This window comes from Rahnella sp. CFA14(1/10) (assembly GCF_004195095.1).
GTDB lineage: Bacteria > Pseudomonadota > Gammaproteobacteria > Enterobacterales > Enterobacteriaceae > Rahnella > Rahnella perminowiae.
In genome coordinates, this window is sequence record NZ_SEWS01000008.1 from 286,008 (window position 1) to 337,503 (window position 51,496).

Genomic DNA, 51,496 nt, shown 5'->3' on the forward strand with positions numbered 1-51,496 from the left:
ACCCAAAGCGGCTTCTTCTTTGCCACCGTCCATTTTCCATTTAATGCGCGCTTCTGGCAGATGGAAACATTCGGCTAAACCTGAAATGTGCTCTTCGCCGTTTGCAGCATCAATGATGGCAAACTTGAGGGAAGAACTACCACAGTTAAGAACCAGTACAAGCTTACTCGACATGGAAGTACCTATTTATTGTTGGTGCTGTTTAAAAAAACAATACACGTGGTTAATAAATCGTCAGTCTGACATCAAGCGTAGCGCATAATGGCGGCGACAATTATGATTAACATCATGCCAGAGAGCCAAAACGGACATGACGATGAAAAAGCTGAAGAATCGCCGGGCTTTGGTTTTTTTAAGCGTCCGGATAACAGAAATAAATCAGTAAACAGCACTGTATATTTCGGTTTACACGTCTTCAGGATGTTACTAATCAGTAAAAACACTAACAAAAAATACAATAACTAATTACAAATCCTCTCAGACCGAGGCACTATGCTTATTATGGGGATGAAAGATTGCAATTCACCGCTTTCACCCCAACTTTATATTGATCCCGTTACCTGAGAGGGTTGCGAGGCTGCGATAGAATACCGACAGGTGCCAGCAAAAACAAAATATATTTTATCGTGGTAAACTCCAGTTTGTGTTTTACAACTATTTTTTAAATTTTATACGCGAAGTTGAGGTGCAACGATGACGAGTAAGCCAACAGGCTCCATAGGCTGGTTCCAGGTATTCCAGCGCGGGCAGCACTATATGAAGACATGGCCGTCAGATAAGCGCCTGGCTCCGATGTTTCCCGAGAACCGGATTTCTACGGCTACGCGTTTCGCCGTGCGCATCATGCCGCCGGTAGCGGTCTTTACCCTGACGTGGCAAATCGCTTTAGGTGGACAACTCGGTCTGGCCGTCGCCACGGCGATTTTTGCCTGCAGCCTGCCGATGCAAGGATTATGGTGGCTGGGTCGCCGTTCTCTGACGCCGCTGCCGCCGGGATTACTCGGCTGGTTCCATGATGTACGCAACAAGCTCGCTGAATCCGGACTGGCACTGGCACCGATTGAAGGTACGCCGACGTACCAGTCACTGGCTGATGTCCTTAAGCGCGCGTTCAAACAGCTGGACAAAACCTTCTTAGACGATCTGTAAGCCTGTTTTCCCCGATTGCTGCGACTGTCATCAATGACAATCTTTCATAAGTCGTATCTCGCCGGGGAAATCTCCCCGGTGATTATTTCAGGTGAGATCCCGACTCAAATCAAAGAATGGTGTGCTTGCGATTTCGCAGAACTTTGCGCTATGCCATGCTTTGCGCATTATGCAGACATGAGGATTTTCACGATGGAAATGACGAACGCTCAACGCCTGATTTTGTCCAATCAATACAAAATGATGACCATGCTGGATCCCGATAATGCGGAACGCTATCGCCGGTTACAAACCGTTGTAGAACGGGGTTTTGGTTTGCAAATGCGCGAGCTGGACAGAGATTTCGGCGAATTGCCGGAGGAAACCTGTCGCACAGTGATTAATATTATGGAAATGCATCATGCGATGCAGGTGTCCTGGACCCATTTGAAAGATACGCAAGATTTGGATCGCCGCCGTATTGATTTTCTGGGTTTTGATGCCGCAACGGAATCCCGCTATTTAAGCTATGTTCGCTTTATGGTGAACACCGAAGGACGTTACACCGATTTTGATGCAGGCACTCACGGGTTTAACTCGCAGACCAAAATGTGGGATAAATACCAGCGTATGCTGGCGGTCTGGCAGTCGTGCCCGCGTCAGTATCATCTGAGTGCGGTAGAGATCGCGCAAATTATCAATGCCTGATGTCAATACTTAAAGGAGTCGCCTGTGCTTTGTAAGGGTTTTTTGTTCGACCTTGATGGAACGTTAGTTGATTCATTACCTGCAGTTGAGCGTGCCTGGGTGAACTGGGCGCTTAGCCGGGGTATCAGCCCCCAGGATGTACTGGCGTTTATTCATGGCAAGCAGGCGATCACTTCTTTGCGTCATTTTATGGCGGGTGAAAGTGAAGAAGCGATTCAAAAAGAGTTTCTGAAGCTGGAACAGATTGAAGCCACGGACACCGAGGGGGTAGCCGCGCTTCCCGGTGCCCATTTGCTGTTAAGTGAACTCAACCGGCAGAATATTCCCTGGGCAATTGTGACATCCGGTTCCTTGCCTGTCGCCAGCGCGCGCCATAAAGCGGCGCATTTGCCTGAGCCTGAAGTGTTTATCACCGCTGAACAGGTCAAACATGGCAAACCACAGCCTGACGCCTATTTGCTGGGAGCAGAACGTTTGGGTCTGGCACCGGAAGATTGCGTGGTGGTTGAAGATGCCGCCGCCGGTGTGATGGCCGGGCTGGCCGCGGGCTGCAAAGTCATTGCTGTAAACGCACCGGACGATACGCCCGGGATTGAAAATGTCGATTTCGACCTGACGACATTGGAAGTTCTGCTGATCAGCCGTACCGGCGAAGGTGTGAAAGTCAGTCTGCGTTAAGGTCAGAAAAAACACAATTTCCCTGTTTAAATTGATATAAACCCCGCCTGTGCGGGGTTTTTTTATGCCATTCTGGTACCCGTTCCTGCCTCTCAATCTCAACGCAAATGGAGTGTGTTTTGACCGGTGAATTGCTTTGGGTCGTCACGTTGCTGGCTATTGCGATGGTGCTGTTTGCACGCAATACGCTGCGAATGGATATTGTTGCTTTACTGGTCATTATTGCTTTTGTGCTCAGCGGCACGCTGACTATCAATGAAGCACTGGCCGGATTCAGTGATCCGAACGTTATTTTGATCGCGGCGCTGTTTGTGGTCGGCCACGGGCTGGTGAGAACCGGTGTGGCGTATCAGGTCGGTGACTGGCTGATGAAAGTGGCGGGCAACAGTGAAACGCGGATGCTGGTTTTGCTGATGCTTACTGTCGCAGGTCTGGGCGCTTTTATGAGTTCAACCGGCGTGGTCGCGATCTTCATTCCTGTGGTGATGAGCGTCTCGGCGCGCATGAAAACCTCTCCCGCACGACTGATGATGCCGCTGAGTTTCGCCGGGCTTATCAGCGGTATGATGACATTAGTCGCTACGCCGCCGAACATGGTAGTCAACAGCGAACTGTTGCGTGAGGGATTCGACGGTTTTGGTTTCTTCGGCGTCACCCCGGTGGGACTGGCGGTACTGATAATGGGTATCGGATATATGCTGATTGCCCGTCGCTGGCTGTCATCAGAAGATGCGGCACGAGGTCAGCAACACTGGAAGCGGCGAACTTTCCGGGATTTGATCCGTGATTATCATCTGACCGGCCGTGCGCGTCGCGTCACTATCCGCCCCGGTTCGCCTTTGGTCGGGCGTACACTTGATGATGTGCATCTGCGTTCCCGTTACGGCGCGAACGTCGTAGGCATTGAACGCTGGCGTAAATTTCGCCGTGTGATGGTCAGTGCGACGGGGAATACGGAATTGTTTGCCCGGGATGTGTTACTGCTCGATATGTCGGATCCTGACATCTCCATCAGACAATTTTGCACTGACGAAATGCTCGAGCCTATGGTGCTACGTGGTGAGTATTTTTCTGAGCAATCGCGGGATGTCGGGATGGCCGAAGTGTCATTAATTCCCGATTCCGAACTGCTCGGCAAAACGCTGCGTGATGTGGCATTCCGCTCCACCTATGGCTTAAATGTTGTGGGTATCCGCCGCCAGGGTGAAGCGCTGGAGGGAAAACTGGTGGATGAGGAATTGCAGCTGGGCGATATGCTGCTGGTGATTGGCGACTGGAAACTGATCCGCCAGCTTCAGCAACAAATGCATGATTTCATTGTACTTAATCTTCCCGCTGAAGTGGATGAAGTCGCGCCCGCTCTGAGCCAGGCACCCCATGCGCTGTTTTGTCTGGCGCTGATGGTGGCGCTGATGCTCACCGATGATGTGCCTAACGCTATCGCCGCCATTATTGCCTGTATTCTGATGGGTAAATTCCGTTGCATCACGATGGAAAGTGCTTATAAAGCCATTCACTGGCCAAGTTTGCTGCTGATCGTCGGGATGATGCCTTTTGCGCTGGCTCTGCAGAAAACCGGCGGTGTGGCACTGATTGTGAAGGGATTGATGGAGATAAGCGGCGGCTATGGCCCGTATGTAATGTTGCTGAGCTTATTCATTCTCTGTGCAAGCATCGGGCTGTTTATTTCTAATACTGCAACGGCCGTCCTGATGGCGCCGATTGCTATTGCGGCGGCACACCAGATGGGGGTATCACCGTACCCGTTCACCATGATTATTGCTATTGCGGCTTCTGCCGCTTTTATGACACCGGTATCGTCACCGGTAAATACGCTGGTTATGGTGCCGGGCAACTATCAGTTTGGCGACTTTCTCCGCATCGGTGTACCGTTCACTTTGCTGGTGATGGTCGTCAGCATATTTCTGGTACCTGTCTTATTCCCGTTCTGATCGCAGGTTCAGAGCGGCGAATCGAGACTGATTTCGTCCAGCGAGAGGCTGAAACTCGGAATGAAGACTTCCATAAAGTAATCCATTTCCGGGCTTTTTCTGTCTGCCAGCGTTTTCTCCAGACGGGCTTTCGCCAGAGTGAATTCGTTATTGCCTGCCGATAATTCCTCCAGACATTTCAGATAGGCGCACAGCGCATCAGCCTGTTTTACGGTCAGTTTTTCTTCTTCCGTATAATAATGTTCGTCAATCAGCGGGCGGAAATCCTCCTGTAATTCCTTCGGCAGCATTTCAATCAGTTTCTGCTGGGCAATTTTCTCAATCTTTTTGTACTCATGGGCAATCTGCGGATTGTAATACTTGATTGGCGTCGGCATATCGCCGGTAAGCACTTCGCTGGCATCGTGGTACATGGCGAGCAGAGCAACGCGTTCCGCACTCAGATTGCCATTGAATTTACGGTTCTTGATCACGGCTAAAGCATGGGCGACGAAAGCGACTTGCAGACTGTGCTCCGACACGTTTTCAGTACGGACATTGCGCATCAGCGGCCAGCGGCTGATCAGTTTAAGGCGGGAAAGGTGGGCGAAAAAATGGCTCTGATTCATAACACTCTCGATTACTGCGGTGAATGAATGACTATTGTGAGCAGTGCGAAACCGTTATGCAAATGCGGAAATTGAAAGGAAAGGCGAAAGGGCGCTGTCGTCAGCGCCCTGATTTCATCACTGGCGATAGGTTTCGAGGAAACGTCCCAGTTTATTGACAGCCATTTCCAACTCATCCACACGTGGCAGCGTCACGATACGTACATGATCCGGATACGGCCAGTTGAACGCAGAACCCTGAACCAGCAATACCTTTTGCTGTAACAGTAAGTCGAGCACCATTTTCTGATCGTCATGGATGTTGAAACGTTTGGCGTCAATGCGCGGGAACATATACAGGGCGCCCTTTGGTTTCACGCAGGAAACGCCTGGAATTTCATTGATCAGTTCCCATGCACGATCGCGTTGTTCGACCAGGCGTCCGCCCGGCTGAATAAACTCGCTGATGCTCTGATAGCCGCCCAGTGCAGTCTGAATGGCATGTTGCATCGGCACATTGGCGCAAAGGCGCATCGAGGCCAACATTTCCAGACCTTCAATATAACCTTTCGCATGTTTCTTCGGTCCGTTCAGAACCATCCAGCCCTGACGGAAACCGGCTACGCGGTAGGTTTTTGACAGACCGTTAAAGGTGACCGTCAGTAAATCCGGTGCCAGGGAGGCGATGGAGATGTGCCGGGCTTCGTCATACAGGATCTTGTCGTAAATTTCGTCGGCAAAAATAATCAGATTATGTTCCCGGGCGATGTCCACAATCTGCATCAGTAATTCTTTACTGTATACGGCGCCGGTCGGGTTATTCGGGTTGATAATCACAATGCCACGGGTACGCGGTGTGATTTTGTCACGAATATCGGCAATGTCAGGGAACCAGTCCGCCCCTTCATCACACAGATAATGCACAGCATTACCGCCTGATAACGAAACGGCTGCTGTCCACAACGGGTAGTCGGGCGCAGGGACTAACATTTCATCACCGGTATTAAGCAGTGCCTGCATGGACTGAACAATCAGCTCTGAAACACCGTTGCCGATATAGATATCTTCAACCGTGATGTCACGCATATCGCGCGCCTGATAATGCTGCATGATCGCTTTACGTGCAGAAAACAGGCCTTTCGAATCACAATAACCTTGCGCGGTTGGCAGATTGCGGATGACATCGACCAGGATTTCATCAGGCGCATCAAAACCGAATGGCGCGGGGTTGCCGATGTTCAGCTTGAGGACTTTATTACCTTCTTCTTCAAGACGTTTTGCTTCTTTGAGCACCGGGCCGCGAATGTCATAACAGACGTTGTCCAGTTTGCGGGATTTTTCAATCGGGGACATGTAAGTGAGAGCCTTTTGCAGTAAAGCCTGTTCTTCCCTGGTGCCGAGCGACCGTAGAACAGTGCGAAGGGGTCAATTTACTCTCCCGCAAAGGGCATGAGAAGGGCTGTGCACCGTTTTGGTGAAAAACAGTATTAAAGCGGTCTGTGGTGGGGTATTACCGTATAGCACCTGAGTCTTAATGGTTAATTGTGCTAATTTATAGAGATATAACGATTTTATATGTTGTGATTGTGGGTTTTTTGTACAATAAATTCACTGTTTTTGCTGCCCTGCGCGCGTCCCCTGACCGACCATTTCATTGCCTTTAGGCACAGAACATCACGAAATCTTACCAAAGCTCGACAAATTCTGAAAAAAATTCAGGAAGCTTTGTTTTTCCGCTAAAAAACCTTAGCAAGAATTAGTTTTATTTATCTAATCATTAATAGTGAATGCTGGATGAATGATCATGTTCTAAGTAAAGTCTCAAACGTATTTCCTTTGATTATGTAAATGCTTTTGCTGCATATATTTCAGCAGGTCAGTGTAAACTAAATTTGATGAAACAAGAAAAATCTTAATGTTACTTAAAGATAAGCCTTGGGGCTTAAAATGATTATTCATGTGACTTAATGAATTTATTGAATTATATTTCCAGTAGTCACTTTTATCGGTTAATTTGGCTTATGTTTGCGCATGATAATATTGCCGAATGTCGGCTTTATGTTAGCAGCAGGCGGTATTGCAAGGGATATGGAACGGTTGGCGGCAACAGGCTATATTAAATAAGTAAATCTAATCATTTAGCCTTTGTGGGGAATTATTATGCACAGGTTTAATGACCGAATGCCCACAATGTTGAAAACTTGCATGCACAAATATTTCTCAATTTAGGTTATCAAATGAGTGAGTATCCGACATATCTGGTATTCTGCTTTTTGCGGGTACTTTGACGCACCATCAGGGTAGCTTGTTATTAGATTCTATAAAGTGAAGAAAAACTATGACAATTGCAAATCGTCCAATCCTCAATCTCGATCTTGATCTGTTGAGGACATTTGTAGCTGTTGCTGATTTAAATACGTTCGCTGCGGCTGCTGCTGCGGTGTGTCGTACTCAGTCGGCGGTAAGCCAGCAAATGCAACGTCTAGAACAACTCGTTGGAAAAGAACTGTTTGCCAGACATGGACGCAATAAATTATTAACTGAACACGGTATTCAGTTGTTGGGTTACGCACGCAAAATCCTTCGTTTTAATGATGAAGCCTGCACATCTTTGATGTATAGCAATGTTCAGGGTGGGATAACGATTGGCGCGTCAGATGATACTGCTGACACCATTTTACCCTTCCTGCTCAGTCGTGTGACATCCGTATATCCGAAGTTGTCTATTGATGTCCGCGTTAAACGCAGCCCTTTCATGTTGTCGATGCTCGAAAGTGAAGAAGTGGATTTGGCCATCACGACGATGACGAATACCGATCACCCGCACATCGTTCTGCGTACATCGCCCACACTCTGGTACTGCTCAGCTGATTTTGCGTATCCTTCCGGCGATAGTGTTCCGCTGGTGGTGCTTGATGAGCCAAGTCCGTACCGGATGATGGCAATAGAGCATCTGAGTCAGGCAGGGATCCCGTGGCGTATTGCTTATGTCGCCTCGACATTATCGGCAATTCGTGCGGCCGTGCGTGCGGGACTGGGCGTGACAGCCCGTCCTATCGAAATGATGAGCCCGGAGTTGCGTGTTTTGGGTGAACAGGATGGTTTACCACGTTTGCCGGATACGCAGTATGTGTTGTACAAAAATGCCCGTTGTGAAAATGAACTGGCAATGGCGATTTTCAATGCCGTTGAGCAAGGGAATGATCCATATTCTCTCAGTGCCTATGGTCCCCGTCCGGTAGCGGATGACGATCATGAGTTCCTGGCAGACTCTCAAAGTTAAGATAATCCCCCGGCTTTACCTTCCGCCTCCGTCTGACGGGGCGGGGGTAAAGGTTTCTCCCTCTTTAGAAGTAGCAAAATGATTACTTTTAGTGATTTTGTTTACTATCCTTTCTAAAACCCCTGTTTTGATTTGTTTACCTTCCGTGTCCCCCGCAACGACTGTTATCATCATCAACTATCACCGCAGTAAACCACGCAAAATGCTGGCTTTTCCAGGTTAAAAAAAAGCATAAAATTTTTCCGTAAATCGCTTGTCGTTTTTTGAAAATCAATAAAACTTGTTAAATGTATGGCTTTTTTTCTCTCAAAATTGACAGAACTCTGACATGGATCAAAAAAATAACCCTATTAAGAGAGTGGAAGCGGTGTCTATTCCTGCGACAATAGTAAAGTACGTAAGATGTCATCACTCCCGACACAGGCCCATGCTTTATCTCAGTATTTAACTGACACGATTTAGCTTAAGTTCCGGCGCATGATATGTTAATTAAATGATAAGCATGTAAACTAATGTGGAGATACTTTTGTCAAAGTTGACAAAAGGTTATAGAAAGGGGTAAAAAGCCCACAACAAATCACTGGCTTAATCCCTTGTTGAGCCGTGAACTGTGTGGTTTTTAATCCTTCCCTTGAATCGATGTGGTGCGCAAGCTGCCGACCTTACAGAGCAGATGCCAAAGTGCCACTTTTGATGAGTAAGCAATGAGTATGTCAACAGCCACTGAAGTCATCGCTCAACACTGGGCGTTCGCCGTTTTTCTTATCGTCGCAATGGGCATGTGCTGCCTGATGTTACTGGGCGCCGCGTTTCTTGGCGGGAGAGCCAGAGCGCGCTATAAAAACACGCCTTTTGAGTCAGGTATCGCCTCTGTCGGTACTGCCCGGCTGCGCCTTTCCGCCAAGTTTTATCTGGTCGCCATGTTCTTCGTCATTTTCGATGTTGAAGCCTTGTATCTCTATGCATGGTCAACGTCTATTCGCGAAAGCGGCTGGACCGGATTCGTTGAAGCCACCATTTTCATTTTGGTACTGCTGGCTGGTTTGTTCTATCTGGTGCGAATTGGCGCACTCGACTGGACACCAACACGTTCGAAAGGACCTGTTAAACCAAGCCCGGCGATTAATACCAACAGTCACCCTCAGTAAGCAGTCATAGCGAGGCATTAAGATGGACTATACGCTCACCCGCATAGACCCGGACGGTGAGAACGACCGTTACCCCCTGCAGTCTCAGGAGGTCGTCGGCGATCCTCTTCAGGAGCAGGTTAAACGCAGCGTCTTCATGGGAAATCTCCAGGAGTCACTGCATGGCATGGTGAACTGGGGTCGCAAAAACTCCCTTTGGCCCTACAACTTCGGTCTTTCCTGCTGTTATGTCGAAATGGTGACGTCATTCACTGCGGTGCATGACGTTGCGCGTTTTGGCGCAGAAGTGCTGCGTGCGTCACCACGCCAGGCTGACTTTATGGTGATAGCAGGAACCTGCTTTACCAAAATGGCTCCGGTTATTCAGCGTTTATACGATCAGATGCTGGAACCCAAATGGGTTATTTCGATGGGCGCCTGTGCGAACTCCGGCGGCATGTACGATATTTACTCTGTGGTGCAGGGCGTGGATAAGTTCCTGCCGGTCGATGTGTACATCCCGGGATGTCCGCCACGTCCGGAAGCCTACATGCAGGCTCTGCTGCTGTTGCAGGAGTCCATTGGTAAAGAACGTCGCCCGTTGTCATGGGTTGTTGGCGATCAGGGTGTTTACCGCGCGAATATGCAGTCTGAAAAAGAGCGTAAACGTGCTGAGCGTATTGCTGTGACAAATCTGCGTTCGCCGGACGAGATTTAACACTGCGGTCTGAGAGTCAACCCTGAGGGGGTATAAATATCCCCCTTACGGCATAAATGACCATTTAGTGTGGTGAAAAAAATATGACAGATTTGACGACGCAAGATTCCGCCCTGCCAGCATGGCATACCCGTGATCATCTCGATGACCCGGTTATCGGCGAATTGCGTAACCGTTTTGGGCCAGAGGCCTTTACTGTTCAGGCGACCCGTACCGGCATTCCGGTAGTCTGGTTCAAGCGTGAACAGTTACTGGAAGCGATTACCTTTTTACGAAAACAGCCAAAACCTTATGTCATGCTTTTCGATTTGCATGGCTTTGATGAGCGTTTACGTACACACCGCGACGGTTTACCGGCCGCGGATTTTTCCGTTTTCTACCATCTGCTCTCGGTTGAGCGTAACCGCGACATCATGATCAAGGTGGCATTATCAGAAAACGATCTTCATGTTCCGACCATCACCAAAGTGTTCCCGAATGCTAACTGGTATGAGCGTGAAACATGGGAAATGTTCGGTATTACCTTCGATGGCCACCCGCATCTGACGCGCATTATGATGCCGCAGACCTGGGAAGGGCATCCGCTGCGTAAAGATTATCCGGCGCGTGCCACTGAGTTCGATCCCTACGAACTGACCAGGCAGAAAGAAGAACTTGAGATGGAATCGCTGACCTTCAAGCCTGAAGACTGGGGCATGAAGCGCGGTACCAACAACGAAGACTTTATGTTCCTCAACCTCGGCCCTAACCACCCGTCTGCGCACGGCGCATTTCGCATCATCCTGCAGCTTGATGGTGAAGAAATTGTCGATTGCGTGCCTGACGTCGGTTACCACCACCGTGGTGCTGAGAAAATGGGTGAACGGCAGTCCTGGCACAGCTACATTCCTTACACTGACCGTATCGAATATCTCGGCGGTTGCGTAAACGAAATGCCTTACGTGCTGGCTGTTGAAAAACTCGCCGGTATCGTGACGCCGGACCGCGTGAACACTATACGTGTCATGTTATCTGAGCTGTTTCGCATCAATAGCCATTTGTTGTACATCTCTACGTTTATCCAGGACGTGGGCGCGATGACCCCGGTGTTCTTCGCCTTTACCGATCGTCAGAAAATTTACGATCTGGTGGAAGCGATTACCGGTTTCCGTATGCACCCGGCCTGGTTCCGTATTGGTGGCGTTGCGCATGATCTGCCGAAAGGGTGGGATCGTCTGCTGCGTGAATTCCTTGACTGGATGCCAGCCCGTCTGGATTCCTATGTTAAAGCGGCGCTGAAAAACACCATTCTGATTGGCCGTTCCAAAGGCGTGGCTGCGTATAACGCAGATGATGCCCTGGCCTGGGGCACCACCGGCGCTGGCCTGCGCGCAACGGGTATTCCGTTTGACGTGCGTAAATGGCGTCCGTATTCCGGCTACGAAAACTTTGACTTTGAAGTGCCGACCGGTGATGGCGTCAGCGACTGCTATTCCCGTGTGATGCTGAAAGTAGAAGAACTTCGTCAGAGCCTGCGCATTCTGGAACAGTGTTACAAAAATATGCCGGAAGGTCCGTTCAAAGCAGATCACCCGCTGACCACGCCACCACCGAAAGAGCGCACCCTGCAACACATTGAGACCCTGATCACTCACTTCCTGCAAGTGTCGTGGGGGCCGGTTATGCCTGCGCAAGAATCTTTCCAGATGGTTGAAGCCACCAAAGGGATCAACAGCTATTACCTGACCAGTGACGGCAGCACCATGAGCTACCGCACCCGTGTCCGTACGCCAAGCTTCCCGCATTTGCAACAGATCCCGTCCGTAATCCGTGGCAGCCTGGTATCCGACCTGATCGTGTATCTGGGCAGTATCGATTTTGTAATGTCAGATGTGGACCGCTAACGATGACAGATATCAATAAAGACTCAGAAGTTCAGTACATCAATATCAGCGAGCCTGTTGCGCCGCCGGTATTTGTGCTGAGTGACGCTGAACGCGAAGCGATTGAGCACGAAAAACATCACTACGAAGATGCCCGCGCGGCCTCTATCGAAGCGTTGAAAATCGTGCAAAAAGCGCGTGGCTGGGTGCCTGATGGCGCTATCTACGCAATCTCCGATGTTCTGGGTATTCCTGCCAGTGATGTTGAAGGTGTGGCGACATTCTACAGCCAGATCTTCCGTCAGCCGGTCGGACGCCATGTGATCCGCTACTGTGACAGCGTGGTGTGCCACATCACCGGTTATCAGGGGATCCAGGCCGCACTGGAACAACAGTTGCATATTAAGCCGGGCGAAACGACCGAAGACGGACGCTTTACTCTGCTGCCGACCTGCTGTCTTGGTAACTGTGACAAAGGTCCGTCAATGATGATTGATGAGGACACGCACAGCCATCTGACGCCGGAAGCGATCGGCTCGCTACTGGAGCGTTACGCATGACATATATTCCCCGACACATTGAACGTACACCCGAGATGCATCCGCTGACCTGGCGTATGCGTGATGATAAGCAGCCCGTCTGGATCGACGAGTACCGCAGCAAAAACGGTTATGTGGGTGCGGAAAAAGCCCTCAAAGGCATGGCGCAGGAAGAAATCGTTAATCTGGTAAAAGACGCTGGCCTGAAAGGGCGTGGCGGCGCAGGTTTCTCCACCGGTCTGAAGTGGAGTCTGATGCCGAAAGACGAAAGCATGAACATCCGCTATCTGCTGTGTAACGCCGATGAGATGGAACCCGGTACTTATAAAGACCGCATGCTGATGGAACAAATGCCACACCTGCTGGTGGAAGGCATGCTGATTTCGGCCTTCGCGCTGAAATCTTATCGTGGCTACATCTTCCTGCGTGGCGAATACATTGAAGCCGCTGTGAACCTGCGCCGTGCAATCGAAGAAGCCAAAGCCGCTGGCCTGCTGGGTAAAAATATCCTGGGTACCGGTTTTGACTTTGAACTGATTGTGCATACCGGTGCCGGTCGTTATATCTGCGGTGAAGAAACGGCGCTCATCAACTCACTGGAAGGCCGCCGTGCCAACCCGCGTTCCAAGCCGCCATTCCCGGCCTCTGCCGGTGTATGGGGTAAACCGACTTGTGTCAACAACGTCGAAACGTTGTGCAACGTACCTGCAATCCTTGAGCACGGGGTGGACTGGTACAAAGGTATTTCGGCGGGCAAAAGTGAAGATGCCGGCACCAAGCTGATGGGCTTCTCCGGCCGGGTGAAAAATCCGGGCGTCTGGGAGCTACCGTTTGGGACCACCGCACGTGAAATCCTTGAAGAGTACGCCGGTGGCATGCGTGACGGCCTGAAATTTAAAGCCTGGCAGCCGGGCGGGGCAGGGACCGACTTCCTGACCGCTGATCATCTGGATCTGCCGATGGACTTTGCCAGCATTGGTAAAGCTGGCAGCCGTCTGGGGACTGCGCTGGCCATGGCCGTTGATAATGAAATCGGCATGGTCCCGCTGGTGCGTAACCTGGAAGAGTTTTTCGCCCGCGAATCTTGTGGCTGGTGTACGCCATGCCGTGATGGTCTGCCGTGGAGTGTGAAAATTCTTCGTGCGCTGGAGCGCGGTGAAGGCCAGCCGGGAGATATCGAAACTCTCCAACAGCTTTGCCGCCAGCTTGGCCCGGGCAAAACCTTCTGCGCACACGCGCCGGGTGCCGTGGAGCCATTGCAGAGTGCGATTAAATATTTCCGGGAAGAGTTTGAGGCGGGTATCGCCAAACAGCATTTCAACAACGCACGCGCGATTGGCGGAATTCAGCCAAACAATCTGCTGAAAGAACGCTGGTAGTGAAGGCAACAGGCAGCGGACGTGAGCCCGCTGTGCGCGAATTCCCGGAACAAGGGACGCGCTGTCGAATGATATACGCCAACCCGGCAAGAATTTTTGATTAACGCCCACTAAGTGGGCCACGTGGAAGCATGCTGACTATGGCTACGATTCATGTAGACGGCAAAGAATACGATGTAGACGGAGCGGACAACCTGTTACAGGCTTGCCTCTCTCTCGGCCTCGATATTCCTTATTTTTGCTGGCATCCGGCGCTGGGAAGCGTCGGCGCTTGTCGCCAATGTGCGGTTAAGCAATACCAAAATGCGGAAGACACGCGCGGTCGTCTGGTGATGTCATGTATGACACCCGCGTCTGATGGCACCTTCATTTCCATCGATGACGGCGAAGCGAAAGAATTTCGTGAAAGCGTTGTGGAATGGCTGATGACCAACCATCCGCACGACTGTCCGGTGTGTGAGGAAGGCGGTAACTGTCACCTGCAGGATATGACGGTGATGACCGGCCACAGTATGCGCCGTTACCGCTTTACCAAACGAACCCATAACAACCAGGATCTCGGCCCGTTCATTTCTCATGAAATGAACCGCTGTATCGCCTGTTACCGTTGTGTCCGTTACTACAAGGATTACGCGGACGGCACCGATCTGGGCGTTTATGGCGCACACGACAACGTCTATTTCGGCCGCCCGGAAGATGGACCGCTGGAAAGTGAGTTCTCCGGTAACCTGGTTGAAGTCTGTCCGACCGGTGTTTTCACCGATAAAACGCATTCCGAACGCTACAACCGTAAATGGGACATGCAGTTTGCGCCAAGCATCTGTCAGCAATGTTCTGTTGGCTGTAACACCAGCCCGGGTGAACGTTACGGCGAACTGCGTCGTATCGAAAACCGTTATAACGGTACCGTAAACCATTACTTCCTGTGCGATCGTGGTCGTTTCGGGTATGGCTACGTGAACCTCAAAGATCGACCGAAGAAGCCATTGCAACTGCGGGGCAACGACTGGATCGAACTTAACGCTGAACAGGCGATGCAGGGCGCGGCAGACATTATCCGTCAGGCGAAGAAAACGATCGGTATCGGCTCGCCACGTGCCAGCCTTGAAAGCAACTTTGCCCTGCGTGAGCTGGTCGGCGCTGAAAATTTCTATACGGGTATCAACGCGGCAGAGCAGGGGCGTTTGCAACTGATGCTGAACATTCTGCGCAACAGCGGTGTGCGTACACCGGCGCTGCGTGAAATTGAAGATTACGATGCCGTTCTGGTGCTGGGCGAAGATTTAACCCAGACCGGTGCGCGTATCGCACTGTCTGTTCGTCAGGCTGTAAAAGGTAAAGCCCGCGCGATGGCAGCGGCTCAGCGTGTTGCCGACTGGCAAATCGCGGCTGTACAGAATATCGGTCAGCATGCCAAACATCCGTTGTTTATCACCAATGTGGATAACACGAAGCTCGACGATATCGCCGCTTACAATTACCGCGCCCCGGTTGATGAGCAGGCGCGTTTCGGCTTTGCTATCGCCCATGCGCTGGATAATTCTGCGCCAGCAGTCAGCGACCTTGCTGATGGTCTGAACAAGAAAATCGACGTGATTGTGCAGGCGCTGACCGGTGCACGCAAGCCGCTGATCATCACCGGTACAAGCGCCGGTTCAGATGCCATCATTGAAGCGGCTGCTAACATCGCGAAAGCGCTGAAAGGTGCAGGCAGCGATGTCGGTATTACCTTTGTGGCTTCCGCAGCTAACAGCATCGGTCTTTCGATGATTGGTGGCGGCTCGCTGGACGAAGCACTCGCGTTGCTGACCCGGGGTGAAGCTGACAGCGCCATCGTGATGGAAAATGACCTTTACCGTCAGGCGCCTGAAGCGGAAGTGAATGCGGCATTAGCTAACGTGCAGAACCTGCTGGTCGTTGACCATCAGCGCACGCGCATCATGGATCAAGCCAGCCTGATCCTGCCTGCGGCAAGCTTTGCGGAAAGCGACGGTACTTTGGTGAATCAGGAAGGCCGTGCTCAGCGCTTCTTCCAGGTTTACGATCCTGCCTACTACGACACTACCATCACCATGCTGGAAAGCTGGCGCTGGATGCATTCGCTGCATTCCACCATCAACAGCCGCCATGTTGACTGGACGCAACTGGATCACGTCATTCAGGCGTGTGTTGCTGCGTTGCCACAACTGACAGGCATTGTTGAAGCTGCGCCTGATGCCACTTTCCGTATTCGTGGTCAGAAACTGGCACGTTCTCCTATCCGTTCGAGTGGTCGTACTGCGGCACGTGCAAATATCAGCGTGCACGAGCCGCGTCAGCCGCAAGATAAAGACACTATGTTTGCCTTCTCTATGGAAGGGAACAACAGTCCGACAGCCCACCGCAATCAGATACCCTTTGCCTGGGCACCGGGCTGGAACTCCCCGCAAGCCTGGAACAAATTCCAGAGTGAAGTCGGTGGCAGCCTGCGCTTCGGCGATCCGGGTGTACGTCTGATTGAAGCTGGCGAAGCCCGTCTTGAATACTTCACCGCCATTCCGGCTGCGTTTACCGCACAGAGCGATAGCTGGCGCGTTGCGCCTTATTATCACCTGTTCGGCAGTGAGGAAATGACACAGCGTTCAACGGTGATCCAGCAGCGTATGCCACAGGCGTATGTGATGGTTAACCCGGCAGATGCTGCACAGTTAGGCGTGAACGCAGGTTCACAGGTGGAGTTCACCTGTGCCGGTCAGACACTGAAATTGCCGGTTCGTCTGAGTGAAACATTGAACCAGGGCCAGGTCGGCCTGCCGCTGGGCTTACCGGGTATTTCGCCGGTGCTGGTTGGCGCAACGGTTGAAAATCTGCGGGAGGCAGCACAATGAGCTGGTTTACACCTGTCGTGATTGATTCGTTGATCGCCATTCTGAAAGCTGTCGTGATCCTGCTGGTCGTGGTGATTTGCGGGGCCTTCATGAGCTTCGGCGAACGCCGTTTGCTGGGGCTGTTCCAGAACCGTTACGGACCAAACCGTGTCGGCTGGGGCGGTTCCCTGCAGCTTGTGGCTGACATGATCAAGATGTTCTTCAAGGAAGACTGGGTTCCTAACTTCACCGACAAAGCCATCTTTACGCTGGCACCGATGATTGCGTTTACGTCCCTGTTGATCTCCTTTGCGATCGTTCCGGTCAGTCCGACCTGGTTCGCCGCCGATCTGAACATCGGTATTTTGTTCTTCCTGATGATGGCCGGTCTGACCGTCTATGCGGTGTTGTTCGCTGGCTGGTCCAGTAACAACAAATACTCGCTGCTGGGTGCGATGCGTGCTTCTGCCCAGACGCTGAGCTATGAAGTCTTCCTCGGTTTATCACTGATGGGCGTCGTGGCACAGGCGGGTTCTTTCAATCTGCAAGACATCGTCAATTCGCAGGCGCATGTGTGGAACATCATTCCGCAGTTCTTTGGCTTCGTGACTTTTGCGATTGCGGGCGTTGCTGTTTGCCACCGTCACCCGTTTGACCAGCCGGAAGCCGAGCAGGAACTGGCCGATGGTTACCACATTGAATATTCCGGTATGAAATTCGGCCTGTTCTTCGTGGGGGAATACATCGGTATCGTGACGGTCTCCGCGTTGATCGTCACTTTGTTCTTCGGTGGCTGGCAGGGCCCGTTCCTGCCGCCGTTTATCTGGTTTGCGCTGAAAACTGCTTTCTTCATGGTGATGTTCATTTTGATCCGTGCTGCTTTGCCGCGTCCCCGCTACGACCAGGTGATGTCATTTGGCTGGAAAGTTTGCCTGCCACTGACGTTGCTTAATCTGCTGGCGACCGCTGCGGTCATCTTGTACAACGCGCAATAAGGGGTGATGAAACCATGACATTGAAAGACATAGTGGTCGGGTTCGGTACCCAGGTTCGCAGCTTGTGGATGATAGGCATGCATGCCTTCGCCAAGCGCGAAACCCAGATGTATCCCGAAGTTCCGGTTAACCCGCCTCCACGTTATCGTGGCCGTATCGTGCTGACGCGCGATCCGGACGGTGAAGAGCGCTGCGTTGCCTGTAACCTGTGTGCCGTAGCGTGTCCGGTAGGTTGTATTTCTCTGCAAAAAGCAGAAATGAAAGATGGCCGCTGGTATCCGGAATTCTTCCGCATCAACTTCTCACGTTGCATTTTCTGCGGACTGTGTGAAGAAGCTTGCCCGACAACAGCCATTCAGCTGACGCCGGACTTCGAGCTGGGTGAATTCAAACGCCAGGACCTGGTATACGAAAAAGAAGATCTGTTGATTTCGGGGCCGGGTAAATATCCGGAATATAATTTCTACCGGATGGCCGGTATGGCGATTGACGGCAAGTCGAAAGGCGAAGCTGAAAACGAAGCCAAACCGATCAACGTCAAAGGTCTGATGCCTTAAGGAGCCGCAAGCATGGAATTTGCATTTTATATTGCAGCCCTGGTGGCCGTGTTGGCGACATTGCGTGTGATCACGCATACCAACCCGGTTCATGCACTGCTGTACCTGATCGTCTCTCTGCTGGCGATTGCTGCGGTTTTCTTCTCGCTCGGTGCGTATTTCGCCGGTGCCCTGGAGATCATCGTGTACGCCGGTGCCATTATGGTGCTGTTCGTCTTTGTGGTGATGATGCTCAACCTGGGTAACGTGCAGGAGCAGGAACGTGCATGGCTTAAACCTGCCACCTGGATCGGACCTTCAATCTTGTCGGTCATCCTGCTGGTGGTGATGATCATGTCAATCCTCGGGTTGCATGCTCACGGTATCAAAGGCGACATGATTGATGCGAAAGCCGTCGGTATCGCGCTGTTTGGACCTTACGTTCTGGCGGTTGAACTGGCATCAATGTTGCTGCTGGCCGGTCTGGTCGTGGCATTCCATATCGGACGTGAACACAAACCAGGTGAAGTCTTTGGTGACGCACCGGTAACGACCGAAATGGCAACAAAAAGAAAAACGGAGGAGAGAGCATGATCCCTCTACAACATGGTCTTATTTTGGCCGCCATCCTCTTTGTGTTGGGGCTGACCGGGCTGCTGGTTCGTCGTAACCTGCTGTTTATGTTGATCAGCCTTGAAGTGATGATCAACGCAGCGGCGCTGGCGTTCATCGTGGCAGGAAGCTACTGGGGTCAGGCGGACGGGCAGGTGATGTACATTCTGGCTATCAGCCTGGCTGCGGCGGAGGCCAGTATTGGTCTGGCGTTGCTGCTGCAACTGTATCGCCGTCGCCACACTCTCAATATTGATACTGTCAGTGAGATGCGCGGATGAACTTACTCTATTTAACAATTCTGTTCCCGCTGATTGGCTTCCTGTTACTGGCCTTTTCACGCGGTCGCTGGTCTGAAAATACCTCCGCTACCGTAGGTGTCGGGTCGATTGGTCTGGCAGCGCTGACCACCCTTTATGTGGGTATCAATTTCCTCAGCCAGAAAGCGGCGGGCGTTGAAGTCTTTAACCAGAATCTGTGGAACTGGATGCAGGTCGGGGATTTCAATATTCCTGTCACGCTGACGCTCGATGGTTTGTCGATGACCATGCTGTCCGTGGTCACCGGCGTCGGTTTCTTCATCCACATGTTTGCTTCCTGGTACATGCGCGGTGAAGAAGGCTATTCACGCTTCTTTGCTTACACCAACCTGTTTATCGCCAGCATGGTCGTTCTGGTACTGGCCGATAACCTGTTGCTGATGTACCTCGGCTGGGAAGGCGTGGGCCTGTGCAGTTACCTGTTGATCGGCTTCTATTACACCCATCCGGCAAACGGTGCGGCCGCAATGAAAGCATTCATTGTGACCCGTGTCGGTGACGTGTTCCTGGCTTTCGCATTGTTTATTCTGTACCGCGAACTGGGTACCCTGAACTTCCGTGAACTGATGATCCTGGCACCACAGAAACTGGCCGTTGGCGATACGGCTATCACCTGGGCGACCCTGATGTTACTGGGTGGCGCAGTGGGTAAATCCGCACAGCTTCCGCTCCAGACCTGGCTGGCAGATGCTATGGCTGGCCCGACGCCGGTTTCTGCGCTGATCCACGCCGCAACCATGGTGACCGCCGGTGTTTACCTGATTGCACGTACGCACGGCCTGTTCCTGATGGCACCGGAAATTCTGCATCTGGTGGGCATTATCGGCGCGGTAACACTGGTACTGGCAGGCTTTGCTGCGCTGGTGCAGACCGACATCAAACGTGTTCTCGCGTACTCTACCATGAGCCAGATTGGTTACATGTTCCTGGCGCTGGGCGTTCAGGCGTGGGATGCCGCCATCTTCCACCTGATGACGCACGCGTTCTTCAAAGCACTGCTGTTCCTTTCTTCCGGTTCGGTCATTCTGGCCTGCCACCACGAACAGAACATCTTCAAAATGGGTGGATTACGTAAGTCCATTCCGCTGGTGTATATCTGCTTCCTGGTCGGCGGTGCTGCACTGTCCGCCTTGCCAATCATCACTGCGGGCTTCTTCAGTAAAGATGAAATCCTCGCGGGTGCGCTGGCTAACGGCCACCTGAATCTGATGGTTGCGGGTCTGGTCGGGGCGTTTATGACCTCGCTGTACACCTTCCGCATGATCTTCATCGTCTTCCATGGCGAAGAAAAAATCAAAGCACATGCGGGTAAAGGCATCACTCACCACCTGCCGCTGCTGGTGTTACTGGTTCTGTCCACCTTCATTGGCGCGATGATTGTTCCGCCACTGAAAGGCGTACTGCCGGATACCACTGAACTGGCGCACGGCAGTGTGCTGACGCTGGAAATCACATCAGGCGTGATTGCAATTGTTGGGATTCTGCTGGCGGCGGCCCTGTATCTGGGTAAACGCTCGCTGGTCAACAGCATTGCGAAAAGCGCACCGGGCCGTTTCTTCACGACCTGGTGGTTCCATGCCTGGGGCTTCGACTGGCTGTACGACATGATTTTCGTGAAACCTTATCTGCTGGTCGCGAAACTCCTGCAACGTGATCCGCTGAACTCAATGATGAATCTGCCTGCGCTGTTTGCCCGTCTGGGTAACCGTGGTCTGACTCTCAGCGAAAACGGCCAGGTGCGTTGGTACGTTGCGTCAATGGGGCTCGGTGCAGTGGTCGTTCTGGCGCTGCTGCTGGTGATTTAAGCCTGCATTCCAGGTGTAGTTATCAATGCCGGTCTGTTCCCGTAACGGGCCGGCAAGTGAAATAGCCTTCGGGCATAAAAGAAGGGAACGACACGCCATGCTATTACCTTGGCTAATATTTATCCCCTTTATCGGCGGGCTGCTGTGCTGGCAGACTGAGCGCTTTGGGAGCAAAGTACCGCGCTGGATCGCGTTGATTGCGATGGGGCTGACGCTGGCTCTTTCCGTGCAATTGTGGTTGCAGGGAGGATATTCATTAACGACGCCTGCGGGGATTCCGCAGTGGCAATCCGAGTTTTCGTTGCCATGGATCCCACGTTTTGGCATCAGTTTCCATCTGGCACTGGACGGTTTGTCCCTGCTGATGGTGGTACTGACCGGTTTGCTGGGTGTGCTGGCGATCCTCTGTTCGTGGCGTGAAATCCAGAAATATCAGGGTTTCTTCCACCTGAATTTATTGTGGATCCTCGGCGGCGTTATCGGCGTGTTCCTCGCCATCGACATGTTCCTGTTCTTCTTCTTCTGGGAAATGATGCTGGTGCCGATGTACTTCCTGATTGCTTTGTGGGGCCACAAAGCGTCAGACGGTAAAACACGTATCAGCGCAGCAACCAAATTCTTCATCTATACACAGTCCAGCGGACTGGTGATGTTGATTGCGATCCTCGGCCTGGTGTTCGTGCATTACAACGCCACTGGTGTATGGACATTCAACTACGCTGACCTGCTGAAAACGCCGATGTCGCACGGTGTTGAATATCTGCTGATGCTCGGTTTCTTTATCGCGTTTGCGGTGAAAATGCCGGTTGTGCCATTGCACGGCTGGTTGCCGGATGCACACAGTCAGGCACCGACAGCCGGTTCCGTTGACTTAGCCGGTATCTTGCTGAAAACCGCGGCCTACGGGATGTTACGTTTCTGTCTGCCGCTGTTCCCGGAAGCCTCGCACCAGTTCGCACCGATTGCTATGTGGTTGGGTGTGATTGGTATCTTCTACGGTGCGTGGATGGCGTTCTGCCAGACCGATATTAAACGTCTGATCGCATACACCTCCGTTTCGCACATGGGCTTCGTACTGATTGCTATCTACACCGGCAGCCACCTGGCATACCAGGGCGCAGTCATTCAGATGATTGCACACGGTCTGTCCGCCGCCGGGATGTTCATCATTTGTGGTCAGCTCTACGAACGTCTGCATACCCGTGATATGCGCCAGATGGGAGGATTGTGGGGGCGTATTAAATACCTGCCAGCGTTGTCTCTGTTCTTCGCTGTCGCCACGTTAGGGATGCCGGGTACAGGTAACTTCGTTGGTGAATTCCAGATCCTGTTTGGCAGCTTCCCGGTTGTGCCGGTGATCACTGTCATCTCAACCTTTGGTCTGGTATTCGCTTCGGTTTACTCACTGGTGATGATGCAGCGCGCTTACTATGGCAAAGCAAAATCTGACGAACCGCTGCAGGGTATGACCTCACGCGAACTGTCGATCATCCTGTTGCTGGTGGTATTGCTGGTGGTGCTGGGCATCTTCCCGCAGCCAATTCTGGATACTTCGAGTGCTGCGATGAGTAACATCCAGCACGGGTTCGGGTCTTCAGTTTCCACTATTTCAACGACAAGGCCGTAACTCGCCATGACATTTACACTTCAAAATCTGATCGCACTATTACCGCTGATGATCGTCGGATTGACGGTGGTGGTGGTGATGCTGTCCATTGCGTGGCGACGCGACCATTTTCTCAATGCCACACTGACAGTCATCGGGCTGAACGTTGCCTTACTTTCCCTTTACTACGTCGGGCAGGTCGGTCCGCAGGATGTCACACCGCTGCTGCGCGTTGACGGCTACTCGATGTTCTACATCGGTCTGGTCTTGCTGGCGAGTCTGGCCACCAGTACGTTTGCTTACCCCTGGCTGGCCGGTTATCCGGACAACCGCGAAGAGTTCTATCTGCTGGTGCTCATTGCGGCCATGGGCGGCATTCTGCTGGCATGTTCTAACCATCTGGCGTCAATGTTCCTCGGGATCGAACTGATTTCCCTGCCATTGTTCGGCCTGATTGGTTACGCCTACCGCCAGAAACGCTCGCTGGAAGCGGCTATCAAATACATGCTGCTGTCGGCTGCTGCGTCTTCTTTCCTGCTGTTTGGTATGGCGCTGCTGTACGCACAGTCCGGTGATTTGTCCTTCGCGTCTTTGGGCAAAAATCTGGGCGATGGCGTAATGCTGCATCAGCCTTTGCTGATGGCCGGTCTCGGAATGATGATTGTGGGTCTGGGCTTCAAACTGTCGCTGGTTCCGTTCCACCTGTGGACGCCAGACGTGTATCAGGGCGCACCTGCACCGGTCTCGACTTTCCTGGCAACCGCCAGCAAGATCGCTATCTTTGCGGTGGTCATGCGTTTGTTCCTGTATGCGCCTGTGGCTGACAGTGAATCAATCCGCATCGTGCTGAGCATCATTGCCTTCTGTTCGATTCTGGTCGGTAACCTGATGGCTATCAGCCAGAGCAACATTAAACGTCTGCTCGGTTATTCCTCCATCGCTCACCTTGGTTATCTGCTGGTGGCACTGATTGCGGTACAAACGCACCAGTTGTCGATGGAAACCGTTGGTGTGTATCTGGCCGGTTATCTGTTCAGCAGCCTCGGCGCTTTCGGTGTGGTCAGTCTGATGTCCAGCCCGTACAAAGGCCCGGACGCAGAATCACTGTTCTCTTACCGTGGCCTGTTCTGGCATAAGCCAATCCTGTCTGCGGTGATGACCGTGATGATGTTGTCACTGGCCGGTATTCCGATGACGCTGGGCTTTATCGGTAAGTTCTACGTGATTGCGACCGGTGTGACCGCCCATCTGTGGTGGCTGACCGGTGCTGTAGTGGTGGGTTCTGCGATTGGTCTTTATTACTATCTGCGCGTCACCGTGAGCCTGTACCTGAGTGCACCGGAAACGCTGGTACGTGATACCCCGAACAACTGGGCACTGACCGCAGGCGGTGTCGTGGTGCTGATTTCTGCGATTTTAGTGCTGTTGCTGGGTATCTTCCCGCAACCGCTGATTTCGCTGGTACAGATGGCCCAACCGCTGCTCTGAGAGCATCTGCAAAACCTGACAAAGCCGCTCACATGAGCGGCTTTTTTAATCGTATTGATTGATTTGTGTGATGTAAGTCACATTTATATGTACGTTCAGCTAATTATTACATTGGTTTTGTGATCTCTCCCATTTCATTATTCCTGCCAATGCGTACACTGCGCGCTTGTTCAGATTCGTACAGGTTCACACCATGAATGTTTTAGTGATGATCGCCATCACCACCGGCATCCTCTCTGGTATCTGGGGTTGGGTGGCGATAAGCCTTGGCCTGATAAGCTGGGCGGGTTTCCTGGGATGCACAGCGTATTTCGCATGCCCGCAGGGCGGATTACGCGGGTTGCTGATCAGCACCCTGACCTGTCTCAGCGGTGTATTTTGGGCGGTCGTGATTATTGCAGGCAGCGCCATGCGTCCCGAATGGAACATTCTGGGTTACCTGCTGACTGGCGTAGTGGCATTCCTGATGTGTATTCAGGCTCGGCAGCAATGGCTGGCCTTTGTGCCGGGCACCTTTATCGGTGCCTGCGCAACCTTCGCCGCGCAAGGTGACTGGCGTCAGGTGGTGGTGTCTTTGCTGGTGGGGTTAGCGTTCGGTTACGCGATGAAAAACAGTGGATTGTGGCTGGCCAAACAGCGTGAAAAGCAGCAAAACGAGGCCGTGAAAAGAACCGTTTTTACTGAAACTAAAGGGTCGGAAGGTTCTTAAAACCTCGATTTTTCGGCAGTTTAGGGTGGATCCTTCAGGCAATTACTCCCGATATGCGCTAGGGTTAAAGGCAGTCTATGCTTTTACACGAACCCATCATAAGGAGATAACCATGGCTGAACAATTTGAGACACAGCAGAATTCGTTGGATGACGATTTACGCATGTTGACTGAAACGCTGGAGGAAGTACTCAAATCCTCGGGTGACAAAGCGGATGAGAAATACATTCAGGTCAAAGCACGTGCAGAAAATGCGCTGAAAGATATTAAATCACGTATTGACCCGGCGGCACGTTCTTACTGCAAGAAAGCCCGTCAGGTTGCAGAAAGAACTGATGATTATGTGCATGAAAATCCATGGCATGGCGTCGGCGTCGGTGCTGCCGTAGGTCTGGTTGTCGGCCTGCTTCTGCGTCGTTAATCTCACTGAACAGGGGCAGCGTCTGCTGCTCCTGTTTCTGCCCGGTGACTTACTCCTTTCTCCCTTCTTCTACTCCTTCTTAGCTAACGGCACTCACTTCAGCTTGATCTGTCGCATATTTTCATTTTTCGTATCGCCGCATAATTCTTCCGTTATTGATCCAACCCGTTTTTTGATCCAGAAGGGTATTTCTGCCCGTCACTAAACATCCGGTATGGTCCGAGGTAGCGGTGAAACAAATCTCAGCAATCATTGAACAGCTTGATACGAGGCTGGCAGGCGAATGGCCTGCTGCTGCGGGGATCCGGCAATTCAGTTATTCCCTGCAAAAACAGCCTGACACTGGCCTGCTCGAATGGCTGGCTGCGCAGCCTTGTTACCCGAAATTTTACTGGCAACAACGTGACGGAAATGAAGAAGCTGCCGTTTGTGGCGATGCTTATTCTTTTGGGCATATTGCGCAAGCGCAGGCGTTTATTCGCCAGTTTCCTGAGGTTCCCGATTTGCATATCTGGGGGCTGAATGCGTTTAACGGTACGGCGGATGATGCATCCGCTGCCAACGCACTGTTTCTTCCCCGCATCGAACTTTGCCGTCAGGGCAATACCTGGTGGCTGCGTTGTACCCTTTTCAGTCCGTATTCTTTACAGGATGAGGCACGCCGCACACGCTTGTTCCTGCGTTCACTGGTGGCCAGTCGCACCTTACCACCGCTTACCTCCCACGTATTACAGCATCAGCATTTACCGGCCGAGTCGCAATGGAAGGCGCTGGTTGAACGTGCGCTTTCAGGTATTGAACAGCATCAGTTCGATAAAGTCGTGCTGGCACGCAAAACAACCTTAACGCTCAGTCAGCCACTGAATGCCTGTGCATTTCTTGCTGCCAGCCGCAGCGTTAATCATCACTGCTATCATTTTATGCTGGCGTTCACCGCACAACAGGCGTTTCTGGGTTCCAGCCCGGAACGTTTATTTCTGCGTGATAACACCGAACTCTATACCGAAGCGCTGGCGGGAACCGTGGCTAATCATCCCGATGATCAGCAAGCGCAGGCACTGGGTGACTGGCTGCTCAGCGATGGCAAAAATCAGCGTGAAAATTTACTGGTCGTTGACGACATCTGTCAGCGTTTACAGGGCGGGGCGCATTCGCTGGATGTTACACCGGCAGAGGTTTTACGTCTGCGCAAAGTGCAGCATTTACGCCGCAATATTCACGGTGAACTGACCGGGCCTGATGATGCCGGTTGTCTGCAACGCCTGCAACCGACCGCAGCCGTGGCCGGATTACCGAGACAGGCTGCACGCAAGTTCATTGCTGAATTTGAACCTTTTGATCGTGAATGGTATGCCGGTTCTGCCGGATATCTCAGTGCTGAACAAAGTGAATTTACCGTCGCGCTGCGTTCTGCCATGGTGAAAGGACATCATCTTGAACTCTATGCCGGTGCGGGGATTGTCGCCGGTTCTGACGCCGCACAGGAATGGCTGGAAATCGAAAACAAAGCCGCGGGTTTGCGCACTTTGCTGGAAGAGCATTACACGCCTGCCGTTCAGGCCGGATAACCCTTTGCCGGAGTGAGTTGAACATGTCTGTAGCCGTTTTTAACCGCCGTTGGGCGACGCTTATCCTCGAAGCCGTAACCCGCCATCAGGTGCAGCATGTGTGCATCGCACCCGGTTCCCGGTCTACGCCGTTAACGCTGGCCGCCGCCGCACATCCGCATCTTATCTGCCATACTCATTTTGATGAACGCGGCCTCGGCCATCTGGCACTCGGGCTGGCAAAAGCCAGCGGGCAGCGCGTGGCGATTATCGTTACCTCCGGTACGGCGGTGGCAAATTTGTATCCTGCGTTGATCGAAGCCGGGCTGACCGGCGAAAAACTGGTATTGCTCACCGCTGACCGTCCCCCGGAACTCATCGGTTGCGGTGCTAATCAGGCTATCCGCCAGACCGGTATGTTCGCCAGTCATCCGGTCGGGTCGCTGGAATTACCCCGTCCGACACCGGAAATCAGTGCGAGCTGGCTGGTTTCCGCGCTGGATAATGTGCTGGCGCAGCAGACACACGGCGCCGTGCACATTAACTGCCCGTTCGCTGAACCGCTGTATGGCGAGGACAATGGCGAACATCTGGACTGGCTGCAAACGCTGGGCGACTGGTGGCAGGGACAACAGCCGTGGCTGAAGTATTCTCAGGTTTTGCCGGTGACCGAACAGCCGGACTGGTTTTCATGGCGGCAAAAACGCGGCGTCATTATCGCAGGCCGCCTTTCGGGACGTGAAAGTGAACGGGTGGCACACTGGGCGGAGCAACTGGGCTGGCCGTTGATCAGTGATGTGCAGGCATCAACCGGTAATCCGCTCCCTTGCGCGGATTTGTGGCTGGCGTCACCTCAGGCACAGGCAACACTGGCGCACGCCCAACTGGTGATCCAGTTCGGCGCAGGTCTGGCCGGTAAGCGTCTGCTGCAATGGCAGGCGGCCTGCCAACCTGATGAGTACTGGCTGATTGATCCGCTGCCTGGCCGTCAGGATCCGGCACAACATCGTGGTCGTCGGATACAGGCCAGCGTCAGTGAATGGTTGCAGTCTCATCCGGCTCAGCCTCAGGGGGACTGGGCCCAAGCCCTTGAACATTGCTCGCAGCGCGCGTTACATGCCATGGAAACCCGTCTCGAAGGTGTATTTGGCGAGGCCGCCGCTGCGTGGCAGCTACCGGCTTTATTACCTGAGCAGGGCCAGCTATTTCTCGGCAACAGCCTGATTGTGCGTCTGGCCGATGCCTTTGCTCAACTTCCCGCCGGTTATCCTGTTTTCGCCAATCGCGGCGCAAGCGGTATTGACGGGCTGCTGTCGACCGCTGCGGGCGTACAGCGCGCAACCTGCAAACCGACGCTGGTGCTGCTGGGTGATATCTCCGCGCTTTATGATTTAAACGCGTTGGCGCTGATGCGTCAGTGTTCTGCACCGACGGTGATTATTGTGGTGAATAACAATGGCGGGCAGATTTTCTCGTTGTTACCGACACCGGAAGCCGAGCGGCAGCGCTTTTACTGTATGCCGCAGAATGTGAGTTTCAGCCACGCAGCGGCAATGTTTGGTCTGGATTATGCCTGTCCGGTGTCGATGTCTGAGCTGCATCATGCAGTCAGTCAATGCTGGCAGCATGGGGGCGTGAAACTGATCGAGCTAAAAGTCAGTGAAACAGAAGGGGCAGAATGCCTGCGTTCGCTGGTACAGGAGATGAGCGCATCATGACGCTGGCCTGTCAGGTTCTCAACGCCGGGGTCACAGACCGTCCGTGGCTGGTGTTTCTCCATGGCCTGCTGGGCAGTGCAGACGACTGGCAGCCCTTGCTTCCTGCGCTAGGTGGCTGGCCTTGTCTGTTTGTGGATTTGCCGGGACATGGCCGTTCTGCGTCGCTGACGGCTGCCGGTTTTGCGGATGTCAGCCAGCAGTTAACCGACACCTTGCGTGTGAAAAACGTCGCCGCGTATTGGCTGATTGGCTACTCGCTGGGCGGGCGCATCAGTCTGTATCACGCCTGTCAGGGCGATCGTACCGGTTTACAGGGCCTGCTGGTCGAAGGCGCACATCCGGGGCTGACATGTCAGGCCGAAAGGGCACAACGCCGCCATCATGACCAGCAATGGGCGGCTCGCTTTTTGCAAATGCCGTGGAAACAGGCGCTGGACATCTGGTATCAGCAACCGGTGTTTTCCAGCCTGTCCCGTTCGCAACGCCAGCAAATGATTATGTTGCGTGAGAACAATAATCCGCACACTGTCGCCGCCGTGCTGACCGCTACGTCGCTTTCGGTACAACCTGATTTACGCGAACAATTGCTGCGGATTTCCCTGCCGGTTGTCTGGCTGTGTGGCAACCAGGACATCAAATTTATTCATCTTGCGCAGCAGTCCGGTTTCGGGCTGCGCACTGTCGCCAATGCCGGGCATAACGCACACCGTGATAATCCGGCCGAATATGCCCGTCAGGCGCTGGAATTTATTACTTCACCTGTCTTAAAGGAAGTTAAGCATGATTTATCCTGATGAAAAACAATTGTATGCATCTGTCGAATGGCGTGAGTGCACCGGCGAGTTTGAAGATATCCGTTATCACAAATCCACTGACGGCATCGCTAAAATCACCATCAACCGGCCGCAGGTTCGCAACGCGTTTCGTCCGCTGACCGTCAAAGAAATGATCCGTGCACTCGACGACGCCCGTAATGACGAAGGCATCGGTGTGATCGTGCTGACCGGTGAAGGTGAAAAAGCCTTCTGCGCGGGGGGCGATCAGAAAGTCCGTGGCGATTACGGCGGTTATCAGGATGCCAGCGGTGTGCATCATCTTAACGTGCTGGATTTCCAGCGTCAGATCCGCACTTGTCCGAAACCTGTGGTCGCGATGGTAGCCGGTTATTCCATTGGCGGCGGTCATGTACTGCATATGATGTGCGACCTGACCATCGCAGCAGATAACGCCATCTTCGGCCAGACCGGCCCGAAAGTCGGCTCTTTCGATGGCGGCTGGGGCGCGTCCTATATGGCGCGTATCGTCGGTCAGAAAAAGGCCCGTGAAATATGGTTCCTGTGCCGCCAGTACGATGCCAACGCGGCACTGGAAATGGGGCTGGTGAACACCGTGGTTCCTCTGGCTGATCTGGAAAAAGAAACCGTGCGCTGGTGTCGTGAAATGCTGGAAAACAGTCCGATGGCACTGCGTTGCCTGAAAGCCGCACTGAACGCCGATTGCGATGGTCAGGCGGGGCTTCAGGAACTGGCCGGGAACGCCACGATGTTGTTCTACATGACCGATGAAGGTCAGGAAGGCCGCAATGCGTTTAATGAAAAACGTCAGCCGGACTTCAGCAAATTTAAGCGTAATCCATAATGCGTCGCGCCACGGTGTACCGGTACAGCGTGCCGATGGAGGCTGGGGTGGTGCTGCGCAATCAGCGCCTGAAAACCCGCGACGGTTTTCTCGTGTCACTGTGGCAGGATGAAAAAACAGGCTGGGGTGAAATTGCACCGCTGCCGGGGTTCAGTCTGGAAGATATGTCTCAGGCGCAGGATGCCGTTCAGCATGGTCTGAGCCAGTGGGTGCAAGGTGCCTCGCTGGCTGCCGTTGCCTCAGCATTCAGTGCATTACCTTCAGTGGCTTTCGGGCTGAGTTGTGCGGACGCCGAACTGCGCGGCGAATTGCCGGAAGTACTGAGCACGCGCTGTGCGCCGCTGTGTCATGGTGATCCGAATGAACTTTATGCCCGTCTCGGTGCACTGCCGGGCGATTTTCGTGGCAGGAAAGTTGCGAAAGTAAAAGTGGGGTTGTACGAATCCGTCGGCGATGGTCTGAATGTCAGTATGCTGCTGGAAGCCTTACCGGAACTGCATTTACGCCTTGATGCTAACCGCAGCTGGACGCCGGTTAAAGCCGAAGGATTTGCCCGCCATGTGGCACCTGAACTGCGTTCGCGTATTGCGTTTATTGAAGAGCCGTGTCTGACCCGCGGGCAGTCCCGTGATTTCGCCCGTCTGACCGGTATCGCGATCGCCTGGGATGAAAGTGTGCGCGAAACCGGTTTTACCGTGCTGGCCGAACCCGGGCTGGCGGCAATTATCATCAAACCTACACTTACCGGCAGCCTGATGCGCTGTCGCCAGTTGATCGCGCAGGCGCATGCCGCAGGGCTGGAAGCAGTGATCAGTTCCTCCCTCGAATCCAGCCTCGGGTTGACGCAACTGGCGCGCATTGCCCAGTGGCTGACGCCGGACACCATTCCCGGACTGGACACGCTGGATCTCATGCACACGCAGCTTATCCGTCGCTGGCCGGGCTCTGCATTACCGCTGACTGACGCGTCTGATCTGGAGATCGTATGGCAGAGCAAATGATCAACGACTGGCCATGGCGTGAAAGGGCAAACCTTTCACCTTTTGCCGTGGCGCTGAAAGCGGGAGATATCACCTGGTGCTGGCGTGATTTACAGCACCGTATTGATACGCTGGCAGCCGGTTTTATGGCACAGGGCGTGGGAGAAGGTGCGGGTGTTGTTCTGCGCAGTAAAAATACCCTGGATGCTGTACTCAGCTATCTGGCGTTATTACAAACTGGCGCACGCCTGTTGCCGCTTAATCCGCAACTGCCTCAGGCATTATGTGACGAACTGCTTTCACAGCTTGATATCGCTTTTATGCTGGATCTGGCAGAGCCGGGGCTGCTGCTGAATATCCCCGCGCTGACCCTGCAGAATGCCTGCTGGATCAGTTCTGCCGGATGGCAACCGCAGCGCATCGCCACACTGACGCTGACATCAGGTTCCAGCGGGTTACCGAAAGCTGCCGCGCACACGGTTGCCGCACACCTGGCCAGTGCGGCGGGTGTGCTGAAGGTGATCCCTTTCACCTGCAACGACAGCTGGCTGCTTTCCCTGCCGCTGTTTCATGTTTCCGGGCAGGGCATTCTCTGGCGCTGGCTGACGGCGGGCGCCACGCTGGTGCTGACTGAAGGGCAGCCGTTTGAACTGGCCCTGGCCAGCTGCAGCCACGCTTCGCTGGTACCCACGCAGCTCTGGCGCTTGCTGCAAGGGACTGCGGTGCCTGAAAAGCTGAAAGACGTTTTGCTTGGCGGCGCGCAAATCCCTCCTGAACTCACCGGACAGGCTGAAAGCGCGGGAATACGCTGCTGGTGCGGCTACGGGCTGACCGAAACCGCGTCTACCGTCACGGCGAAACGCGCTGATGGCCGCGCCGGTGTCGGTCAGGCACTGGCGGGAAAGGAAGTTAAAATTGCGGATCAGGAGATCCTGATCCGCACTGACAGCCTGGCCAGTGGTTACTGGAAAAACGGTCAGTTATCGCCGGTAGCCGACGCCGGTGGCTGGTTGCATACCCGTGACCGCGGAGAATGGCGTGATGGCGAACTGCTGATCGCCGGGCGGCTGGATAATCTGTTTTTCAGCGGCGGGGAAGGGATCCAGCCTGAAGATATCGAAAAAGTGCTGGTCAGCCATCCGCAGGTTTTGCAGGCGTTTGTGGTGCCGGTGGAGGATGAGCAATTTGGTCAGCGGCCGGTCGCTGTGCTCGACGCACAAGCCGGGCTGCGGTATGAGGAACTTAATCTCTGGCTGAGCAATAAGATCCCGCGCTTCCAGTGGCCGGTGGCCTATTATCCGCTGCCCGTAGCCCTGTCGCAGGGCGGGATTAAAATCTCGCGGGCCAGCGTCCGGCGATGGATAGAAAGGCTTGCGTAATACAGAGTACTGAAATAAACCTGATATTAATCAGGGGTAAATAGGCGGGGGTTATCATTTCAACGGGAAAGCTTCGTTTCATTAATGAAAACGATGTTCCTTACAATTTTCCCGGCTTGACTGAACGTTTAAAAGATCCAAAACGTTGTGACAACAGAGTAAATTGCTTTAGACTTCGGGCGGAAGATTTAATGTTGTTTAGCAATTATTTGGGAAAAATAATGAAAAAGATCCTTGTCGCTGGCGCCGCTGCCAGTTTGATGTTCGCGGCTGCTGCCGCGAACGCGATCAGTGTAAATGGTGAAGTCGGTGAACATTACACGCATCTGGGTGTGGGCTTTGGCACCACGTCTCCGGGCCTGGCACTGAGCGGTGACTGGACGCATAACGACGATGACGGCGATGTGGCAGGTGTAGGGTTGGGATACAACATTCCGCTCGGCCCGTTCATGGCAACGGTTGGCGGTAAAGGTCTGTATACCAATCCGAAAGACGGTGACGAAGGTTATGCTGCGGCTGTCGGCGGTGGTCTGCAACTGCCAATCGCGAAAATGTTCACCCTGTACGGTGACTACTACTATTCTCCGGATTCACTGTCGAGCGGCATTGGCAACTACAAAGAAGCTAACGCAGGCGTGCGTCTGACCGCCATCCCGCTGGTTACCGTGAGCGTGGGTTACCGCTACATGGCGATGGATGGTAAAGACGGCAACCGCGATAACGTGGTGGCAGACGGTGCTTATGTAGGTGGCGCTGTTAATTTCTGATGTTGTCTGAAGCAAGATCTGAGGCTCGCATTCGTGCGGGCCTTTTTGTTTTCTGCCGTAGAGAGATTGTTTTTCTTGCCCAGCCTTTCTACAGTGGAATAACAAAAAATACAGAAGGAGAACAGGATGCTTAGGGTTGAGATGCTGAGTACGGGTGATGAAGTACTGCATGGCCAGATTGTAGATACCAATTCGGCGTGGCTGGCGAATTATCTGTTTGAGCAAGGTTTACCGATGACCAGCCGTGAAACGGTGGGCGACAGCCTGGATGCGCTGGTTGCTGTTCTCAAAGAGCGTAGCCACATTGCTGATGTGCTTATCGTCAACGGTGGCCTGGGGCCAACGACCGATGATTTAAGTGCGATGGCGGCAGCGAAAGCCTGTGGGGTGGAGTTGGTAGAAGATGCCGGCTGGATTGAAACCATGCAGGCGTTCTTCAGGGAACGCGGCCGTCCGATGGCTGAATCCAACCGTAAACAGGCCCAGATCCCCGCCAATGCCGAGTTGTTGGATAATCCGGTCGGGACTGCCTGCGGCTTCAGTGTGCGACTTAACCGTTGCCAGATATTCTTTACGCCTGGCGTACCCTCTGAATTTAAAGTGATGGTGGAACAACAAATCGTTCCGCGTCTGCACAAACAATTTCCGGCGCTGGAAGCCCCGTTATGTCTGCGTCTGACCACCTTCGGACGGGGTGAAAGTGATCTTGCCACCGAACTGGATAAACTCGAACTGCCCGAAGGCGTGGTGATGGGGTACCGTTCGTCATCGCCTATCATTGAATTGAAAGTGACCGGTCCGCGTTCGCAGGAAAACGCGATGCACAAAGCATTCGAACGTGTGCGGGAAGTGGCCGGGGAAAGCACTATTTTCGAAGGACCGGGCAGCCTGCCGGATCGTCTTGCTGAACGTCTGCTGGCACAGGATTTACGTCTGGCGGTCAGCGAAAGTTTTACCGGTGGCCTGTTGAACTGGCGTTTGCAAAGTGCAGGAGTCCCGCTGACCAATGGTGAATTATTGCCACAGGACAGTGAAGCTTCCCCGGAGAAATCCCTCGAATGCCTGCTGGCACGCGCACAGACGCTGGCCGAAACTACCGGTGCCCAACTGGCGCTGGCTGTCGGGGCGCTGTCTGGTGAAGAGTTAAGTCTGGCACTGCATACCCCGGCCGGCACCCGTGGCCTGACGATCCGTTATACCGCGACGCGTCACGGGCTGGCATTACGGCAGGAGACGATGGCGATGGTGGCGATGGATATGTTGCGGCGCTATCTGAATGGCTGGGAGCCGGTGGCGGATTACCCGTGGCTGGATCGGGTTGCTAAGGTCTGAGTTTTAGCTCCTCCCCTGTGAAGGGGAGGAGCAAGGACTAAAACTCGACTTCAATATCCCCGGCCGGCATGCAACAGCACGGCAAAATTTCGCCGTCTGAGATGAAGGCTAAAGGTTTTTCACTGTAAGTGACTTCCCCGCTGATAAGCTTCATCCGGCACGATCCGCAATAACCTTCCCGGCACTGGTATTCCACTTCAACCTGATGATGTTCAAATACTTCCAGCAAATTGCGGTGCCCGCCTTTACAGACCAGTTGCTGTCCGTTGGCTGAAAGTGTGAGGATCCTGTCGGTCATTTAAAGCTCAAAATCACTCAGGTCATCGGCGTTAACTTCAGAGTCGATCTGACCGACCAGATACGAACTGACTTCCACTTCCTGCGGCGCAACTTGCACGTTATCGGACACCAGCCAGGCGTTGATCCACGGGATTGGGTTCGAGCGGGTTTTGAACGGCGCATCCAGCCCGACAGCCTGCATACGGATATTGGTGATGTATTCGACGTACTGGCAAAGAATGTCTTTGTTCAGGCCGATCATGGAACCGTCTTTGAACAGGTATTCTGCCCAGTCTTTTTCCTGTTGTGCCGCCAGAACAAACAGGTCGTGGCATTCCTGCTGGCATTCCCGCGCAATTTCAGCCATTTCCGGATCGTCCTGGCCTGAACGCAGCAGGTTCAGCGCGTGCTGAGTGCCGGTCAGATGCAGCGCTTCGTCGCGGGCGATCATCTTGATAATTTTCGCGTTGCCTTCCATCAGTTCACGTTCAGCGAACGCAAATGAACAGGCGAAACTGACGTAGAAACGTACCGCCTCCAGCGCGTTAACGCTCATCAGACAGATGTAGAGCTTCTTCTTCAACTCACGCAGATTAACCACGACCGTTTTGCCGTTGACCTGATGCGTGCCTTCCCCCAGCAGATGGTAGTAGCTGGTCATTTCAATCAGCGTGTCGTAATAACCGGAGATGTCTTTCGCGCGCTTGAGGATTTCTTCGTTGGTCACGATATCGTCAAATACCATTGCCGGATCGTTAACGATATTACGGATGATATGAGTATAAGACCGTGAATGAATCGTTTCTGAAAACGCCCAGGTCTCGACCCAGGTTTCCAGTTCCGGAATGGAAATCAGCGGTAGCAGTGCGACGTTCGGGCTGCGGCCCTGAATGGAATCCAGCAGCGTCTGGTATTTCAGGTTGCTCAGGAAGATGTGCTTTTCATGTTCCGGCAGCGCCTGGAAATCGATACGGTCACGGGAAACATCAATCTCTTCCGGACGCCAGAAAAATGACAGTTGCTTTTCGATCAGTTTTTCAAAAATTTCATGCTTCTGTTGGTCGAAACGGGCAACGTTAACCGACTGGCCAAAGAACATTGGCTCAAGAAGCTGATCGTTTTTATTCTGGGAAAAAGTACTGTAGGCCATAACTTCCTCGACATTCTCGGCAAAAACCCCCTGACGGGGGTTTTGAATAATATTTTTAATTAAAACAGAAGATTAGATTTTGCAGGCGCCGCTTTCACAGTCATCAGCCACCTCGGCTTTCATGTCTTCCTGTACATCATCGGCACCGTCACGGGTGTTCTGATAGTACAGAGTTTTCACGCCAAATTTGTAGGCGGTCAGCAAGTCTTTCAACAACTGTTTCATCGGCACTTTGCTGTTCGGGAAGCGCGACGGATCGTAGTTGGTGTTTGAAGAAATCGCCTGGTCGATGAATTTCTGCATCACGCCCACCAGTTGCAGATAACCGTCGTTGTTCGGCATATCCCACAGCAGCTCATACTGATCTTTGAGACGCTCATACTCAGGCACAACCTGACGCAGAATGCCGTCTTTCGAGGCTTTAATACTGATATGGCCGCGCGGTGGCTCGATGCCGTTGGTGGCGTTGGAGATCTGCGAAGAGGTCTCAGACGGCATCAGCGCAGACAGCGTCGAGTTACGCAGGCCGTGCGTTTTAATGCTTTCGCGCAGTGTATCCCAGTCCAGATGCAGCGGCTCATCGCAAATGGCATCCAGATCCTTCTTGTAGGTATCCACAGGCATGATGCCTTGCGAATAAGTGGTTTCATTGAACCACTGGCATGCGCCTTGTTCTTTCGCCAGCTCGTTGGAAGCTTTCAGCAGGTAATACTGGATGGCTTCAAAGGTTTTGTGGGTCAGGTTGTTGGCACTGCCGTCGGAATAACGCACGCCATTTTTTGCCAGATAATACGCGTAGTTAATCACGCCGATACCCAGGGTACGACGGCCCATCGCACCGCGTTTTGCGGCTTTAATCGGGTAATCCTGATAATCGAGCAGGGCGTCCAGCGCACGAACCGCCAGTACCGCCAGTTCTTCCAGATCGTCGAGGCTGTCGATAGCGCCGAGGTTAAAGGCAGAGAGCGTACACAGTGCGATTTCGCCGTTTTCGTCGTTCACGTCATCCAGCGGTTTGGTTGGCAGCGCGATTTCCAGACAGAGGTTGGACTGGCGAACAGGCGCGATAGCCGGATCAAACGGGCTGTGGGTGTTGCAGTGATCAACATGCTGAATGTAGATGCGGCCGGTTGAGGCACGTTCCTGCATCATCAGGGAGAACAGTTCAACTGCTTTCACTTTCTGTTTACGGATGCTGGCGTCCTGCTCGTATTTCTCATACAGGCGTTCGAACTCGTCCTGATCGGCAAAGAATGCATCGTACAGGCCCGGCACGTCAGACGGGCTGAACAGGGTAATGTCGCCACCTTTCACCAGACGCTGATACATCAGTTTGTTGATCTGCACACCGTAGTCCATATGACGGACGCGGTTGCCTTCAACACCACGGTTGTTTTTCAGTACCAGCAGGCTTTCCACTTCCAGATGCCACATCGGGTAGAACAAGGTGGCTGCACCGCCGCGAACGCCACCCTGAGAACAGGATTTCACCGCAGTCTGGAAATGTTTGTAGAAAGGGATACAACCGGTGTGGAAGGCTTCCCCGCCACGGATCGGGCTGCCCAGTGCACGGATACGACCGGCGTTAATGCCGATACCGGCGCGTTGTGAAACGTATTTCACGATGGCGCTGGAGGTGGCGTTAATGGAATCGAGACTGTCGCCACATTCGATCAGAACGCATGAGCTGAACTGACGGGTCGGGGTACGCACGCCGGACATAATGGGCGTAGGCAGAGAAATCTTGAAAGTTGAAATCGCGTCGTAGAAACGTTTGATGTAATCCAGACGGGTTTCGCGCGGATAGCCGGAGAACAGGCAGGCCGCGACCAGAATGTAGAGGAACTGTGCGCTTTCGTAGATATCGCCGGTCACACGGTTCTGCGCCAGATATTTCCCTTCCAGCTGCTTAACCGCCGCGTAAGAGAAATTCATGTCGCGCCAGTGGTCAATAAAACTGTCCATCTGCTCGAACTCTTCAGCCGTGTAGTCTTCCAGCAGATGTTTGTCGTATTTACCCATTTCAACCATGCGGGTCACCTGGTCGATCAGTTTTGGAGGTTCAAACTGGCCGTAGGCTTTTTTACGCAGATGGAAGATGGCCAGTCGCGCCGCCAGATATTGATAATCCGGTGCATCCTTAGAAATCAGATCAGCAGCAGCTTTGATGATGGTTTCATGAATATCGGCGGTTTTAATCCCGTCATAGAACTGGATGTGTGAACGGAGCTCTACTTGAGAAACTGATACGTTTTGAAGACCTTCCGCTGCCCAGTCAATGACACGGTGGATTTTATCAAGGTTAATGCGTTCTGTGCGGCCATCACGTTTAGTAACAAGCAGACTTTGGTTCATGGGGTGCGATACCTTAAAGGTTTATAAAAGGTCTGACCCGACCGCGTTAAACACGCGCGGCAGCACAAGAGGTCCCTAGTGTGCTGGTCAGGATATAAACACAATATATTGTGGGTTTGTTATTTTCTGATGACAAGATAGTGACTGAATGTCCCTTTTGCAAGTGAACAAAATCGGCAGATTTGTGGATAAGTTGGGGAGAAATTTTACGCTCCCGTCTGAGGAGTCCGCCATTGCTGGTGCGACAATCCTGTCAATATCTGAGATACGATTTTCTTATATTTTTACGAAAGGTGATCGACTGCCGGTTTATTAAACGTTAGAAAAAAACGCTATATTGATCTGAATAACTATTCTAAAAAATCATGTTGCGGCGTCACTATTCACCAAAGCCCTAAAAACTAACGTTTTAACCCCGGTATGACCTGTTGCTTAACGCAAATTCAGCAAAAGCCGATGAAAAAAGGGCTTGCAACCGCAGAGGGTTTGACGTTGCCCGCACAGCGGCAGACTGGCTGACACGCGCCTTGACCTGACAGAGGACAGTATTAGCTGTCCTCTTTTTACCGGTAGAATTTTATAACGCCTGGGTGTGGATCATGTAATTTACATCCACATTCGGACCGAGCTTGAAATGGTCGGTCAGCGGATTGTAGTGCAGGCCAATGATGTGGCGCTCGGACAAGGACGTGCGGTCAATCATCCCCAGTAACTCAGACGGTTTGATAAATTTTTTAATATCATGCGTGCCTTTTGGCACCATTTTCAGCACATACTCAGCGCCGAAAATCGCCATCAGCCAGGCTTTATTATTGCGGTTGATCGTGGAGAAAAATACATGGCCGCCGGGTTTCACCAGACGCGCACAGGCGGCAACAACAGAAGCCGGATCAGGAACGTGCTCCAGCATTTCCATACAGGTCACCACATCGTATTGTTGTGGATGTGCATCGGCATGTGCCTCAACGGTTTCCTGTACGTAATCGACTTTTACGCCGCTTTCCAGCGCATGCAAACGTGCCACCTGTAAGGGTTCGCCCCCCATATCCAGCCCGGTGACTTTCGCCCCTGCCACCGCCATGCTTTCACTCAAAATACCGCCACCGCAACCGACATCAAGAACATTTTTCCCGAACAGGCCACCGGCGCGTTCGAGAATATAATTCAGACGCAGCGGATTGATGCGATGCAGCGGTTTGAATTCACCTTCCAGATCCCACCAGCGCGAGGCAACAGCCTCGAATTTGGCAATCTCTTCATGGTCGATGTTTTGGGGTGTTGCTGACGGTGTGGTTGTCATGAGCGTGATGAACTCCTTATAACTTGATTAGCGGATTATACATATTCCATCTGCTTTGGCTCAGTTTTGTCGTTCTGGTTAATGTTTATACGAAATGATGCCGATTGTGCAAGGGTTTGAATCGTGTTGAGTAATAGTACGCAAAAGGGGGCGGTTGTTTTCCACGTTTCGCTGGTTTGTGGTATAGTTTTACACCTTTGCCTATACAGGCAGCGGCCATGAATAATCAGTAGAGGGATAGCAGCTCCATGAGCGACCTTGCCAGAGAAATCACACCGATTAACATCGAAGAAGAGCTGAAAAACTCTTATTTGGATTATGCGATGTCCGTTATTGTCGGACGTGCGCTACCAGATGTGCGCGATGGTTTGAAACCGGTGCACCGCCGCGTACTTTTCGCAATGAATGTCCTCGGTAACGACTGGAATAAAGCCTATAAAAAATCGGCCCGTGTGGTCGGTGACGTTATCGGTAAATATCACCCACACGGTGATACTGCGGTATATGACACAATCGTGCGTATGGCACAGCCTTTCTCACTTCGCTATATGCTGGTGGACGGGCAGGGTAACTTCGGGTCAGTGGATGGCGACTCCGCAGCCGCCATGCGTTATACCGAAATCCGCATGTCAAAAATTGCTCACGAATTGCTGGCAGATTTAGAAAAAGAAACTGTCGATTTCGTGCCAAACTATGACGGCACAGAGCAAATTCCTTCTGTTATGCCAACCCGTATCCCTAACCTGCTGGTTAACGGCTCGTCAGGTATCGCTGTCGGTATGGCAACCAATATTCCGCCACATAACCTCACCGAAGTGATCAACGGTTGTCTGGCGTATATTGAGGATGAAAACATCAGCATTGAAGGGCTGATGGAGCACATCCCGGGGCCAGATTTCCCGACGGCGGCCATCATCAACGGTCGCCGTGGTATCGAAGAAGCCTACCGGACCGGCCGTGGCAAAATTTACATCCGTGCCCGTGCTGAAGTAGAGGCCGATGCTAAAACCGGTCGCGAAACCATCATTGTTCACGAGATCCCGTATCAGGTGAACAAAGCCCGTCTGATCGAAAAGATCGCCGAGCTGGTGAAAGAAAAACGCGTCGAAGGTATCAGTGCACTGCGTGATGAGTCTGATAAAGACGGCATGCGCATCGTCATTGAAATCAAACGTGATGCAGTGGGTGAAGTGGTTCTGAACAACCTGTATTCACTGACACAACTGCAGACTTCTTTCGGTATCAACATGGTGGCATTGCACCAGGGTCAGCCGAAAATCCTCGGCCTGAAAGAAATCCTTTCTGCGTTTGTTCGTCACCGCCGTGAAGTCGTCACGCGCCGGACTATTTTCGAACTGCGTAAAGCCCGTGACCGTGCGCATATCCTTGAAGCACTGGCGATCGCTCTGGCTAACATTGATCCTATCATCGAACTGATCCGTGCTGCACCGACACCGGCTGAAGCAAAGGCTGGCCTGGTCGCGCGTTCATGGGATCTGGGCAATGTTTCAGCGATGCTGGCAAGCGCCGGTGACGATGCTGCCCGTCCTGAATGGCTGGAGCCACAATTTGGTATTCACGACGGGAAATATTTCCTGACGGAGCAACAGGCCCAGGCCATTTTGGATCTGCGTTTGCAGAAGCTGACCGGCCTTGAGCACGAAAAACTGCTGGATGAATATAAAGAGCTGCTGGTGCAAATCGGCGAGCTGCTGTTCATCTTGTCCAGCCCTGACCGTCTGATGGAAGTCATTCGTGAAGAACTGGAAGCGATTCGTGATCAGTACAATGATCCGCGTCGTACTGAAATTACGGCGAACACTTCTGACATCAACATCGAAGACCTGATCAATCAGGAAGACGTTGTGGTGACGCTGTCGCATCAGGGCTACGTAAAATACCAGCCTCTGACCGATTACGAAGCACAGCGTCGCGGTGGTAAAGGTAAATCGGCAGCGCGCATCAAAGAAGAAGATTTCATTGACCGTCTGCTGGTGGCTAACACCCACGACACTATTCTGATGTTCTCAAGCCGCGGACGTTTGTATTGGATGAAAGTCTATCAGTTGCCGGAAGCCAGCCGCGGTGCACGCGGTCGTCCTATCGTCAACTTGTTGCCGCTTGAACCGAACGAACGTATCACGGCGATCCTGCCTGTACGCGAGTACGAGGAAGGTCGTCATGTGTTCATGGCAACCGCCAGCGGTACAGTGAAGAAAACTGCCCTGACCGATTTCAGCCGACCACGCAGCGCCGGCATCATCGCCATCAATCTTAACGAAGGTGATGAGCTGATCGGTGTGGACCTGACTGACGGCCAGGACGAAGTCATGCTGTTCTCTGCGGCCGGTAAAGTGGTGCGCTTCTCCGAAGCAGCGGTTCGCTCAATGGGCCGTACGGCGACCGGTGTTCGCGGTATCCGTCTGGGCGAAGGTGACAGCGTTGTTTCGCTTATCATCCCGCGGGGTGATGGTTGTATCCTGACTGTGACGCAGAACGGTTTCGGTAAACGTACTGAATCGACTGAATACCCAACTAAATCCCGTGCAACCCAGGGCGTTATCTCCATCAAAGTGAGCGAGCGTAACGGACCGGTTATTGGCGCGATCCAGGTTGATGAAGCGGATCAGATCATGATGATCACCGACGCTGGTACGCTGGTGCGAACCCGTGTTTCTGAAGTGAGTACTGTCGGCCGTAACACCCAGGGTGTGACGCTTATCCGTACCGCCGATGATGAGCATGTGGTTGGTTTACAACGTGTTGCAGAGCCGGTTGAAGACGAAGAACTGGATGGTGTCGCCACCGAAGCGGGCGAACTGGAAGCGGCACAAGCAGCCGATCTGCCAGACGACGCGGAAAGTGAAGACGATCAGCCGGCTGATGACGAAGAAGAATAAGTTTTCGTAGCTGGCAGACAAAAGGGCATAACAATAGTTATGCCCTTTTTTATTGAATTCGTCTTAAAACAAATCTTTCACCTAAACTGCATTATCAGGCGCTTTTTAGAACGTCTGGCAATAGTGTATCCTGATCCACATTCCGCTCACTGAGCCGCTTTGCTAATGGTTAATCTTTGAAATATCTTGCTTCGTTTCGCACAACGTTAAGAATCTCCCGTTATCTTTTCCGGGTGCTGGCGCTTATGTTGTGGACGCTGGGGGTGCTGCTGACCACCTTTTATGTGCTGAATATTTTCCACAACAAAGAGTCCGAGATCCGCGATGAGGATAACCTCAATTACGATCTGGCGCAGAGTTACATTAAGAACTCCAATGATGTGATGCACAGCATTAAGTTCATGGCTGAGAATCGCCTGAGCGCGTCGATGAACGGGCTGGATATCATCAATGGCATTATCAGCACGAAGAACACGGCGCCCACTTATCTCGCCTTGTTCCCTGAGTCCGATTGTTCCGGGATTAATGACAGCTACCGTAATTCGCTGGCTTCGTTGGGCAACATGATCCATTACTGGAAAGATAACTTTTCCGACGCCTACGATCTCAATCGTGTGTTCTTCATCAGCGGCGAGAATTTATGTCTGGTTGATTTTGGGATCAGCAATGAACCGTTCGAGCGCGAAAGCCAGGAACAGTTGAAATCCTTACATGAAAAAATCCTGCAATATCGCAATGCGAAGAGCAAAGCTAAAGAAAACAGTCTGTACTGGGTGTCGCAGTCCGGCAGTAAAGATTCCGGAAATCTGTATGTGCTGACCCCGATTTATGTGGGCAATAAACTCGAAGCGCTGATGGGGATTCAGCAAAATCTGCGGGCTGAAGATTTATTGAATCCGAATTCTCAGCACACTGCGGTTACCTTACTCGATGAAGACGATCAGCCTCTGCTGGAGATTTCCGAGGACGAGCATTCCGCTAGCGCCCCGGAGGGTTATCCGCAGGACAGTTCATTCTTCGGGTATGTCAATGGCTACAAAGATTTGGTTTATAAAAAACCGCTGACACCGTCCTCGCTGAGTGTGGTGTATTCAATGCCGTTTAATACAGTGATTGACCGGTTTAAGATCCTGATTTTTAATGCTGTGTTATTGAATATTTTCTCCGGTTTGTTGTTGTTCATCCTGGCCTGGGTGTTTGAGCGCAAGATGTTTTTACCGGCCGAGGAAAACGCATTCCGGCTTGAGGAACATGAACAGTTCAATCACAAAATCGTGGCCTCAGCGCCGGTCGGCATTTCCATTTTGCGTATCAGCGATGGGGTTAACATCCTCAGTAATGAACTGGCGCACAATTACATCAGTATGCTGACTCAGGAAGACCGGCAGCGTATTACCCGAATCATCTGCGATCAACAGACGAATTTTGTCGATGTCATTACCAAGAACAATAACAATATTCAACTGAGTTTCGTCCATTCACGCTACCGTAATGAAGATGTGGCGATTTGTGTGCTGATCGACGTCAGTGCGCGCGTGAAAATGGAAGAGTCATTGCAGGAAATGGCCAATGCGGCCGAGCAGGCCAGCCAGTCGAAATCGATGTTCCTGGCGACCGTCAGCCATGAATTACGCACACCGCTTTACGGCATCATCGGCAACCTGGACTTACTGCAAACGCAAGGGTTGCCTCAGGGGGTGGACCGTCTGGTGACGGCGATGAATAACTCGTCGGCGCTGCTGCTGAAAATCATCAGCGATATTCTCGATTTCTCCAAAATTGAATCCGAGCAACTGAAGATCGAGCCGCAGGAATTCTCCTGCCGTGAAGTGATCACTCATATTGCCGGTAACTATCTGCCGCTGGTGGTTAAAAAGCGTCTGGGGCTTTACTGCTTTATCGAACATAACGTGCCGCTGTCGTTCAATGGCGATCCGGTAAGGTTGCAACAGGTCATCTCCAACATTCTTAACAATGCGATTAAATTTACCGATACCGGATGCATCGTTCTGAATGTCAGAACCTGCGGTAACTATCTTGAGTTTCAGGTGCGCGATACCGGCGTCGGTATTCCTGAGCGGGAAATCACGCGCCTGTTTGATCCGTTCTTCCAGGTGGGGACCGGTGTGCAGCGTCATTTCCAGGGCACCGGGCTGGGGCTGGCTATCTGTGAAAAGCTGATTAACCTGATGGATGGCGATATCGAGGTAGAGTCAGAACCGGGACTCGGCAGCTCGTTCACGGTGCGTATTCCGCTTTACAATGCCACGTTTCCGTCGGGTGAACCGCTGGATCACTGGCAGGACAAAACGGTCTGGCTGGATGTGCGCAATGCTTATCTGGAAAGCTACCTGATGCAACTGATGCGCTATCACGGCGCGAATGTTCAGCGCTGCGAGCCGGAGCTGCAAAGCCAGCGGGAAGATGTCTTGATCACCGATACGCCGCTGATCCATAAGGGCGAACTGGCCGCACAAATTGAATTCTCCATCGACCATATCGGGCCGCCCGTCGAAACGCGGCCAGGTTACTGGGTTCACAGCACCTCGACCCCGCTGGAAATCACCGCACTGCTCAACCGGATTTATCGCCTTGATACGACACCGGAAGAAGAGGGCTGTGCAGCGCCGGAAGCCGCTGTGGCGCAGGATTACAGCGATATCACATTGCTGGTCGTGGATGATCATCCGATCAACCGTCGCCTTCTGGCGGACCAGCTGGGCACAATGGGGTATGTCGTGATAACGGCGAATGACGGGATTGACGCACTGGATGCCATGCGTGCACACGAAATTGATATTGTGCTCAGCGACGTCAATATGCCGCGTCTTGACGGTTACGGGCTGACGGCAAAACTGCGTGAACTTGGCCACACTTTACCGGTGATCGGCGTTACCGCGAACGCGCTGGCGGAACAGCGTCAGCGTTGTCTTGAGGCGGGAATGGATAACTGTTTATCCAAACCGGTTACGCTGGAGACGCTGCGTGATACGCTCAGTTTTTACAGCGCGCTGGTACGTAAGAAACGCTAATCCTGCGGGCGGAAAGTGGACAATAAAAAGGCACCGCTCGGTGCCTTTTTTACAACTGAAGTAACATAACCTTCTTAAATATCAGTCTTTATCCACCGGCTGGGAACTGACAGAAGACAGATAGTTCAGCAGGGCGATATCGTTTTCCACGCCCAGTTTCAACATCGCAGATTTCTTCTGGCTGCTGATGGTTTTGATGCTGCGGTTCAGCTTTTTGGCAATCTCAGTGACCAGGAAGCCTTCTGCAAACAAACGCAGAACTTCGCTTTCCTTCGGAGACAGACGTTTGTCGCCGTAACCATTAGCGCTGATTTTTTCCAGCAATTTCGCCACGCTGTCCGGCGTGAATTTTTTGCCTTTCTGCAATGCGGCCAGTGCCTTCGGCAGGTCGGTGGGCGCGCCTTGCTTGAGGACAATCCCTTCGATATCCAGATCCAGCACAGAACTCAGGATCGCCGGGTTATTGTTCATGGTCAGAACAATGATGGATAACTGCGGGTAATGACGCTTGATGTATTTGATCAAGGTGATGCCGTCGCCGAATTTATCGCCCGGCATGGACAGGTCCGTGATCAGCACGTGAGCATCAAGCTTGCTTAAGCTGTTAACCAGTGCAGTTGAGTCTTCGAACTCGCCTACAACATTCACCCATTCAATTTGTTCAAGGGACTTACGAATACCAAACAGGACGATAGGATGGTCATCAGCAATAATTACGTTCATATTATTCATGTGATTAGCTACCTTGCTGGAGCAGTCTGGAGACAAAAGAATCAATGTGATTGATGGTTTCAGTAATCTGTAAAACATCGCCATCTGCGATGTATTGTTCTAACGATTCACACATTTGCTTGCCTGGGGTCAGGTTCAGCATGGCGAACACCCCCTTGAGACGATGTGCTGTTTGGGAAAGTGATGTGAAATCACGGCGCTGGTTTTCATTATACAGTTTCTCAAGATCTTCCGGTACTGTCTCAACGAAAAGCTGATAGTAATCGCTTGATTTTAGCTGCTTTTCATAATGGTCGAGAGAGTTTTCGCCGGGTTCTTCGGGTGAAACACTGTCATCGGATACAGAAAATTGCTGTTCGATTAACAGTAATGTTGCGTCGATCAGCGCACTGCTGATGTTGTAATTGACGCGAATATAATGCTTTTCAAGCTGCTGTAATCCCGACTCATCGTCGGTCAGCAGCAGGGTAAATTGGTCACTGTTTTGCGGGTTATCTGTCAGTAAAACATCATATTCCCGCGCGGCCAGCCTGTCGTCAGCCACGATGCACACCGCACCGTAGGCGTTCATGGTCCGGGTCACAATACCGCGAACTTCATCTGATGTGATATCGAGTAATACCGTCACATCAGTCAGTAATTTTTCGTGTTCTGCTTCGACTTCCTGCGCTTCCTGACGTTGTTTTATACGCACAGTATAGCGTGTGCCGATATTAAGCTTGCTGCGGATTTCCAGCTGGCCACCCAGTTTTTTGCACAGCTGGTTACACAGGAAGAATGTCAGCCCGGAGCCATGGTTAAAGCGATCGACTAACGTCTGACTAAGGAAAGGATAATTCAGATTACTCAGTTCTTCTTTGGAAATTCCGCTACCCGTATCGTTTATGTGGAAAATCAACTGATCCGGGCGATCTTCGTCCTGTTCGCTGGTCAGGGTTACCTTGCCCAGTGAGGTTGTAACGATGGCGTAGTCGAGCAACAGAGACAGAATTTTCTTCACCGCCTGCATATCGCCGATAAAGGCCGCTTCAGGGGCTATCTGGAAATGATTCAGTAACCCGAGGCCTTTCTGAGTCAGACGGGGAAGGGCCTCAAGCAACAACTCGTCTACCATGGCTGAAAGCACGTACCTATCACTTGCCGGTTGCCAGTCCTGGGTTTCCAGTCGGGTCAGCAGTGTAATGTTATCGACCAGCGTCAGCGCATTGCGCGATTCATTCAGTAGTTTGCCTTCCAGCGTCTGACGTGTTTCCGGCTTCTGTTCTTCCACCAGAGCTACGGCCAGCCCGTTCAGTTCCTGCAAGGGCTGATTCAGCTCAATGCCCAGGTTATGCAGCATCAGTTTGCGTGCCTGCAGGTTCTTCTCAAACTCACGTTTGGCCTGTTGCAGCGTGCGGTTCACCATCACTTCTTTATCCTGATCGTGGAGCATAAACAGGTAAGTTTCCGGCGATATCTGACTGCGGATCATTCGGATTTCATAGACTTCGTTATTGACGGTCGCCTGTATCGTGCCGTGATGCTGTTCGGCCATATTGGCAATTTTGTTCAGGCTCAGGTGCGGCAATAACTGGTCGGCAATTTTATTGCTGAGGATCACGCTGTGATTGCTGAAGTTATACACCAGCAAACCCAGCGGCAGACCCGAAATGATTTCCTGATTCAGTGCCTGCTGCATTTGCAATTGTGCCGCCATATTCTCGCTCGGGCGGATGTACTGGTGGCGAATGAAATAGATGCTGATCATCGCCAGCCCGATCAGGAACACGTTGATCAGGATCAGCCAGAAGTTATTGTGTGCAAGATCAACCACCAGGCCAAACAGCGGCACATGGTAGGTCAGTGACAGCGGTGAATTGCTCAGCGGCACATCAAACACCAGCGACCATCCCTGCATCATAATGCTGCTGGCTGCCGTATTATCGTCGGTCGGATCACCTTCATTTACCGCCGTGGTGTTGCCATTAAGCTGGAAATTATCCCTCGCCATGCCGGAAGGGATCAGATCACTCATCGGTAAATCGAAGGCAATCACGGTCGCCAGATGACCCGGATTATTAAAGGTGGTGCGCAGGGAGAAAGAATAGTCGTTGCTCTGGCGCGATTTGCGCAGGGGAGAATAACTTTCACGCTCATCCAGGGTGTTTGCCTGCTGTAACATTTCGGCACGGCGTGACTGCAGCGTGCTGGTGAAATAGTTTTCTTTCAGGCGGGAATCCTGCTGCTCAAGCGGCACTGTGGTGATCAGCAACATACTGTTGTCCTGACCGTTCAGGTAATAGAGCGAATAAGGATGAGTTGTTGAACCCCACTGGTCATCCAGGAAGGATGAAATTTTCAGGGTTAAATCCAGGGTGGAGCTGTCATGAGTACCGAAAATCAGCGCATCGGTTTTCTTGTGAGATTTGGAAACAAAATACATGTCCTGGCGCAGGCGGATTTCCTGTGCATTGACGGCCTCCGCAGACATCGGCTGACCCGTGAAATTGTCGTAAATCTGGTAGGTCATGTAGCGGTACTTATCGATGCGCTTTTGCAGTAAATCTGCGGTATTTTGTACCGTGAGCAGTTTGTCTTTCAGATAAGCATTGGTGTAGTTATATCCGTAAAGGCCAAGCCCCAGCGCCAGCAGTAAAATGAACAACCAAAAGAATCGCGTGATATTGGTTGATGTCAGCGATAAATATTTACCAGCCATGATGATGAGTTTTTCCCTTCATTCTTGTTATGACGCTTTTAGCGGACGACGGTTTTTGCACAAACAGTGACACACAACATCGTTGCCGCAACGCACCCTAATGCTACAGATAAGCTGCTGACTTGCGCGATAAAACCAATCAGCGCCGGACCCGCTAAAATACCGGCATAGCCCAGCGTTGTCACGGAAGCGATAGCCATTCCTGCTGGCATGGAGGTCTGATTGCCTGCCGCGCTGAACATGATCGGTACCAGATTTGACGCGCCAAATCCAATCATGACAAAACCCAGGCCCGCGACCCACAGATTATCGACGGTGGTCAGTAAAATCAGACCGAGGCTTGAAAACAGGCTGCCATACATCAGCACTTTATAACGACCCAATATGCTGATGATGCGATCACCGGTCAGACGTCCGGCCGTCATCGCGACGGAGAAAACGGCGTAACCGAGACCGGCCTGATGCGCTGACACACCGCGTTCGGTGGTAAGGAACAACGCGCCCCAGTCCAGCATCGACCCTTCGGTCATGAACATCACAAAACATAAAATCCCCAGCAGCACAACCCAGCCGCGGGGCAGAACAAATATCGGTCCGTCACCCTCATGACGCGTTTCGCGCCACAGATGCGGGCAGGTAAATATCACCAGAATTGCCAGTAAAACCACGACCAGCATTACTGACTGAAACGGCGACAGTCCGAGGAATAACAGGCCGGTTACAGCAAGCGCCCCAAAAATACTGCCCATGCTGAAAAAACCGTGAAAGCCCGACATCATCGCACGGCCACTGGCTTTCTCAACCACAACGGCATGAACGTTCATCGCGACATCAATCATGCCGATGGCGGCCCCGAAGACCAGAAGAATTAGCGCCATTCCGGCAGTGCTGTTCATGAGTGTCAGCAATGGGAGGGACAACAACAACAGTGAACTGGCGATCAGAATGACCGTTTTACACCCCAGTTTACTGGTCAGGAAACCGGTCAGCGGCATCGAAAATGTTGAACCTGCCCCGAGGCATAACAGCAGCAACCCCAATGTTCCGTCACTGATTTCCAGCCGCAATTTGACGAAAGGCACCAGCGGTGCCCAGGCAGCCATTGCAAATCCTGACAACAGAAAAATAAGCCGCGTAGCATGTTGTTGTGCCACGCCAGGTTGCGAAACGGGCTCAGCCATCATTTCCTGCGGGGGCGGTGTGGTTATCGGGTCGTGAGACATATCGTGAAAATCCCTTTGCATTTAAAAAATTAAACCACTCACCGCCCGCAAACGTACTGGCCGGATACTTTAGCAGAAAGCATAAGTGCTGTGATTGCGCATAGTCTTAATTGTGTGCTTGCCGGATACCCTGACGCCAGGAAATCTCAAAGACCATCACACAATCAGTAAGTCAATTTGATGAATTTCTTTGCCGTCACCTGATTGATTTTATTATTAATAATCCCTTTTATCTTGTATGGGTAATAAGTGATTGCGTTGTTTTTTATGAAGATAAATGTAAATAGCCATGATTAAACCAAAATTTTACATTTGTTAAACTGATGATTTGACTTTCTTTAATGAATTATTTCAATCTTAACGATGTTTTCTTTTTATGGCACTTAACTCAAATCATGCATATAACTTATGGAGTTTCGGGAAAAAATGCCGAAACGATGATTTACCGAAGCCCCTAAAAAATATTTACATGCAATAACCGCACTTTTTTGATTGTTTTGTTGTTTGTGGCCTTACCTCACACCAGTTGGAAGTTTATCCATTTTTTCTTAATGGTCTTCATTACCCGCAGAACCGCTTTTTGCCTGAAAAAGGAAGAGCGGTCGTTAGCGTGTATGGACAAAAACTGGCGTAACAGGGGTACAACATGGCTCAGAACGGTAGTGTGGTTATTGATGTTCTTTCTCGTACTAATGGTGCAGTAATCTCCCAGCTCTCAAACGCCAGCCAGGATGTCACTCTCAATCAAATCAGCATAATACGCGTGCACGCGACACGCGATGTCGTCGCCCGCTACGAGCGGGTGGGGAATGATCTGATCATTCACATGCAAGACGGACGCACCGTCCGCTATCACAGTTTCTTTGATACAGATGGCAAAGGCCATCACAGCGAACTGATTTTCGATGATGGTGAGCATCCTGTCGAACACGCCGCTTTTATCGATACCGGCGCGACAGCGGGAGCTGTTCCGATTGTTCCCGCCTATGAGACCCTTCCTGATGTCGGTGCGTTGCTTATCGACTCCTCGAATTTTGATCCTGCTGTTCTGGGGGCTGTGCTGGGTGTGCTTGCCCTGGGTGCAGGTATCGCTATTGCTGCAGGGGGAAGCGGCGGTGGTGGCGGTAGCAGCAGCAATAACGGCGGCAGTGACGGGGGTGGAAATAC

42 protein-coding genes (1 of these 42 running past the window's edge) are annotated in these 51,496 nt (G+C 52.2%); 32 read left to right on the forward strand and 10 right to left on the reverse strand.

Annotation, left to right across the window (positions count from 1 at the left end):
- Positions 1–174, reverse strand: the start of a protein-coding gene (ackA, locus tag EVX52_RS17595) for an acetate kinase (RefSeq protein ID WP_129952326.1). It extends 1,029 nt beyond the left edge of the window; 174 of the gene's 1,203 nt are visible here — the first part of the coding sequence; the start codon lies at positions 172–174; its stop codon lies beyond the left edge, outside the window.
- A gap of 102 nt (positions 175–276) precedes the next feature.
- Here ackA and EVX52_RS17600 point away from each other — a divergent pair, with 102 nt between their 5' ends.
- The 5 genes from EVX52_RS17600 (at position 277) to EVX52_RS17620 (ending at position 4,466) form a co-directional block, all read left to right on the forward strand.
- Positions 277–465, forward strand: a complete 189-nt coding sequence (locus EVX52_RS17600) for a hypothetical protein (protein WP_238486099.1) — start codon at positions 277–279, stop codon at positions 463–465.
- 228 nt (positions 466–693) lie between these two features.
- Complete coding sequence (yfbV, locus tag EVX52_RS17605) at positions 694–1,149, forward strand: terminus macrodomain insulation protein YfbV (protein ID WP_129991764.1); 456 nt, start codon at positions 694–696, stop codon at positions 1,147–1,149.
- Between the two features lie 192 nt (positions 1,150–1,341).
- Positions 1,342–1,836, forward strand: a complete 495-nt coding sequence (locus tag EVX52_RS17610) for a YfbU family protein (RefSeq protein ID WP_129952329.1) — start codon at positions 1,342–1,344, stop codon at positions 1,834–1,836.
- Between the two features lie 24 nt (positions 1,837–1,860).
- The gene (locus EVX52_RS17615; protein ID WP_129991765.1) at positions 1,861–2,514 is read left to right on the forward strand and encodes a sugar phosphatase; all 654 of its coding nucleotides are present in this window, start codon (positions 1,861–1,863) and stop codon (positions 2,512–2,514) included.
- Positions 2,515–2,633: 119 nt separating this feature from the next.
- Positions 2,634–4,466, forward strand: coding sequence for an SLC13 family permease (locus EVX52_RS17620; RefSeq protein ID WP_129991766.1), 1,833 nt, complete (start codon positions 2,634–2,636; stop codon positions 4,464–4,466).
- A gap of 8 nt (positions 4,467–4,474) precedes the next feature.
- On the opposite strand, the gene yfbR is transcribed toward EVX52_RS17620, so the two are convergent.
- Together yfbR and EVX52_RS17630 are read right to left on the reverse strand one after the other, a co-directional pair.
- Positions 4,475–5,074 carry a 5'-deoxynucleotidase gene (gene yfbR, locus EVX52_RS17625; protein ID WP_129952332.1) on the reverse strand — a complete coding sequence of 200 codons (600 nt, stop codon included), beginning with the start codon at positions 5,072–5,074 and terminating at the stop codon, positions 4,475–4,477.
- Positions 5,075–5,191: 117 nt separating this feature from the next.
- A complete protein-coding gene (locus EVX52_RS17630; RefSeq protein WP_129952333.1) occupies positions 5,192–6,406 on the reverse strand; it encodes a pyridoxal phosphate-dependent aminotransferase in 1,215 nt (404 codons plus the stop codon).
- A 985-nt stretch (positions 6,407–7,391) separates the two neighbouring features.
- Between EVX52_RS17630 and lrhA the strand changes: the two genes are divergently transcribed.
- From lrhA to EVX52_RS17750, 24 genes are all read left to right on the forward strand, one after another.
- Positions 7,392–8,336, forward strand: a complete 945-nt coding sequence (gene lrhA, locus EVX52_RS17635; RefSeq protein ID WP_129952334.1) for a transcriptional regulator LrhA — start codon at positions 7,392–7,394, stop codon at positions 8,334–8,336.
- 704 nt (positions 8,337–9,040) lie between these two features.
- Entirely contained in the window at positions 9,041–9,484 is a 444-nt protein-coding gene (locus tag EVX52_RS17640; RefSeq protein WP_129952335.1) for an NADH-quinone oxidoreductase subunit A, read from the forward strand.
- A 22-nt stretch (positions 9,485–9,506) separates the two neighbouring features.
- The gene (locus tag EVX52_RS17645; RefSeq protein WP_129952336.1) at positions 9,507–10,181 is read left to right on the forward strand and encodes an NADH-quinone oxidoreductase subunit B family protein; all 675 of its coding nucleotides are present in this window, start codon (positions 9,507–9,509) and stop codon (positions 10,179–10,181) included.
- A gap of 83 nt (positions 10,182–10,264) precedes the next feature.
- Positions 10,265–12,064 carry an NADH-quinone oxidoreductase subunit C/D gene (nuoC, locus tag EVX52_RS17650; RefSeq protein WP_129991767.1) on the forward strand — a complete coding sequence of 600 codons (1,800 nt, stop codon included), beginning with the start codon at positions 10,265–10,267 and terminating at the stop codon, positions 12,062–12,064.
- Between the two features lie 2 nt (positions 12,065–12,066).
- Positions 12,067–12,603 (forward strand): NADH-quinone oxidoreductase subunit NuoE, encoded by a 537-nt coding sequence (gene nuoE, locus EVX52_RS17655; protein WP_231576087.1) that lies wholly within the window; start codon positions 12,067–12,069, stop codon positions 12,601–12,603.
- Entirely contained in the window at positions 12,600–13,961 is a 1,362-nt protein-coding gene (gene nuoF, locus EVX52_RS17660) for an NADH-quinone oxidoreductase subunit NuoF (protein ID WP_129952338.1), read from the forward strand. The genes nuoE and nuoF overlap by 4 nt, the downstream gene beginning before the upstream one ends.
- Before the next feature lie 140 nt (positions 13,962–14,101).
- On the forward strand, positions 14,102–16,828 hold the full coding sequence (gene nuoG / locus EVX52_RS17665) for an NADH-quinone oxidoreductase subunit NuoG (RefSeq protein ID WP_129991768.1): 2,727 nt from the start codon (positions 14,102–14,104) through the stop codon (positions 16,826–16,828).
- Positions 16,825–17,802, forward strand: coding sequence for an NADH-quinone oxidoreductase subunit NuoH (gene nuoH / locus EVX52_RS17670; RefSeq protein ID WP_129952340.1), 978 nt, complete (start codon positions 16,825–16,827; stop codon positions 17,800–17,802). The genes nuoG and nuoH overlap by 4 nt, the downstream gene beginning before the upstream one ends.
- A 14-nt stretch (positions 17,803–17,816) precedes the next feature.
- Positions 17,817–18,359: an NADH-quinone oxidoreductase subunit NuoI gene (gene nuoI / locus EVX52_RS17675; protein WP_013574596.1), complete on the forward strand. Its 543-nt coding sequence runs from the start codon at positions 17,817–17,819 to the stop codon at positions 18,357–18,359.
- A 12-nt stretch (positions 18,360–18,371) separates the two neighbouring features.
- The gene (gene nuoJ, locus EVX52_RS17680; protein WP_129952341.1) at positions 18,372–18,932 is read left to right on the forward strand and encodes an NADH-quinone oxidoreductase subunit J; all 561 of its coding nucleotides are present in this window, start codon (positions 18,372–18,374) and stop codon (positions 18,930–18,932) included.
- The gene (gene nuoK, locus EVX52_RS17685; RefSeq protein ID WP_004936014.1) at positions 18,929–19,231 is read left to right on the forward strand and encodes an NADH-quinone oxidoreductase subunit NuoK; all 303 of its coding nucleotides are present in this window, start codon (positions 18,929–18,931) and stop codon (positions 19,229–19,231) included. The genes nuoJ and nuoK overlap by 4 nt, the downstream gene beginning before the upstream one ends.
- Positions 19,228–21,075 (forward strand): NADH-quinone oxidoreductase subunit L, encoded by a 1,848-nt coding sequence (gene nuoL / locus EVX52_RS17690; RefSeq protein ID WP_129991769.1) that lies wholly within the window; start codon positions 19,228–19,230, stop codon positions 21,073–21,075. The genes nuoK and nuoL overlap by 4 nt, the downstream gene beginning before the upstream one ends.
- A gap of 97 nt (positions 21,076–21,172) precedes the next feature.
- On the forward strand, positions 21,173–22,702 hold the full coding sequence (gene nuoM, locus EVX52_RS17695; protein WP_129952343.1) for an NADH-quinone oxidoreductase subunit M: 1,530 nt from the start codon (positions 21,173–21,175) through the stop codon (positions 22,700–22,702).
- Between the two features lie 6 nt (positions 22,703–22,708).
- On the forward strand, positions 22,709–24,169 hold the full coding sequence (gene nuoN, locus EVX52_RS17700) for an NADH-quinone oxidoreductase subunit NuoN (protein ID WP_015696468.1): 1,461 nt from the start codon (positions 22,709–22,711) through the stop codon (positions 24,167–24,169).
- A gap of 193 nt (positions 24,170–24,362) precedes the next feature.
- Positions 24,363–24,878 (forward strand): DUF1097 domain-containing protein, encoded by a 516-nt coding sequence (locus tag EVX52_RS17705; protein WP_129991770.1) that lies wholly within the window; start codon positions 24,363–24,365, stop codon positions 24,876–24,878.
- 112 nt (positions 24,879–24,990) lie between these two features.
- Positions 24,991–25,299 (forward strand): stress response protein ElaB, encoded by a 309-nt coding sequence (gene elaB / locus EVX52_RS17710; RefSeq protein ID WP_129952345.1) that lies wholly within the window; start codon positions 24,991–24,993, stop codon positions 25,297–25,299.
- Positions 25,300–25,529: 230 nt separating this feature from the next.
- Positions 25,530–26,867 carry an isochorismate synthase MenF gene (gene menF, locus EVX52_RS17715; RefSeq protein WP_129952346.1) on the forward strand — a complete coding sequence of 446 codons (1,338 nt, stop codon included), beginning with the start codon at positions 25,530–25,532 and terminating at the stop codon, positions 26,865–26,867.
- Between the two features lie 23 nt (positions 26,868–26,890).
- Complete coding sequence (gene menD / locus EVX52_RS17720; protein ID WP_129991771.1) at positions 26,891–28,564, forward strand: 2-succinyl-5-enolpyruvyl-6-hydroxy-3-cyclohexene-1-carboxylic-acid synthase; 1,674 nt, start codon at positions 26,891–26,893, stop codon at positions 28,562–28,564.
- Positions 28,525–29,358, forward strand: a complete 834-nt coding sequence (gene menH / locus EVX52_RS17725) for a 2-succinyl-6-hydroxy-2,4-cyclohexadiene-1-carboxylate synthase (protein WP_370278355.1) — start codon at positions 28,525–28,527, stop codon at positions 29,356–29,358. The genes menD and menH overlap by 40 nt, the downstream gene beginning before the upstream one ends.
- A complete protein-coding gene (gene menB, locus EVX52_RS17730) occupies positions 29,345–30,202 on the forward strand; it encodes a 1,4-dihydroxy-2-naphthoyl-CoA synthase (RefSeq protein ID WP_129991772.1) in 858 nt (285 codons plus the stop codon). Before menH ends, menB begins: the two co-directional genes overlap by 14 nt.
- Positions 30,202–31,203, forward strand: coding sequence for an o-succinylbenzoate synthase (gene menC, locus EVX52_RS17735; protein ID WP_129991773.1), 1,002 nt, complete (start codon positions 30,202–30,204; stop codon positions 31,201–31,203). Before menB ends, menC begins: the two co-directional genes overlap by 1 nt.
- Positions 31,188–32,561, forward strand: a complete 1,374-nt coding sequence (gene menE / locus EVX52_RS17740; RefSeq protein ID WP_129952350.1) for an o-succinylbenzoate--CoA ligase — start codon at positions 31,188–31,190, stop codon at positions 32,559–32,561. The genes menC and menE overlap by 16 nt, the downstream gene beginning before the upstream one ends.
- 221 nt (positions 32,562–32,782) lie before the next feature.
- Positions 32,783–33,328 (forward strand): YfaZ family outer membrane protein, encoded by a 546-nt coding sequence (locus EVX52_RS17745; protein ID WP_129952351.1) that lies wholly within the window; start codon positions 32,783–32,785, stop codon positions 33,326–33,328.
- A 126-nt stretch (positions 33,329–33,454) separates the two neighbouring features.
- Positions 33,455–34,660, forward strand: coding sequence for a nicotinamide mononucleotide deamidase-related protein YfaY (locus EVX52_RS17750; RefSeq protein ID WP_129991774.1), 1,206 nt, complete (start codon positions 33,455–33,457; stop codon positions 34,658–34,660).
- 37 nt (positions 34,661–34,697) lie between these two features.
- Here EVX52_RS17750 and yfaE read toward each other — a convergent pair whose 3' ends face one another.
- The 4 genes from yfaE to ubiG form a co-directional block, all read right to left on the reverse strand.
- Positions 34,698–34,958, reverse strand: a complete 261-nt coding sequence (yfaE, locus tag EVX52_RS17755; RefSeq protein WP_129991775.1) for a class I ribonucleotide reductase maintenance protein YfaE — start codon at positions 34,956–34,958, stop codon at positions 34,698–34,700.
- Positions 34,959–36,089, reverse strand: coding sequence for a class Ia ribonucleoside-diphosphate reductase subunit beta (nrdB, locus tag EVX52_RS17760; RefSeq protein WP_129952354.1), 1,131 nt, complete (start codon positions 36,087–36,089; stop codon positions 34,959–34,961).
- Between the two features lie 72 nt (positions 36,090–36,161).
- Entirely contained in the window at positions 36,162–38,444 is a 2,283-nt protein-coding gene (gene nrdA, locus EVX52_RS17765) for a class 1a ribonucleoside-diphosphate reductase subunit alpha (RefSeq protein ID WP_129991776.1), read from the reverse strand.
- Positions 38,445–39,021: 577 nt separating this feature from the next.
- The gene (gene ubiG / locus EVX52_RS17770; protein ID WP_129952356.1) at positions 39,022–39,744 is read right to left on the reverse strand and encodes a bifunctional 2-polyprenyl-6-hydroxyphenol methylase/3-demethylubiquinol 3-O-methyltransferase UbiG; all 723 of its coding nucleotides are present in this window, start codon (positions 39,742–39,744) and stop codon (positions 39,022–39,024) included.
- 248 nt (positions 39,745–39,992) lie between these two features.
- Here ubiG and gyrA point away from each other — a divergent pair, with 248 nt between their 5' ends.
- Both gyrA and rcsC read left to right on the forward strand, forming a co-directional pair.
- Positions 39,993–42,644, forward strand: a complete 2,652-nt coding sequence (gene gyrA / locus EVX52_RS17775; protein WP_129952357.1) for a DNA topoisomerase (ATP-hydrolyzing) subunit A — start codon at positions 39,993–39,995, stop codon at positions 42,642–42,644.
- 176 nt (positions 42,645–42,820) lie between these two features.
- A complete protein-coding gene (rcsC, locus tag EVX52_RS17780) occupies positions 42,821–45,676 on the forward strand; it encodes a two-component system sensor histidine kinase RcsC (protein ID WP_129952358.1) in 2,856 nt (951 codons plus the stop codon).
- A gap of 81 nt (positions 45,677–45,757) precedes the next feature.
- Here rcsC and rcsB read toward each other — a convergent pair whose 3' ends face one another.
- From rcsB to EVX52_RS17795, 3 genes are read right to left on the reverse strand one after another with little or no spacing between them, the layout of a single operon-like run.
- Positions 45,758–46,408, reverse strand: coding sequence for a response regulator transcription factor RcsB (rcsB, locus tag EVX52_RS17785; protein ID WP_013574620.1), 651 nt, complete (start codon positions 46,406–46,408; stop codon positions 45,758–45,760).
- A 4-nt stretch (positions 46,409–46,412) separates the two neighbouring features.
- Positions 46,413–49,106 carry a phosphotransferase RcsD gene (rcsD, locus tag EVX52_RS17790; protein WP_129952359.1) on the reverse strand — a complete coding sequence of 898 codons (2,694 nt, stop codon included), beginning with the start codon at positions 49,104–49,106 and terminating at the stop codon, positions 46,413–46,415.
- A 38-nt stretch (positions 49,107–49,144) separates the two neighbouring features.
- Complete coding sequence (locus tag EVX52_RS17795; RefSeq protein WP_370278356.1) at positions 49,145–50,287, reverse strand: MFS transporter; 1,143 nt, start codon at positions 50,285–50,287, stop codon at positions 49,145–49,147.
- 688 nt (positions 50,288–50,975) lie between these two features.
- On the opposite strand from EVX52_RS17795, the gene EVX52_RS17800 reads away from it, so the two are divergent.
- Positions 50,976–51,496: BapA prefix-like domain-containing protein (locus EVX52_RS17800; protein WP_129991777.1), on the forward strand; the 521-nt coding region annotated here is incomplete at its 3' end.

What these genes read in the sequence shown, in the direction of transcription:
- nuoG (WP_129991768.1), top strand. Translation starts at nt 14,102, where the DNA reads ATGGCTACGATTCATGTAGACGGCAAAGAATACGATGTAGACGGAGCG.
- menB (WP_129991772.1), top strand. Translation starts at nt 29,345, where the DNA reads ATGATTTATCCTGATGAAAAACAATTGTATGCATCTGTCGAATGGCGT.
- nuoI (WP_013574596.1), top strand. Translation starts at nt 17,817, where the DNA reads ATGACATTGAAAGACATAGTGGTCGGGTTCGGTACCCAGGTTCGCAGC.
- elaB (WP_129952345.1), top strand. Translation starts at nt 24,991, where the DNA reads ATGGCTGAACAATTTGAGACACAGCAGAATTCGTTGGATGACGATTTA.
- yfbV (WP_129991764.1), top strand. Translation starts at nt 694, where the DNA reads ATGACGAGTAAGCCAACAGGCTCCATAGGCTGGTTCCAGGTATTCCAG.
- nuoJ (WP_129952341.1), top strand. Translation starts at nt 18,372, where the DNA reads ATGGAATTTGCATTTTATATTGCAGCCCTGGTGGCCGTGTTGGCGACA.
- nuoC (WP_129991767.1), top strand. Translation starts at nt 10,265, where the DNA reads ATGACAGATTTGACGACGCAAGATTCCGCCCTGCCAGCATGGCATACC.
- rcsD (WP_129952359.1), bottom strand. Translation starts at nt 49,106, where the DNA reads ATGGCTGGTAAATATTTATCGCTGACATCAACCAATATCACGCGATTC.
- nrdA (WP_129991776.1), bottom strand. Translation starts at nt 38,444, where the DNA reads ATGAACCAAAGTCTGCTTGTTACTAAACGTGATGGCCGCACAGAACGC.
- gyrA (WP_129952357.1), top strand. Translation starts at nt 39,993, where the DNA reads ATGAGCGACCTTGCCAGAGAAATCACACCGATTAACATCGAAGAAGAG.
- nuoH (WP_129952340.1), top strand. Translation starts at nt 16,825, where the DNA reads ATGAGCTGGTTTACACCTGTCGTGATTGATTCGTTGATCGCCATTCTG.
- nrdB (WP_129952354.1), bottom strand. Translation starts at nt 36,089, where the DNA reads ATGGCCTACAGTACTTTTTCCCAGAATAAAAACGATCAGCTTCTTGAG.
- EVX52_RS17600 (WP_238486099.1), top strand. Translation starts at nt 277, where the DNA reads ATGATTAACATCATGCCAGAGAGCCAAAACGGACATGACGATGAAAAA.
- menH (WP_370278355.1), top strand. Translation starts at nt 28,525, where the DNA reads ATGCCTGCGTTCGCTGGTACAGGAGATGAGCGCATCATGACGCTGGCC.
- EVX52_RS17630 (WP_129952333.1), bottom strand. Translation starts at nt 6,406, where the DNA reads ATGTCCCCGATTGAAAAATCCCGCAAACTGGACAACGTCTGTTATGAC.
- lrhA (WP_129952334.1), top strand. Translation starts at nt 7,392, where the DNA reads ATGACAATTGCAAATCGTCCAATCCTCAATCTCGATCTTGATCTGTTG.
- yfbR (WP_129952332.1), bottom strand. Translation starts at nt 5,074, where the DNA reads ATGAATCAGAGCCATTTTTTCGCCCACCTTTCCCGCCTTAAACTGATC.
- nuoK (WP_004936014.1), top strand. Translation starts at nt 18,929, where the DNA reads ATGATCCCTCTACAACATGGTCTTATTTTGGCCGCCATCCTCTTTGTG.
- menE (WP_129952350.1), top strand. Translation starts at nt 31,188, where the DNA reads ATGGCAGAGCAAATGATCAACGACTGGCCATGGCGTGAAAGGGCAAAC.
- EVX52_RS17750 (WP_129991774.1), top strand. Translation starts at nt 33,455, where the DNA reads ATGCTTAGGGTTGAGATGCTGAGTACGGGTGATGAAGTACTGCATGGC.
- EVX52_RS17795 (WP_370278356.1), bottom strand. Translation starts at nt 50,287, where the DNA reads ATGGCTGAGCCCGTTTCGCAACCTGGCGTGGCACAACAACATGCTACG.
- nuoN (WP_015696468.1), top strand. Translation starts at nt 22,709, where the DNA reads ATGACATTTACACTTCAAAATCTGATCGCACTATTACCGCTGATGATC.
- yfaE (WP_129991775.1), bottom strand. Translation starts at nt 34,958, where the DNA reads ATGACCGACAGGATCCTCACACTTTCAGCCAACGGACAGCAACTGGTC.
- nuoM (WP_129952343.1), top strand. Translation starts at nt 21,173, where the DNA reads ATGCTATTACCTTGGCTAATATTTATCCCCTTTATCGGCGGGCTGCTG.
- EVX52_RS17745 (WP_129952351.1), top strand. Translation starts at nt 32,783, where the DNA reads ATGAAAAAGATCCTTGTCGCTGGCGCCGCTGCCAGTTTGATGTTCGCG.
- menD (WP_129991771.1), top strand. Translation starts at nt 26,891, where the DNA reads ATGTCTGTAGCCGTTTTTAACCGCCGTTGGGCGACGCTTATCCTCGAA.
- ubiG (WP_129952356.1), bottom strand. Translation starts at nt 39,744, where the DNA reads ATGACAACCACACCGTCAGCAACACCCCAAAACATCGACCATGAAGAG.
- rcsB (WP_013574620.1), bottom strand. Translation starts at nt 46,408, where the DNA reads ATGAATAATATGAACGTAATTATTGCTGATGACCATCCTATCGTCCTG.
- menC (WP_129991773.1), top strand. Translation starts at nt 30,202, where the DNA reads ATGCGTCGCGCCACGGTGTACCGGTACAGCGTGCCGATGGAGGCTGGG.
- EVX52_RS17705 (WP_129991770.1), top strand. Translation starts at nt 24,363, where the DNA reads ATGAATGTTTTAGTGATGATCGCCATCACCACCGGCATCCTCTCTGGT.
- EVX52_RS17610 (WP_129952329.1), top strand. Translation starts at nt 1,342, where the DNA reads ATGGAAATGACGAACGCTCAACGCCTGATTTTGTCCAATCAATACAAA.
- nuoE (WP_231576087.1), top strand. Translation starts at nt 12,067, where the DNA reads ATGACAGATATCAATAAAGACTCAGAAGTTCAGTACATCAATATCAGC.
- EVX52_RS17645 (WP_129952336.1), top strand. Translation starts at nt 9,507, where the DNA reads ATGGACTATACGCTCACCCGCATAGACCCGGACGGTGAGAACGACCGT.
- EVX52_RS17640 (WP_129952335.1), top strand. Translation starts at nt 9,041, where the DNA reads ATGAGTATGTCAACAGCCACTGAAGTCATCGCTCAACACTGGGCGTTC.
- nuoL (WP_129991769.1), top strand. Translation starts at nt 19,228, where the DNA reads ATGAACTTACTCTATTTAACAATTCTGTTCCCGCTGATTGGCTTCCTG.
- nuoF (WP_129952338.1), top strand. Translation starts at nt 12,600, where the DNA reads ATGACATATATTCCCCGACACATTGAACGTACACCCGAGATGCATCCG.